The 54,657-nt window shown below is 62.4% G+C and carries 43 protein-coding genes (1 of these 43 cut by a window edge); 19 read left to right on the plus strand and 24 right to left on the minus strand.

Annotation, left to right across the window (positions count from 1 at the left end):
• Positions 1–21, plus strand: the final stretch of a protein-coding gene (locus IPM16_08915; protein ID MBK9123227.1) for an electron transfer flavoprotein subunit alpha/FixB family protein. Its footprint begins 1,011 nt before the window's first position; only the last 21 of its 1,032 coding nucleotides appear in the window; the start codon falls outside the window, past its left edge; the stop codon is at positions 19–21.
• A gap of 71 nt (positions 22–92) precedes the next feature.
• Here the strand turns inward: IPM16_08915 and IPM16_08920 are convergent, their stop codons facing one another.
• Together IPM16_08920 and IPM16_08925 are read right to left on the minus strand one after the other, a co-directional pair.
• Positions 93–482: a hypothetical protein gene (locus IPM16_08920; GenBank protein ID MBK9123228.1), complete on the minus strand. Its 390-nt coding sequence runs from the start codon at positions 480–482 to the stop codon at positions 93–95.
• 13 nt (positions 483–495) lie between these two features.
• A complete protein-coding gene (locus tag IPM16_08925) occupies positions 496–1,953 on the minus strand; it encodes a PLP-dependent aminotransferase family protein (GenBank protein MBK9123229.1) in 1,458 nt (485 codons plus the stop codon).
• 181 nt (positions 1,954–2,134) lie between these two features.
• Between IPM16_08925 and IPM16_08930 the strand changes: the two genes are divergently transcribed.
• The 5 genes from IPM16_08930 (at position 2,135) to pruA (ending at position 11,391) form a co-directional block, all read left to right on the plus strand.
• Positions 2,135–3,850 (plus strand): arginine--tRNA ligase, encoded by a 1,716-nt coding sequence (locus tag IPM16_08930; GenBank protein ID MBK9123230.1) that lies wholly within the window; start codon positions 2,135–2,137, stop codon positions 3,848–3,850.
• Positions 3,851–7,276 (plus strand): UvrD-helicase domain-containing protein, encoded by a 3,426-nt coding sequence (locus IPM16_08935; protein ID MBK9123231.1) that lies wholly within the window; start codon positions 3,851–3,853, stop codon positions 7,274–7,276. It begins immediately after the preceding gene.
• Complete coding sequence (locus IPM16_08940; GenBank protein MBK9123232.1) at positions 7,273–8,238, plus strand: hypothetical protein; 966 nt, start codon at positions 7,273–7,275, stop codon at positions 8,236–8,238. Before IPM16_08935 ends, IPM16_08940 begins: the two co-directional genes overlap by 4 nt.
• A gap of 73 nt (positions 8,239–8,311) precedes the next feature.
• Complete coding sequence (locus IPM16_08945) at positions 8,312–9,733, plus strand: sugar transferase (protein MBK9123233.1); 1,422 nt, start codon at positions 8,312–8,314, stop codon at positions 9,731–9,733.
• A gap of 98 nt (positions 9,734–9,831) precedes the next feature.
• Positions 9,832–11,391 (plus strand): L-glutamate gamma-semialdehyde dehydrogenase, encoded by a 1,560-nt coding sequence (gene pruA / locus IPM16_08950; GenBank protein MBK9123234.1) that lies wholly within the window; start codon positions 9,832–9,834, stop codon positions 11,389–11,391.
• Positions 11,392–11,394: 3 nt separating this feature from the next.
• On the opposite strand, the gene pfkA is transcribed toward pruA, so the two are convergent.
• The 3 genes from pfkA to IPM16_08965 all read right to left on the minus strand — a co-directional run bounded on the left by pfkA (position 11,395) and on the right by IPM16_08965 (position 13,828).
• The gene (gene pfkA, locus IPM16_08955; protein MBK9123235.1) at positions 11,395–12,360 is read right to left on the minus strand and encodes a 6-phosphofructokinase; all 966 of its coding nucleotides are present in this window, start codon (positions 12,358–12,360) and stop codon (positions 11,395–11,397) included.
• 97 nt (positions 12,361–12,457) lie between these two features.
• Positions 12,458–12,982: a DUF177 domain-containing protein gene (locus IPM16_08960; GenBank protein ID MBK9123236.1), complete on the minus strand. Its 525-nt coding sequence runs from the start codon at positions 12,980–12,982 to the stop codon at positions 12,458–12,460.
• 90 nt (positions 12,983–13,072) lie between these two features.
• Positions 13,073–13,828: a class I SAM-dependent methyltransferase gene (locus IPM16_08965; protein MBK9123237.1), complete on the minus strand. Its 756-nt coding sequence runs from the start codon at positions 13,826–13,828 to the stop codon at positions 13,073–13,075.
• Between the two features lie 930 nt (positions 13,829–14,758).
• Here IPM16_08965 and IPM16_08970 point away from each other — a divergent pair.
• From IPM16_08970 to IPM16_08980, 3 genes are read left to right on the plus strand one after another with little or no spacing between them, the layout of a single operon-like run.
• A complete protein-coding gene (locus IPM16_08970) occupies positions 14,759–15,142 on the plus strand; it encodes a LysM peptidoglycan-binding domain-containing protein (GenBank protein ID MBK9123238.1) in 384 nt (127 codons plus the stop codon).
• Entirely contained in the window at positions 15,139–15,849 is a 711-nt protein-coding gene (locus IPM16_08975; protein ID MBK9123239.1) for a class I SAM-dependent methyltransferase, read from the plus strand. The genes IPM16_08970 and IPM16_08975 overlap by 4 nt, the downstream gene beginning before the upstream one ends.
• Positions 15,846–16,331, plus strand: coding sequence for a DinB family protein (locus IPM16_08980; protein ID MBK9123240.1), 486 nt, complete (start codon positions 15,846–15,848; stop codon positions 16,329–16,331). Before IPM16_08975 ends, IPM16_08980 begins: the two co-directional genes overlap by 4 nt.
• Here the strand turns inward: IPM16_08980 and IPM16_08985 are convergent.
• The 5 genes from IPM16_08985 to IPM16_09005 all read right to left on the minus strand — a co-directional run bounded on the left by IPM16_08985 (position 16,328) and on the right by IPM16_09005 (position 22,444).
• On the minus strand, positions 16,328–17,044 hold the full coding sequence (locus IPM16_08985) for an ABC transporter ATP-binding protein (GenBank protein MBK9123241.1): 717 nt from the start codon (positions 17,042–17,044) through the stop codon (positions 16,328–16,330). The genes IPM16_08980 and IPM16_08985 overlap by 4 nt on opposite strands.
• The gene (locus IPM16_08990) at positions 17,041–17,853 is read right to left on the minus strand and encodes an ABC transporter ATP-binding protein (GenBank protein ID MBK9123242.1); all 813 of its coding nucleotides are present in this window, start codon (positions 17,851–17,853) and stop codon (positions 17,041–17,043) included. The genes IPM16_08985 and IPM16_08990 overlap by 4 nt, the downstream gene beginning before the upstream one ends.
• A 14-nt stretch (positions 17,854–17,867) precedes the next feature.
• Positions 17,868–19,916, minus strand: a complete 2,049-nt coding sequence (locus IPM16_08995) for a hypothetical protein (protein ID MBK9123243.1) — start codon at positions 19,914–19,916, stop codon at positions 17,868–17,870.
• 53 nt (positions 19,917–19,969) lie between these two features.
• On the minus strand, positions 19,970–21,088 hold the full coding sequence (locus IPM16_09000; protein MBK9123244.1) for a branched-chain amino acid ABC transporter permease: 1,119 nt from the start codon (positions 21,086–21,088) through the stop codon (positions 19,970–19,972).
• Between the two features lie 144 nt (positions 21,089–21,232).
• Positions 21,233–22,444 (minus strand): branched-chain amino acid ABC transporter substrate-binding protein, encoded by a 1,212-nt coding sequence (locus IPM16_09005; protein ID MBK9123245.1) that lies wholly within the window; start codon positions 22,442–22,444, stop codon positions 21,233–21,235.
• Between the two features lie 154 nt (positions 22,445–22,598).
• On the opposite strand from IPM16_09005, the gene IPM16_09010 reads away from it, so the two are divergent.
• Positions 22,599–23,666 carry a PD40 domain-containing protein gene (locus tag IPM16_09010; GenBank protein ID MBK9123246.1) on the plus strand — a complete coding sequence of 356 codons (1,068 nt, stop codon included), beginning with the start codon at positions 22,599–22,601 and terminating at the stop codon, positions 23,664–23,666.
• 9 nt (positions 23,667–23,675) lie between these two features.
• Here the strand turns inward: IPM16_09010 and IPM16_09015 are convergent, their stop codons facing one another.
• The gene (locus IPM16_09015; GenBank protein MBK9123247.1) at positions 23,676–23,852 is read right to left on the minus strand and encodes a hypothetical protein; all 177 of its coding nucleotides are present in this window, start codon (positions 23,850–23,852) and stop codon (positions 23,676–23,678) included.
• A gap of 89 nt (positions 23,853–23,941) precedes the next feature.
• Positions 23,942–24,628 carry a response regulator transcription factor gene (locus tag IPM16_09020; GenBank protein MBK9123248.1) on the minus strand — a complete coding sequence of 229 codons (687 nt, stop codon included), beginning with the start codon at positions 24,626–24,628 and terminating at the stop codon, positions 23,942–23,944.
• Positions 24,629–24,934: 306 nt separating this feature from the next.
• On the opposite strand from IPM16_09020, the gene IPM16_09025 reads away from it, so the two are divergent.
• On the plus strand, positions 24,935–26,302 hold the full coding sequence (locus IPM16_09025) for a hypothetical protein (protein MBK9123249.1): 1,368 nt from the start codon (positions 24,935–24,937) through the stop codon (positions 26,300–26,302).
• Positions 26,303–26,387: 85 nt separating this feature from the next.
• Here IPM16_09025 and IPM16_09030 read toward each other — a convergent pair whose 3' ends face one another.
• A complete protein-coding gene (locus IPM16_09030; protein ID MBK9123250.1) occupies positions 26,388–28,727 on the minus strand; it encodes a UvrD-helicase domain-containing protein in 2,340 nt (779 codons plus the stop codon).
• A gap of 423 nt (positions 28,728–29,150) precedes the next feature.
• Between IPM16_09030 and IPM16_09035 the strand changes: the two genes are divergently transcribed.
• The 3 genes from IPM16_09035 to IPM16_09045 are packed head-to-tail and all read left to right on the plus strand — an operon-like array spanning position 29,151 to position 31,393.
• Complete coding sequence (locus IPM16_09035; GenBank protein MBK9123251.1) at positions 29,151–29,960, plus strand: DsbA family protein; 810 nt, start codon at positions 29,151–29,153, stop codon at positions 29,958–29,960.
• A 6-nt stretch (positions 29,961–29,966) separates the two neighbouring features.
• Positions 29,967–30,647, plus strand: coding sequence for a haloacid dehalogenase type II (locus tag IPM16_09040; GenBank protein MBK9123252.1), 681 nt, complete (start codon positions 29,967–29,969; stop codon positions 30,645–30,647).
• A complete protein-coding gene (locus IPM16_09045; protein MBK9123253.1) occupies positions 30,644–31,393 on the plus strand; it encodes a toll/interleukin-1 receptor domain-containing protein in 750 nt (249 codons plus the stop codon). The genes IPM16_09040 and IPM16_09045 overlap by 4 nt, the downstream gene beginning before the upstream one ends.
• Positions 31,394–31,531: 138 nt before the next feature.
• On the opposite strand, the gene IPM16_09050 is transcribed toward IPM16_09045, so the two are convergent.
• From IPM16_09050 to IPM16_09080, 7 genes are all read right to left on the minus strand, one after another.
• Positions 31,532–32,653 (minus strand): Rieske 2Fe-2S domain-containing protein, encoded by a 1,122-nt coding sequence (locus IPM16_09050; GenBank protein MBK9123254.1) that lies wholly within the window; start codon positions 32,651–32,653, stop codon positions 31,532–31,534.
• A gap of 9 nt (positions 32,654–32,662) precedes the next feature.
• Positions 32,663–33,565, minus strand: a complete 903-nt coding sequence (locus IPM16_09055; protein MBK9123255.1) for an alpha/beta hydrolase — start codon at positions 33,563–33,565, stop codon at positions 32,663–32,665.
• Between the two features lie 13 nt (positions 33,566–33,578).
• Positions 33,579–35,255, minus strand: coding sequence for an ATP-binding protein (locus IPM16_09060; protein ID MBK9123256.1), 1,677 nt, complete (start codon positions 35,253–35,255; stop codon positions 33,579–33,581).
• Between the two features lie 24 nt (positions 35,256–35,279).
• Positions 35,280–35,873: a hypothetical protein gene (locus IPM16_09065; GenBank protein ID MBK9123257.1), complete on the minus strand. Its 594-nt coding sequence runs from the start codon at positions 35,871–35,873 to the stop codon at positions 35,280–35,282.
• A gap of 636 nt (positions 35,874–36,509) precedes the next feature.
• Positions 36,510–39,014 carry a transglycosylase domain-containing protein gene (locus IPM16_09070; GenBank protein MBK9123258.1) on the minus strand — a complete coding sequence of 835 codons (2,505 nt, stop codon included), beginning with the start codon at positions 39,012–39,014 and terminating at the stop codon, positions 36,510–36,512.
• 3 nt (positions 39,015–39,017) lie between these two features.
• A complete protein-coding gene (locus IPM16_09075) occupies positions 39,018–39,377 on the minus strand; it encodes a hypothetical protein (GenBank protein MBK9123259.1) in 360 nt (119 codons plus the stop codon).
• The gene (locus IPM16_09080) at positions 39,346–40,527 is read right to left on the minus strand and encodes a DUF21 domain-containing protein (protein MBK9123260.1); all 1,182 of its coding nucleotides are present in this window, start codon (positions 40,525–40,527) and stop codon (positions 39,346–39,348) included. Before IPM16_09080 ends, IPM16_09075 begins: the two co-directional genes overlap by 32 nt.
• Before the next feature lie 236 nt (positions 40,528–40,763).
• Here IPM16_09080 and acnA point away from each other — a divergent pair, with 236 nt between their 5' ends.
• Together acnA and IPM16_09090 are read left to right on the plus strand one after the other, a co-directional pair.
• Positions 40,764–43,463, plus strand: coding sequence for an aconitate hydratase AcnA (gene acnA / locus IPM16_09085; GenBank protein ID MBK9123261.1), 2,700 nt, complete (start codon positions 40,764–40,766; stop codon positions 43,461–43,463).
• A gap of 121 nt (positions 43,464–43,584) precedes the next feature.
• Positions 43,585–44,151, plus strand: a complete 567-nt coding sequence (locus IPM16_09090) for a Uma2 family endonuclease (protein MBK9123262.1) — start codon at positions 43,585–43,587, stop codon at positions 44,149–44,151.
• Here the strand turns inward: IPM16_09090 and IPM16_09095 are convergent.
• Positions 44,148–45,362 (minus strand): YcaQ family DNA glycosylase, encoded by a 1,215-nt coding sequence (locus IPM16_09095; protein ID MBK9123263.1) that lies wholly within the window; start codon positions 45,360–45,362, stop codon positions 44,148–44,150. The genes IPM16_09090 and IPM16_09095 overlap by 4 nt on opposite strands.
• A 170-nt stretch (positions 45,363–45,532) precedes the next feature.
• Here IPM16_09095 and IPM16_09100 point away from each other — a divergent pair, with 170 nt between their 5' ends.
• Positions 45,533–46,486, plus strand: a complete 954-nt coding sequence (locus IPM16_09100; protein ID MBK9123264.1) for an NAD(P)-dependent oxidoreductase — start codon at positions 45,533–45,535, stop codon at positions 46,484–46,486.
• Positions 46,487–46,570: 84 nt separating this feature from the next.
• On the opposite strand, the gene IPM16_09105 is transcribed toward IPM16_09100, so the two are convergent.
• Positions 46,571–47,599 carry a dipeptide ABC transporter ATP-binding protein gene (locus IPM16_09105; GenBank protein MBK9123265.1) on the minus strand — a complete coding sequence of 343 codons (1,029 nt, stop codon included), beginning with the start codon at positions 47,597–47,599 and terminating at the stop codon, positions 46,571–46,573.
• Entirely contained in the window at positions 47,600–48,604 is a 1,005-nt protein-coding gene (locus tag IPM16_09110; GenBank protein MBK9123266.1) for an ABC transporter ATP-binding protein, read from the minus strand.
• A 359-nt stretch (positions 48,605–48,963) separates the two neighbouring features.
• On the opposite strand from IPM16_09110, the gene IPM16_09115 reads away from it, so the two are divergent.
• Both IPM16_09115 and IPM16_09120 read left to right on the plus strand, forming a co-directional pair.
• Positions 48,964–49,566 carry a DinB family protein gene (locus IPM16_09115; GenBank protein MBK9123267.1) on the plus strand — a complete coding sequence of 201 codons (603 nt, stop codon included), beginning with the start codon at positions 48,964–48,966 and terminating at the stop codon, positions 49,564–49,566.
• A gap of 112 nt (positions 49,567–49,678) precedes the next feature.
• Positions 49,679–51,655: an APC family permease gene (locus IPM16_09120; GenBank protein ID MBK9123268.1), complete on the plus strand. Its 1,977-nt coding sequence runs from the start codon at positions 49,679–49,681 to the stop codon at positions 51,653–51,655.
• Between the two features lie 175 nt (positions 51,656–51,830).
• Here IPM16_09120 and IPM16_09125 read toward each other — a convergent pair whose 3' ends face one another.
• Positions 51,831–54,569: a bifunctional acetate--CoA ligase family protein/GNAT family N-acetyltransferase gene (locus tag IPM16_09125; protein ID MBK9123269.1), complete on the minus strand. Its 2,739-nt coding sequence runs from the start codon at positions 54,567–54,569 to the stop codon at positions 51,831–51,833.
• Positions 54,570–54,657 lie beyond the last annotated feature (88 nt).

Raw genomic sequence — 54,657 nt, forward strand, 5'->3', positions numbered from 1 at the left:
AAGGCACGCCTCGGCAAGTAATCGCGGCTAAGCTCAAGACAAAAAGGGTCGTCCATGCGGGCGACCCTTTTCACTTCAGTAGACGTGCGGTGCTATGCGACTTTGACGGTGCCTCCGGTTCGCATCGCGTTGGCTTCGATCAGAAGCGCCGCCAGCGCATCGCCGTCGATGTCGTATGGGGCCATCCAAACCGTGACGTGCGAAGGGAAGCGTGCTGCGTCTTCGGCGCGGCCGCCGATCCACACGACGATATCGTGGGTGCGCGGGCTTGGCGCGGTTACCGAGGCGAGATGCGCGGCGAAGTCAGGCAGCCAGCCCTCGCGCCCGTCGATCACCACCACGTGCGGCACGTAGAAGATCGTCTCGGCGAGCGCGTCGGACAGGGATTCCGGCGCAAACACGGCCCATTGATCGGCCAAGGCGGACGCGCTGAGGCGCGTGACGGGGTTGTTCGAGGCGTAGACAATCGTGAGTTCGTTCATCTGTTAGTCTCCTTTAGCGCATCAAGTGATGCACAAGATCGGCAAGCCGCTTGGCGGCATAGCGCAAGGTGTCCGCGTTGTAGCGGGCGAATGACAGCCGGACGGCGTTGTCGTGAATTCCATCCGGGTAAAACACGTGCGAAGGAGCAATCGCGATTCCGCGCTGTAGTGCCTCGGTGAACAGGGTCACGGCATTGACCTGTTCCGGCAAGCGCAGCCACACGTAGAAGCCTCCGGTCGGCTTTTCGAACTGGACCCCGTCCGGCATGTACTCGTCGAGTGCAGCACACAATGCATCGCGCCGCACCCGATACTCGGCTTGAATCCGCCGCATGTGCTCATCGTACTGACCCGAGACGAGCATGTCGGTGACCGCGCGCTGGGCGAGCCCGTAGGCACCCCCACACGCGATGTTGCGCAGCGTGATCAACTGCTCGCGCAGGGCGCCGCGCGCGACGATGTAGCCGATGCGCAGAGCCGGCATCATCACCTTGGAGAACGTGCCAATGTGAATGACATCGTCATCGAGCGCCAGCAGCGGCATCTGCGGGGCGCCGTCGTACACCAGATCGCGGTACGTCGCGTCCTCGATGACCTGAAGGTCGAGTTCCTGCATCGTACGCACAAAGCGGTGGCGGTCGTCCGCCGACCAGTGCGACCCAGTCGGATTCTGGAAATCCGGCGATGCGAGCACAAAGCGCGGGCGCGGCAGCGAATCGCCGGTGCCACCGACGGTCGTCTGGCGCAGTGTATCGGCCAGCGACGGCCAATTCGGTCCGGACTGCTGCAGCCGATAGCCCAACACGTTGTAACCGAGGCGCTTGAGGTTCATCGTATACAGGAAGAACCCCGGCGCCTCGACCAGCACGGTATCGCCGTAGGTGGCGAGCGCGCGCGCCGTCAGATTCAACGCTTCTTGCGCGCCCACGGTGACGATCACGTCTTCAGGATCGACGACCGCCCCACTCTTGGCCAGGTGCCCCGCGATGGCGCGGCGCAGCGGTTCGTAGCCGCTCGGGTCTTCGTAGTTGAGCGCCTCGGCGCGGTCCCGGCGCAGCGCGCGCGATCGGGCGGCCTCGTACGTTTCGATCGGCATGAGTTCGTCGGCAGGCAATCCCAACGCCAGCGAGATCACGCCGTCGGCACGATTCACGCGCCACAACATGCGCACGATGTCATCCGGCTCGCGCAGGGCCGGCATCATCGCCGGAAGCTGACGCGACGACACGACCAGCCCCGGCACGATGTAGCTGCCGCTACCCTGTGTCGCGTCGATTACGCCGCGCGCCTTGAGTTCTTCGTACGCGTTGACCACCGTAGACCGGTGAACCTGCAACGACTCGGCAAGCTGTCGCGATGCGGGTAAACGCGTACCCCCGGCGAGCTGGCCGCCGACCGCCAGCATGGTCACATGGTCGGCGATCTGCAAATACAGCGGCTTAGTGCTGTCGACATCAACTGGGACAATCATCGTATGCGCCTCCCCCGGACGGGCACAAGAACATTGTCCGACACATCTGTTTTTCACGACACTACCAATTCAGGAGGTGTTTTCCGACCACCGCCACCCATGCCAAGCGCGACTACCGGTTTGGCTAAGATGGCGTCTATAATGATGCGGTTCGCACCTCGTTTCGCCGTAAGGACTCCCTGTGGATTCGCTGCTCAATGCCCATGCCGGTCTAATCAAACGTGCGGTCTCCGCCGCACAGGCCGCTGGCGACCTCCCCGCCTTCGAACTACCGGCTATCGAGATCAAGCCGCCCGCCCGCGCCGAAATGGGCGATTATGCGTATGCCGGCGCGCTAGCCGTCGCGAAGTTGGCGGGCATGAAGCCGTTCGACATCGCTCAGGCCATCGTCAAGCACCTGCCCGCCTCAGAGTTCGTCGCGGGTGTCGACGCCGTGATGCCGGGATTTGTCAACTTCCGCCTCAGCGCCGATTGGCTGCGCGCGCAGATCGACTCGATCGTCGCCGAGGGCGACGCGTTCGGGTCGCTGTCGATTGGCGCGGGCAAGCGCGCGCAGGTCGAGTTCGTAAGCGCCAACCCGACCGGCCCGCTGCATATCGGCCGCAGTCGCGGCGCGATCGTCGGCGATACGATGGCCCGCCTGCTCGAAGCAGCAGGGTACGCGGTCGAGCGGGAGTACTATTTCAACAACGCCGGCATGCAGATGAAGCATCTCGGCACCAGCCTGCAGCTGCGCTACTTGCAGCAGCTCGGCGCCGACGTCGTGCAGCCTGCATCCGACGACGGCACGTTCTATCAAGGCGAGTACTTGATCGACTTTGCGAAGGATCTGATCGCAGAGGTCGGAGACTCGTGGCGCGACCGGTCGTGGGAAGACTTCAAGGCGTACGCGGAGAAGAAGATGTTCGACATCATCCGCGAAACGCTTAAGCGGATCAGCATCGAACACGACGTTTTCTTCAATGAGAACTCGCTGTACGAAACCGGCGCGGTGTGGGACACGCTGAAGGCATTGGAAGCCGCCGGGTTAATCTACGAGTCTGCCGTGCGTGAGTCCGAGCCCGAAGAAGTGAAAGCCGAGAACGCGCACCTGCCGCCGGCGAAGTGGTTCCGAAGCACGGCGCTCGGCGATGTCGAAGACCGTGTCGTCCTCAAGAACGACGGCTCGCCGACCTATACGCTGCCCGACATCGCGTACCATTTGAACAAGCTGGCACGCGGTTTCGATCTGCTGGTCAACGTGCTCGGCGCCGACCACGATACGGAGCACAAGGTCGTCAAGTACGGCCTGAAGGCGCTGGGCGGCGATACTGCCAAGCTGCACGTCATCATCATGCAGTTCGTGCGCCTCATCCGCGACGGCAAAGAGGTCAAGATGAGCACCCGGCGCGGAAACTACGAGACGCTGGACGACCTGATCGATCAGACCAGCCCCGACGCGGTCCGCTACATGCTGCTTGCCCGCAGCGCCAACAGCCGCCTCGACTTTGACCTCGATCTGGCACTCAAACAATCGTCGGACAATCCCGTCTACTACATCCAGTACGCCTATGTGCGGACTGCCGGTATCCTGCGCGAGGCGGACGTACGCGGCTTCTCCGATGCCGGCGCAGACCTCAGCCTGCTGGGCGACGAGGAACTGGCGTTCATCAAGCGCTGCCTTACGCTCGGCGACGAGATCGCGTTGTGCGCCCAGACGTTCGAGCCGCATCGTATTGCGTTCTTCGCGCAAGATCTCGCTAACCAGTTCCATCCGATGTACGACCGCGTCCGCGTATTCGGCGATGGCATTGGCGACGACATCGCCAGAGCGCGCCTGCGCTTCTATAAGGCGGCCAATGTCGCGTTTCGCCGTGTCCTCTCGCTGATGGGCATGAGCACGCCGGATCGGATGTAGATGTCCGAAAGCGCAGCCCGCCCCCGCCTCGACGATCAGCAGCGCCTCGCCGTAGAGACGCTGGATCGCAGCGTGGCGGTCGTGGCGGGAGCAGGCACCGGCAAGACGACCGTGCTGGTCGAGCGATTCGTCGCCTTGCTCGACACCCGCCCAGACTGGCCGATCACGTCGATCGTGGCAATCACCTTTACGGAACGCGCCGCGGAGGAGATGCGGTCACGCGTCCGCCAACGCATCCTCGAACGCCTTGCCACGGCGCAAGGCAGCGACCGCCGCCGCTGGGCCGATCATCTCGCCCGGATTGAAGCTGCGCGAATCTCGACAATCCACGGCATGTGCAGCGAGGTCATCCGCGCCAATGCGGCCGCTGCCGGCGTCGACCCGGGGTTCCAAGTCGCAGACGAGGCTACCGCGGCCGTGCTGATGCGGGACGCACTGGCAGTCGCCTTGCGGGAGATCGTCAGCGCGGAAGCCGATACGAACGACCCGGACTTCTCTGCAGCACACGCCGTACTCACTGGCTACGAACATACGAAGATTGAAGAAATTCTGCTGAAACCCAAGCAGTTTCGTGGTCTGCAGCCCTTGCCGTCCTCCGTCGACGAAGTCGAGGCGATGTACGAGGCTTACGCCGCGGATGCCTTTCAGCGGTTCTTTAAGAGTTCGCCGGTGATGGAACTCCGGAGTTTGGTTCCGCCGAACGCGCCAGAGGATTTGTTCGTCGTAAAAGTGCTGGAAGCGCAGCGAATTCTCACAGATGCCGCCGAAGCGCCGTCGGCGGCGACCTGCATGGAGGCTCTGGCTAGGTTCGACATGGTGGTTTCCGGCGGGTCCACTAAGCTTTGGGACGTGGGCGATCTCGCCTATGCGAAGTCACTTGTTTCGGAAATCAAGCAGGTACTAAAAAAGCTCTCCGAGGTACTCACGTTCGACCGCGATGTTGAAAAGCTCGCGCTGCGCTTGTCCCATGGCTGGAGCATGCTGATCAACCGCGTGTTGGCGGCCTACGAGGACCGCAAGCGCGCCGAGAACGTGCTCGACTTCGAAGACCTTGAGATCAAGGCGGAAGCGCTGCTGGCGCGCCCCGAGGTACGCCGGCGCTATGCCGGCCGCGAAATCCGGCACGTGATGGTCGACGAATTCCAAGACACCAATCACCGGCAGTGGAACATCACCCAGGGTTTGGCGCCGGGGCTGATGGACGGCGGCGTGTTCATCGTCGGCGACCCTAAGCAGTCAATCTACAGGTTCCGCGGCGCGGACGTCACGATTTTCAGGGCGGCCAGCGACCAGATCGAGCGCGCAGGCGGCCTTGTCGTCCGCATGAACCGGTCGTACCGGACGCACAGCGCGCTCATCGCCCAATTCAACCGCCTGTTCACCGGTGTGATGCGGCCCTCGCCCGACGCCGCGCAGATCGAGCAGTTCGTGACCTTCGACGAGAATCACACGCTCGTGGCCCAGCGCGAAAGCCCGGACGACCACCTCGACGTGCAGCTCATCGGCCTTGACCCATCCACCAACAATCGGAACGTCGCCTCGGAAGCGCGGATCGTTGCCGCGCGCATCCGCGACATGGTGACGACCGAGAGCCTTACGGTCGTCGACCGCCGAACGAATCAGCCGCGTCCGGCGGGTTACGGCGACATCGCCGTCTTGCTCCGCAGCTTCAAGTCAAATTCGAAACATTTCGAGCAGGCATTCGTCGAATTCGGCGTACCTTATGTGACCCAAAGCGGCGGCGGATTCTACGACCGGCGCGAGATTCGCGACCTCATCGAACTGCTCAAGGCGCTCCGCAACCCGGCTGACAACCTCGCGCTGGCGGCGGCGCTGCACAGCCCGCTGTTCGCACTCTCTGACGTCGACCTGCTTGCGCTGCGGACCCGAGGCGGAGCGCTGTTTGAGGCGCTGGACGAGGAAGCCGCGCTGCAAGCCGAGCACGAATCGCTCGAGCACCCGATCGTCTTTGCGAACACCATCTACAACGGTTTGCGCGCGATCGCTGGCCGTGTCTCGGCGGATGCGCTGCTGTTGCAGGCCATTGCCGAGACCAACTATCTCGCGTCGATCGGTCGGCTGCCGGACGGCCCGCAAATGCGTGCCAACGTCGAGAAGCTGGTGGACATCGCCCGCGAGTACGGCGCGGCCGCACTGCCCGACTTCATCACGTTCCTCGACGTCTCGCGCGCTGAAGATGTCAAGGAGGCGGGCGTCGCGCTCGACAGCAGGTCGTCGGTGCGGCTTACGACGATTCATGGCTGCAAGGGCCTTGAGTTTCCGGTCGTGTGGCTTGCCGACGGGAATCTCGCTACGAGAGCGTCGGGCAACACGGTGATCGCGGCAGAGTCGATCGTATGTGCGCTCCCCAAGCTTGGAGAGGACAAGTCGGACTCGAAAGCGTTCTTGTACCAAAGGGCGCAGAAACACGGCAAGGAGGCGGACGACGCCGAGGTGCAGCGCCTTCTCTACGTCGCCGCGACGCGCGCACGTGACGCCCTGTTCATCAGTTCGTCAAAGCCGAAGTTCCTAAGCGCGCTGTCGGAGGCGCTCGACGGTCAGGCGATCACGGTTGCCACAACGCCCCAGTCGCCGCAACTGACGCCCGAATTGCTGCAGCGCGTTAAAGATACCCGCTTTCCGCTCGCCGAGACCCTGCCTGCCGCGCCGCCGCCGTCGCGCCGCCGCCTCACAGCAACCGACATCGCCGACTACGGCAGCCTGATCAACGCCGACACCGAGGAGGAGCGTGACTACTACCGTCACCGTATCCGGCGCCGGCTCCACGCTGACGACTTCGAACCGGTCGAGTCGCTGACCTACGACGCGCAAATCGGTATGCCGTCGCAGCGCCGGATTGGATCGCTGGTGCACAGCGCGCTGCTGTATCGGGTAGACGCGATGATGAAGAACGATCCTGAAGGTGCAGATCAGGCGATAGATTCGCTGGTGTGGGAGGCAGGCATCACGCTGTCGGACGCGCGCCGCAAGGTCGTCGATCGTGTTCGCAGCTACCTCAAGTCGTACATCAACAGCCCGATCGCACGCGACATCGATCGGGCGAAAGAGGTTTACCGCGAGCTGCCGTTCGTCATCGAGCGTGACGGCCAGCTCGTGCATGGCACGATGGACCTCGTGTACGTCGATCATGACAGCCGATGGACAGTCGTCGATTTCAAGACGGACTCGGTACCGGACGACATGGGGCGCATCACCGCGCACGCGCGTAGATACCTGCTCCAGCTTGCCGTGTACGCGGCCGCACTGCGCGAGCGAATCGGCGTTACCCCAACGGCGCAGGTCGTTTACCTGCGCTATCCGCAGCATGTTGTTACGCTGCCTGCGGCAGAGCTTGACCGAGAGCTTGAGTCGCTCAAGCTTGACGCAATCGACGCCAATTTCGATCTCAGCGGCCCGCGAACGTGAGAGGCCGCCTCGCGCGATGGATGCTGGCCGATGCCGGCCTCGATGACGACGCGGCACTGCGTTTGTTCGGCCCCGCGCCGCGCGGCCCGCGTCCGGCGGGGATCCTGCTGCACGTCCTGATCGCCGCCGTGTTGATCACCACCCTGATGGTCGGGGGGTACGCCGCCGGCTTCCGCCTTCCGACTCTGTCTGCGCAGGCGTATGCCAGCCTGTACGCACCGATGTTAGGCGGCCAAGCCGTCGTCAGCGCGTTGGTGCTCGCGCTGGGGCTAAACATCATTCCGACACTGCGACGGCGCGGCACGTGGGATCAGGTGCGTACCACAGCGGGCGGGGCGCGGGCAGGCGTGCGCGCCGCATGGGCGCACGTCGTATATCACCGTGTCAGCGGCTGGCTGATGGTTGTAGTCTATGCGCCGCGTGTGTTTCTGCTTGTGCTGCTGCTGTACGACTTGACAAGCTTTCGCGGGGATTACCTCGCGCAGGTGATCGGCGTGCATACTCCGCGCATCCCCGCCGTCCTCGATATCCCGCTGATGGGGTTGGTCGTCACTGCGGCCTTCGTCTTGCCATTTACCGCTGTTGGATTAGAAGCCGCCTGCGCGCTGCTGCTGTCGACGTTTCTCCGGAGCCGGCAGGCCATCGGCATGGCGCAGATCGGGCTGATTTCGGCGCGTATCGCGTGGGCAGTCGCACCCGTCGTACTGTTTAGCGCAATCATCTCGAGCACGTTAGTGGGGGGAAGCAGCCCATTCGGTACATGGATTGCCGGGTTTGCATCGACGGTGCTGGGGGATTGGGGCTTGAGCGGTCTTCACGCGGCTGAGATTGATCGCCTGTGGAGTGTGACTCCGTACTCCGCGCTGATTCCGGTACTGGCGGTTGGTATGGCAGTGTTGCAGTCCGGCCTCACGATTGTCGTGCTGAATTGGGCGGCACGGCGCGCCCAACGGCTCGACTGACCACGCGTTTACGGTGTGACGGCCCGGCCTGCATTACAATCTAGTCAGCGCTGACGACGGGACCAACCGCCTCATGCTGTTTTCGCCGCTTCCCCGGCCCGAACGTCTCCAACTAAGAATTTCCGAACGCCGGCTGCTTATGCGCATCGGCGATACGCTTGCCGTGCTCATCGCAGTCGTGATCGCGCTCTTTGTTTGGACAGTGGTCGCCAAGTATGAGTTCTCGTCCCAGTTCATCCTCGAGAACTCGCTGTGGTTCGCCGTCCTCGCTCCGCTGTGGCTCACGCTCGCCAGCGCCAACGACTTCTACGATCTACGCCTCGCCAGCAAGCGCGGGCAAATGATGCAGCGCCTACTGCTGATTACGGCGCAGTTGATCGTCGTGTACCTGATCGTGTTCTTTTTCAGCCCGCGCGAAGCCTTGCCCCGGTTGTTTATCCTGTACTACGGCGTCGCGTCCTTCGTGCTGATCACCCTGTGGCGGCTGGTCAACCCGGCGCTGATCGGCTGGGCCACGTCGGCGCGGAAAGTCCTAGTAATCGGCACCGACGGCGGCGCGGAGGAGATGATACGCGCGCTCAAGAGCGAGTCCGGCGGCGAGTACTGGATGGTCGGCATTATCGGCGAGGAGCATGAGGTCGGCGACTTGATCGACGAGGTCGCAGTGATCGGCGGACCGAGCGACTTGATGAACTTTGTCGCGCGCGAACGGGTCACCGAGCTGATCCTCTCCTCCACGCGCGATCTTTCAGGCGACATGTTCACCGCTGTGATGGACGCCTATGAGCACGGCGTCGCGTTGATACCGATGCCCGTGCTGTATGAACGGTTGACGGGGCGCGTGCCGGTCGAGCACGTCGGCGCAAACTGGACGGTCGTGCTGCCCCTCGATGAAGGCGACGGGTTCCAGCCCTACCCCGTCCTGAAGCGACTCCTTGAAGTGAGCGCCGCACTGGTCGGATTCGTTCCATTCGCGATCCTGCTGCCCTTCGTTGCTCTGGCCATCTATGTCGACTGCCCCGGCCCGATCTTCTACGGGCAGGAGCGCGTGGGCATGAACGGTCGGCCGTTTCGCGTAAACAAGTTCCGCACCATGATCCCCGACGCCGAGCAGGCGACCGGCGCAGTGTTCAGCGATAAGGCCGACCCGCGCAAGACTCGTGTCGGCAAGTTCCTGCGCAAGACCCGTATCGACGAGCTGCCGCAGCTTGTCAACATCATCCGCGGCGACATGAGCTTGATCGGCCCGCGCCCGGAACGCCCGGAGCACGTCGCGCGGCTTCAGGCCAAGATCCCCTTCTACCGCACCCGGCTGACCGTCCGACCCGGCCTGACCGGCTGGGCGCAAGTGATGTACGGGTACGGGTCGACCGATGACGACGCGCTGGTAAAACTGCAGTACGATCTTTACTACATCCGCCATCGATCGCTGATGCTCGACATCACGATTCTCGTCAAGACCATCGGCCGAGTCCTGAAGATGTCCGGTGTGTAGCTGGCAGGCCGAACGGTCTGGCACTGCGCACGCGAAAAATGGTACACTCTATCTAGTTTGAACTGTGCATGTTGCACAATTAAGTATGGAGGTGGTGTGTGCTGCCTACGTTCAAGAACGAGCCGCTGACGGATTTCAGTGACAGCGCCAACGTCGCCGCATTCGAAGCTGCACTGCGCCGCGTGCGGGACTCGCTCGACCGCCTTCAGCCGATGCTGATCGGCGGACGCGAAGTCCTGACCAGCGACGTCCTCGCCAGCTTCAACCCGGCCGCGCCGCATGAAGTCGTCGCGCGCTTCCCACAAGGGACAGTGCAGCATGTCGATCAAGCGGTTGAGGCCGCTCAGTGCGCCTTCAAGGCTTGGAGCCATACACCGGCTTTCGAGCGCGCCGGCTACCTGCTGCGCGCCGCCGCCATGATGCGCCGCGAACGCCACACTTTCAGTGCGGCAATGGTAATCGAGGCGGGCAAGCCGTGGGTTGAGGCTGACGCAGACACCGCCGAGGCCATCGACTTCATGGAATACTATGCACACCAGATTGTCGCGCTTGAAGACGCCAGCGATCGATTGGTCCCGCAGGCCGGCGAGCGCGGCCAACTGCGCTACATCGCGCTCGGCGTCGGGGCCATTATCTCGCCGTGGAACTTCCCGGTCGCGATCTTTAGCGGCATGATGAGCGCCGCGCTTGTCAGCGGAAACACAGTCGTCGTCAAGCCGTCCGAATTGACGCCGTATGTTGCCTGGATGGTAGTCGATCTCTTCCGCCGGTGCAGCATACCCTCCGGAGTGATCAACTTCCTGACCGGTCCCGGCGCGATTGTCGGGGGGCGTATGGTCGAGCATCCGGGAACGCGGTTCGTTGCGTTTACCGGTTCGCGTCAGGTCGGCACCGAAATTTACGCCAAGGCGGCAGTGGTGCATCCGGGCCAGCGATGGCTGAAGCGGTCGATTCTCGAGATGGGCGGCAAGGACGCGATCGTCGTCGACACCAGCGCCGACCTCGACGAAGCGGCGGCAGGCATCGTGGATTCGGCATTCGGGTTCTCAGGGCAGAAGTGCAGCGCATGCAGCCGCGTCATCGCACTTGCCGACGTGTACGACGCAGTACTAGAACGCGTGGTTGAACGGACACGCAAGCTGCGCGTCGGGATGCCGGAAGCCGGTCTCGAGACCGACCTCGGCCCCGTGATCGACACGAGAGCGCTCGACAAAGTCAAGTACTACGTCGACGTCGGCCGCAGCGAAGCCGAGCTCGTGTGCGGCGGCAGTGCCGTCGAGACGCCCGATCACGGCTACTTTGTCGAACCCACCGTGTTTTCTGGCGCCAACCCTCATGCGCGCATCTCGCAGGAGGAAATCTTCGGGCCGGTGGTATCGTTTATCCGTGCAAGCACGTTTGACGAGGCGCTGGCCTTCGCAAACGACACCGATTATGGACTGACCGGTGCCGTCTACGCCATGGATCACGGACGACTCGAACAGGCCCGGCGCGAGTTCCATGTCGGCAACCTGTACTTCAACCGGAAGTGTACCGGAGCAATGGTCGGCGTCCATCCGTTCGGTGGTTTTGGGATGAGCGGCACCGACAGCAAGGCCGGCGGACCGGACTACTTGCTGCACTACACGCAGCCGCAGTCGATCACCGAGAAGCTATAGTCGCTACCGGCTGAGGGTATGCGCCATCTTGAAATACTGTGGGCTGATCTGGCGCGGCTTCGTCGTCGCATCGGCAAGCGATACGGTCGAGATTTCGCGTCCGTCCAGACCGACCATGATCGACGTCTGTCCGGCCAGCAGGTACTCCACGGCAGCGACCCCCATGCGGGACGCCAGCAGCCGGTCGAATGCCGAAGGGCTTCCGCCTCGCTGCGTGTGACCGAGAATAGTGATGCGAATCTCGAAGCCAGTCTTGCGCCGGTTCAGGTAGTCGGACAGTTCGGTGGTACGGTACGGCGCCCCTTCGGCGACCACGGCGATCGCGTGCGACTTGCCGCGAACGTACGCATCCTCGAGCGCCAACGCGACCTCCTCCATCGTGGGCGGAGCTTCAGGCGTGACGATAATCTCCGCACCGCCGAGGATGCCGCCCATAAGCGCTAGGTAGCCGCAGTTGCGCCCCATCACCTCGATGATGAAGCCGCGGTTGTGGCTGTTGGCGGTGTCGCGCAGGCGGTCGAGCGCATCGAGGATCGTATTGAGCGACGTATCGACGCCGATGCTCATGTTCGTTCCCCAGATGTCGTTGTCGATGCTGGCGGGAATCCCAACGACTTTTACGCCCAGCTTTTCGAGCGCCATCGCGCCGCGCAAGCTGCCATCCCCACCGATCACGATGACCCCTTCGATTCCGCGCTCCTGCAAATTGCGCAGCGCCTTGCGCTGGCCTTGCGGCGTCTTGAATTCCTCATTGCGCGCGGTCTGCAAGATGGTGCCGCCGCGCTGCAAAATACCGCTGACCTCGCGGCTGCTCAAGATGGACATATCGCCGTTGAGCAAGCCGGCGAAGGCCTGCCGAATACCGTACGTCTCGACGTCGTGCTCCATGGCGGTACGCACAACGGCGCGGACGGCCGCATTCATTCCGGGGGCGTCGCCGCCGCTCGTCATCACTGCAATGCGCTTCATTTGCGCACTCGCTTTCACATGGTCGCGTCTAACGCGCTGAAGTCTAGCGCAAGCGTGTTAAATCGCGCTTAATCCGTGTCGTATACTCTGCCCGAATTTACTGCTGCTCGTCTTTGAGAAGTTGCCTAAGTGCCGCCAAGCGCGGGTCGCCGGCCTCTTCAGCGCACGAGCACGTCTCCCGATTGCGGTTGATCCCGCACTGCGGGCAAAGCCCCTTGCAGTCCGGCCGGCACAGCACGCGCTCGTCGCTGTGTATCAGGATCTCCTCGCGCAGCAGCGGCGCCAGATCCAGCACGGCGTCTTCAGCGAGATAGAATGCCGCCGCGACCTGCGGGTTGGTGGCAAACAGCTCCTCGATCTCGAACTGCATGTCAAGCCGCACCGGATCGAGGCAGCGCATGCACTCGACATCCAGCCCGGCGTGCAGTTCGGCCTGCACGAGGATTCCCTCTTTCGTCCGGCTTAGACGGACCGGCCCGCGCAGGTAGTTGAGCGTAAGGTCGTCACTAACGCGCACCTCCGGGAAGTCAAACGTCGAGTCGTGGGTTGTGCCCGGCCCGGCGTTGAGCATAAACCCGACGTTGATCTTGAACACTCGCGGGTGTAGGAAGTGGACGGACATAGCGATGTCCCTTTCGCTGGGGCTGGACGATATGCGCGGCAAGGGGTGGCCGCACGGACTTGATTATAGGACGCCTGATTCGGCTGTCAATTACGTTCGCCGGAACTCCAGCCAGAGATGATCGGCTGCCCAAGCGAAGCGTCCTCTGCGCCACGCTGCATCGTCCCAGCGCAGCAGTCGTTCGAAAAGACGCGGGCGCGCCTCGACCACGCCGAACATCTCTGACGGCGGCAAGAACACGCCTAGCCCAGCCCTCCGCTCCAGTCGAAAGGCGGGCGCCATAGCACGAACGAGCACCCGTTGGGACGGATAGAACACGGTCATACTGCCAAAGACAGCGCGCCCACCCCACCGCCGCGCTGCCGCACGCGGACGCAGGTGAACGGCCTGCCAGAGTGTTTCCCACGCGCAGAAGCGCGACATGACCGCCATTCCGACCCATCCGCCGGGTCGCACTCGCTCCGCCAGCCACGCCGCCACTACACCGAGGTCCGATGCTGCGTTAAGCGCGCCGAAGTTTGCCAGCGCGATGTCATACGGTCCGGGTGCGACGAGCGGGATCAACGCGTTCAGGTCGACCTGCGCGAACGTCACCGAGCCTCGCTCGCCGACGCGACTCCGCGCCACCTCCAACATCGCCGCACTGCCGTCAACGGCTGTAACCGCTGCACCGCGTTCGGCCATCCACGCCGCGTCGATGCCGGTGCCACAGCCGATGTCGAGTGCACGCATTCCAAGCGCAAGTTGCGCGGCGGTCCGCTCGTGCGTCCGCGCGCGCAGAATGCGTGCGATTGGCCGTTCGGTGAACTCCGAATCGTAGTTACGCGCTAGACGGTCGAACTCCACCTTTACCCCTGACAAAATCGACAAGCCCGCGAGTTCGCACTACACTATGGGGCAGGCGCCTTCCGAACCCGGAGTGACACCGTGCGGCTCATCCTGTTGTTGATATTATTCGCATCGACCCTGTGGCTTGCCACACCCGCGGCTGCGGCACCGTGCGACTCGCTACCGACCACGCTGCGTGTCGGACAAACCGTCGAAGTGATCTCGCAAGTGAACGCCCGCAGCGACCCCGGCTTCAACGGCCGCGTGGTCACGGGCCTGCGCACCGGCGACCGGCTGACGATAGTCGACGAAGCGGCGTGCGTCAATGCATTAACGTGGTGGCCGGTAAGCGGGGCGACGCAAGGCTGGGTTGCCGAAGCGACGCAAGGTGTCACCTACCTGCGGGCGGTCGAGACCGATCCCGTGGTGTTCGACGGCCAGCTTACGTACGATGTGGTGGCTGACGGCGAGGCAGGTTCATCCGACCGTTGTCCGCCGCTAATCGGCTCAGTCGCCGTCAACTATGCCGATGTGGACCTCACACAAGCCGCCGATGCGTCGACAGTGTTTTTCGTCGACTCCGGGTTCGCGATCCCGCCGCCAACGCTGTGCTTCCCGTCCGCTCGGCTGGGATCGCTGTCTCTGACCGGTCCCGACGGTAACCCGCGCGAGGCGAACGTCGCGCCGGTAGCCACAGCGCCGGATTACTTGCAGGCTGCCCCGCCTCCATTTGCCATCCTGCGCAACGGCACATGGACCCTGAGCATCGAGGGTTACAGCCTGAGCATCGACTACATCGGCCCGTTTGGCCCGCTGCTCACGAGCCGCCTCGCCGGCGACGAACAGCAGTTCCTCGTCGCCGGTTTTGCGCGCAGCGAGAGCGTCTCTGTGATCACCTCAGGCCCGAACGGCAACTTGCAGCGCACCTTGACCGTTGACGGCGCCGGTATGTTCGGCGGCACGATTGGGCCGGACGAGCAGTTGATTGTCGCGGTGAGCCAAAGCGGTCTGATCGCCGTCCCACCCGGGATCGACAACGTCTTGTTCGGCGGCCAGTCCGATGCCGTTGCGAGCGATACGCTACTCATCGCGGTGTTGTGGGGCGAAGAGGCCGCGGGCCTACCGACTCCTACGCCTGAGGTCACGCCAACTCCGCCGCCTGAGTGCTACTATGTCATCCGCAGCGGAGATACCTTGACGCGCATCGCTCAGAGGCGCGGCGTGAGCCTGCAAGAGCTGCTCGAGGCCAACCCGCAGATCACCAACCCGCAGTTGATACGTGCCGGCACTCGCCTGATCCTGCCCGGTTGTGTGAACACAGAGAATCCATGAGCGTAGACCACTTCCGCGAGATCTACGCCAATCGTGCGGCCGACTACGACCTGTTGGTACAGCGAGAAGACACGGACGGCAACCTGCTGCCAGCGCTTCGCGCCGCCGGCCTGACCGACGGTATGTGCATCGTCGAATTCGGCGCCGGCACCGGGCGCGTGACCCGTCTCATGCAACCCCGTGCAAAGCTGATTGTCGCATTCGACCAGTCGCATCACATGTTGGAGCAAGCCGTCCCAACGCTGGACGCGTCGAGGACAGTCTGCGCGACTGCAGCGAACGACGCGATCCCGGTCCGAACGGGTTGGGCCGACGCTAGTGTGGCCGGCTGGAGCTTCGGACACGCTACCGGGTGGTACCCCGACCGCTGGCGCGAGGAGATTGGCCTTGCGCTGGCCGAGATGCGGCGCGTCACCCGCCCCGGCGGAACGCTCATCATCCTCGAAACGCTCGGCACTGGCAGTACGTCGCCCGCGCCGCCCAATGCCGTACTCGCCGCCTATTACGAGTGGCTCGAGGCCGACCACGGCTTTGTCCGTCAGGCTATTCGCACCGACTATCTTTTCACCGACACGCAGGAATCGGACTATCTCATCCGGTTCTTCTTCGGGGACGAGCTCGCAGATCGCGCCGCACAAAACGGCTGGGTGCGACTGCCAGAGTGCACGGGGATTTGGTCACACACAACCGAGGGGAGGCACACGTGAAGATCACGCCGGACACAATGCTGAAGCTGTATCAATACTGCTGTGACTTGCTGCTGCTCAACCTGCAGGGAATCACGCACGAGCAGAGTCTGCATCAGCCAGCAGCAGGCATGAACAGCATCAACTGGCTTGTCGGACACCTGATCTCCAGCCGCACGCGCATTCTCGCCTGTTTGGGTCAACCCGCGATCTGGAGCGACGAGCAGCGTATTCGCTACCGCAACGGTTCAGACGTGATCGCCGCCAACGGTCCCGGCGTCATGCAGATGGAAGAGCTGTTGCGCGATTACCGGCTAAGCCACGAAGCGACGATCATCGGGTTCCACGGCATCGCGCCCGAAAGGATGAACGCCGCGTCCGATTTTCGCGGGCCGACGAATGCGGATACGCTGATGTACTTGCAGTTTCACGAGGCCCATCACATCGGTCAAGTCATGTCCGTCCGCGAGCACCTTGGTCTGAGCAGTTACTGGCTGACCTAATGCCCGCCGAGGTACGCCTCGATCACGGACGGGTCGTTCTGCAGCTCGACGCCGGTCCCCTTATGCGTGATAAACCCGGACTGTAGAACGTAACCGCGTGCGGCGATTTCGAGCGCCTTGGAGGCGTTCTGCTCGACGAGCAGAATCGTCGTGCCGCTTTCGCCGTTTAGGTACTGGATCACGTTGAAGATCTCTTCGACCAGCTTCGGCGCAAGACCCATTGACGGCTCGTCGAGCAGCAGCAAGCGCGGTGACGCCATCAGCGAACGCCCGATCGCGAGCATTTGTTGTTCGCCGCCGGAGAGCGTGCCGCCAAGCTGATTGATGCGCTCCTTCAACCGTGGAAAGCGGTGGAAGACATATTCCAAGTCGCGCTCGATCTTCGCGGCGTCCTTGCGGATGAAGGCTCCCATTTCGAGGTTCTCGCGCACGGTCAGCCGCGTGAAGATTTTTCGCCCTTCAGGCGACTGGATAACGCCGTAGCTGACAATCTGATGCGGGGGTGCGTGGGTGATGTCCTTGCCCTCGAAGACGATATACCCGTCGGCAGCCGGTGTGATGCTGCTGATCGTGTTGAGCGTGGTGGTCTTGCCGGCGCCGTTACCGCCGATCAGCGTGACGATTTCGCCTTGCTCGACCGTCAGGCTGATGCCTTTCAACGCGTGAATTTTGCCGTAATACGTGTGGATGTTGTGGACTTCAAGCAGGCTCACGCGTTAATCCCCTTTGCCGCCGCACCGGACTTGTCCGTCATGCTGCTGCCCAAATAGGCTTCGATGACCTCCGGATTGGCCTGTACTTCGGCTGGCGTGCCTTCCGCAATCTTCTTGCCGAAGTTCATTACGTTGACCCGATCGCTCACCCCCATCACCAACTTCATGTCGTGCTCGATCAGGAAGATGGTCAGCCCCAGCTCGTCGCGGATCCGGCGGATGAAGTGCATCATGTCGTCGGTCTCCTGCGGGTTCATACCGGCAGTAGGTTCGTCGAGCAGCAGAAGCTGCGGCCGGAGCGCAAGCGCGCGGGCGATCTCAAGCCGCCGCTGATAGCCGTACGGGAGTTGAGACGCCATCAGGTCGCCGCGCTCCTTCAAGCCACAGTAGTTGGCGAGTTCCATCGCGTCGTCAAGCGCCTTCTGCTCCTCGTTATGGCTGAACGGTGTGCCGAAGATTGCACCCCACAACGACGATCGCAAGTGCTGATGCATGCCGACGAGGATGTTCTCGAGAACGGTAAGCTTGCTGAAGAGGCGAATGTTCTGATAGGTTCGCGCAACTCCGTGTCGGGCGATCTGATCCGGCCGCGCGCCTTTGATGGAACGGCCTGCGAACACGATGTCGCCTTCTTCGGGGTCATAGAAGCCGGTGACGCAGTTGAAGAACGTGGTCTTACCGGCGCCATTTGGCCCGATCAGGCTCACGATCTCCTGCCGATTGACGACAAGATCGATCGCGTTGACGGCGGTCAGCCCACCAAAGCGCTTGGTCACGGCCTTGCAGTGAAGCAGCACATCCTGTGCCATGCGTGCAGTCCTCCTCAATCGCCTGCGGCAGGTGCAGGCTTTGGCGTAGCTCGCTCGCTCAGTTTCGGCGGCTGAGGCGGCAGAATACCCTCCGGCTTCGACAGCATCGCGACGACGAGCAGCACGCCGAATGCGAGCAAGCGATAGTCCTGCAGCTCGCGAGCGACCTCGGGGAATCCGATTAGGACAAACGCCCCGACGAACACCGCCGGAATCGACCCCATACCGCCGACAATCACGAGACTCAGCACGAAGATGGACACGTTAAGCGTGAAGCTGTTCGGGTAGATTCCCTGCAGCGATGCGCCGAACAGCGCGCCACCCATGCCGCTGAATGCTGAACTGATGCCGAAGGCCAGCAGCTTTGCCCAGACCAGATGAACCCCGGTCGCTTCCGCCACGTCCTCGTCGTCACGCAGGGCGCGCCACGCCCGCCCTAAGCGCGTGTTGGCGAGGCGCAGGACGACCACCACGCCGATCGCAACGGTAAACAGGAACAGGTAGTAGATTTCATTCGAGCGTGCGAGCTGCGTATTCCAATCCGGGTTGATGAACGACAGGTTGAGCGTCGGTACGGGGATGTTGTTGACTCCCTGCGGGCCGCCCAACAACGGCTTGAACGTGGACGAATTCACGAGGCGGTTGATAATCTCGCCGAACCCGAGCGTCACAATGGCCAGATAGTCGCCGCGCAGCCGCAGCACCGGGACACCGAGCCCCATGCCCGTAAATGCGCTGACTAGAATGGCGATCGGCCACGCCTGCCAGAAGGTCATAATGCCGGTGCACGCTTCGCCAATCGCCAACCCGCTCGCCCGTAGTTCGTCAGGCGAAATACCGCCACACGTCAACATGCTTGGCGTCGTCAGCAGGCCCGTCGTGTACGCGCCGATGGCGAACGACGCGACATACCCGAGGTCAAGCAGGCCGGCAAACCCAATCATCACGTTCATTCCGACGCCCATGATGATGTAGATCATCATCAGGTTCAGTGTGTTGGAAAGCGAAAGGCCGATGAAACCCGGCAGCACGAGCAGTACGACAAGGCCGAGCAGGTACATCGTGCGGCGGCTCGTCACGCTCGGAGTCGTCCCGACGCCGCGCACGCCAGCGATTGGCGGCAGGAACCACAGAACGGTGCATATGATTACTACGACAACAAAGGCCGTGATCAGAGACATTTCGCGCTGCGATGCCAGCACGCCAAGCATGAGCACGATTGCAACGGCGTACCACGACCCGTCGTGAAAGAGCCGACCCGCCTGTGACGCGACAGCGCCCGCGGCGCCGATCAGCATCAACGCAAGGCCGAACACGATCGTGTGCAGCGCGCCTTGCATCGGCAGGCTCAACAGAGTCGGCACCAGCGTGCCGGCCCCACGCAAGATCGTCCCGCGTTCCATGCCGGTGAATACGGCTAACCCGCCAAAGATGAGCGCAACGCCGAGGCCGACGCCTGCGCCGATCATGAACCTTGTGCTGATCTTGTCGACATTGGCCACGCGAACGGCAAAGTACGATACGCCGAATGCCAGCGCAATCGTAATCGCGTCGGACAGTGTCATTACCTTGTCGATCTGCCCTTGCAGCACGCCGAAGATCGTCAGCGCCGCAAACCCGCCGAGCGCCATTCGCCCAACGCGAGCAGAAAGCTGAGTCAGGACTCCGCCAAGCGCGCCCAACCCCACAGATACGATCAACAAGACGCCGATCGCTGCACCGGCGCTTTCCTGCCCCATGTACAGCGCGGACTGCGCCAAAGGCTCCATGTTGCGAAACACGAAGCGAACGTCTACAGCTTCGGTAAACAGAATTGTCGCCGCGAGCCCAACGCCGACGATCAGACCAGCGGCAGCGCCATTGATCAGCGTGGACAGCACGCCGCGAGTAGCGACCTGCCGCGCGGCCGCGAAGCCCGCCGCAGTAAAGGCGATATACAGCGCAAGTTGACTGAATGACACGCCGCCGAAGACAACGTCGCCTGCCGCGTTCTCCAGCTCGGTGATCACGGTGCGGCGCTCGAAAGCCACGAACAGGTTTGTCAGCGTGAGGAGGATGGACACGAGGGCCGCATAGAGGCCCAGTCGAATAGTATTGCGCCCGAATACCATGCCCGTTACGCCTTCTTCTTCGCCAGAACTTCGCCGAAGATCCCCGTCGGACGGAAGATCAGGATCAACACCAGCACGCCGAATGCGATGACGTCCTCGAGCTGTGACGGCAGTCCAAGCATTTGCGGCGCAGCGGACTCGATGATGCCCAGCAGCACGCCGCCTGCCATCGCACCGGGGATGTTCCCGATGCCACCCAATACCGCCGCGGTAAATGCCTTCACGCCCGGCGTGAAGCCCATAAACGGCGACACCTGACGGTTATAAAGGGCAAACAGAATAGCTGCAGCGCCGGCCATCAGGGCGCCGAGCACGAAGGTCAAGACGATTACGCGGTCGACGTTGATTCCCATCAGCGAGGCCGTGCTTTTGTCCTCGGCCACGGCCCGCATCGCCTTGCCGACCTTCGTGCGCTGCACAAAGAACCAAAGCCCGCCCATCAGGACCAGCGCGATAATGAAGATCACGAAATACAGCGGGCGGACAACGATGTCCCCGCCGAAGGCTTCGAGGGTGTAGCGCCCTTGCATAATGTCGATGCCACCCTCGCACGCTGTGCCGGTTCCGCCAATGCACAGGTTGACGATCGGGTAGTTGCGCGGCGCGCCGCCGAACAAGCGCAGGAAGAGCTCCCTTAGCGCTATACTTGCGCCAATCGCGGTGATCAACGGGACGAGGCGAGGCGCGCTTCGCAGCGGCCTATACGCGATGCGCTCGAGCAGCACCGCGGTGATAACCGAGGCGATCATCCCCACCGCCAGCGTGAGCAGCAGGGCGAGCAGCGTCTGCTCGGCCAGAAAGCCGGATTCGTTAAAGGCGTTGATCGCGAAGAAGCCGATGTACGCTCCACTCATGAATACCTCGCTGTGGGCGAAGTTGATCATGAGCAGCACGCCGTACACCAGCGTGTAACCGAGCGCGATCAGCGCGTAGATGCTGCCCTGCGCTAGGCCGAGTACCAGACCCTGTAAGAAGTCGTCCGCCCCGTAGAGTCCGTTGACGGTGTTGCGCACGGCGATAAACGCGAGAAACAGCAGCAGACCGCCGCCCGCGAGGTATAGAAAGATCTGCACGGGGTCGTTGCCCAAGCGCAAACGCCCGGCGAGGGGAATGGATTTCAGCATGTTGATGACGCCTTGATGAGGAGGCGCTGCCTCCGCTTGCGAACCCCGACAGTTATAACGCGTCGCCTATCGTCTCACAACAATCGGGGCGCAGTGACCTGCGCCCCGATGTGTCTTGCTACTGCGCGGTAGAGGCTACCGGCGTTACTCCATTTCCATGCTCATGGTCTCGAGGCGGACAATCTCGCCGTCCTGAACCTGGAAGAAGCCGATACCACCCTGCGAGCACTCGCCGTCGCCGTTGCAGCTCAGGATACCCGAAAGGCCGACAACCGGCTCTTCTGCACCGTAGTTGGCGATGAAGTCTGCCAGCGCAGCGCGATCGATCACGAGGTTGCCGTCGGCATCGATTTCGCCGACCGCCTCAATGCCGTCGAGGTACATCAGAACCGCATCACGGCTGTAGCTGTGGAACGCGGCGGTCGGCGGGAAGCCGTACTTCTCTTCGTATTCGGCCACGAACGCGTCCAGCGCTTCGCTAGCTGCCGGGGCGGGGGTCGAGATGTAGACACCCTCAACCGCGGCGCCGCCGAGGTTGATCAGTTCCGGCGTGAAGATACCATCTGCGCCCATGAACGGGACATCGGCCAAGCCGGCATCCGCGCGCTGCTCGGAGAGTCGGGCTGCTTCGGCCGGGAACCCACCGAAGAAGATCAGCTCGGGCTCGGCGGAGGCGATGCCGTCCAGCGTGCTGCGGAAGTCGGTGTCACCGACGGTCACGGCGTCCTGAGCGACAACCTCGCCACCCAGCTCTTCGAACGCCGCCGCCACATTGGCGACCAGACCTTCGCCGTAGGGGCTGCCGTCATGGATGGTGGCCAGCTTAGTGACCCCGAGGTAATCGAAGATGAAGATCGCATCCTCGACGCCCTGCGCATCATCGTTCGGGGTGACGCGGTTGAAGCTGACGAAGTCGGCGGCCAGCGCGGGGTTGGTGCAGCTCGCGCTGATCATGATGTAGCCGGCTGAGTCGAGGACCGGACCGGCGGCGCGGCACGCGCTCGAGCATGTCGGGCCGACGATGCCGACGATCTGGGGATTGGAGACATAGTAGTTCGCGATCGCCTGACCGCCCTCGGCAGAGCAGAGGTCGTCCTGCACGTCGATGGTGACTTCAAATTCGACGTCACCGATCGTCACGGTACCACGCTCGTCAAGCGCAAGCTCGACGCCGCGCACGATGTCTTCACCCAGCGGGGCAAGACCTTCGCCGCTGATCACTGCTGCGACGCCGATGACGACCGGATCGCCGGCCTCGACGACGATCGTTCCCTCGTCTTGTGCGAGAGTCGGGACGACGAGCAGCGCCAGAACGGCCAGAACAACGAGAAAATTGCGGAATGTATTCCGAACCATAGGGGTAAACTCCTTGCTGTGTTTGGTGTACCCTGTGCCTAATCAAGGCGTTGATGAGTGTACCGTGATGAATTGGGTTGTCAAATCGTTACATCTATCTTTCATAATTCCGGCGACAATCGTCCTGTTTGTCGCCGCCTCCGCCCGACTTCTCGTGTCTGCACAGGACGCATGGCCGGTAGCCCAACGCTGCTTGGGCCTGCCTGTTGCAGCGCCTGACGCGCCGTTCCCCGGCATGCTGGTCACGATCGCCGACGACGCCGTTCGCGCCTATCGAGAAGGCGTGCCGACAACGTATGTGCTGTCGTTCGCGGGAGGAAACTTTCTGCGGGGCGCGTCGGTTGCGCCGGACGGCAGACACATTGCCGTGCCGAACGGGGTGATCACGACCGTAACCAGCAGCGACATTCGCTACACCGTTCAAGAGATTCGCATCGTCACAACCGAGACGGTACCGCGCATCACCGTGCGCATCCCGTGGCGGGCATCGTTTCCGGTAGGATCGCCCTTCACGTCCGCGGGTGACATCCCGCCGGTTCAGTGGCTCGACGGGGAGACGGTGCTGTTGGTTCAAGGAACGCTGTCGGAGGAACAGACGTGGGTCACCGTCAATCCGTTTCACGCCGATGCCCTGCCCGAGCCGGCCGCCGTGCAAGACGCTGTTACGCGATCGCCGGACGGGTCGCGCGCGGTCGTCGTTCGCGATGGCGATTGGGTGCTGGTCGGCGTCGGTTCCGCTCAGAACACTGTCACGCTCCCGTCGGGCATCGATGTGTCGCGTGCGGTTTGGTCGCCAACGTCTAGCTCAATTGCCGTGCCGCTGCGTGAGGCGGGACGGGGCGCACTTGCCGTATTCGACGCTGCCACCGGCGCGCGAAGCGATTTGATAGCGTTCGAACGCTATCAGGCGGCGCGCAGCGTGCGCTGGTCACCCGATGGACTGCGCCTCGCCTTCGCGCTGTTCGACCCGCAGACCGGCATGAATCGGCTGCATGTGGCCGAACTGGCAACGCAGCGGGTCGTCGACCTGTGTGTGGAGCTGGGCATTGCCGGGAACGAACCCAATACGTCGGCGGTCGTCTGGTCGCCAGACGGAAACAGCCTAGCGATGGTGACCGCGCAGGCTGTACCCAGTGCCGTGGTATCGATAGCAGATATAGAGACGGGTCAGCGCTGGACACTGCTGCCCGCATCAGGCGAACTGTTGGGGTGGTACGACTAGCCGAAACGCCTAAAAGTCGTCGTCGTCGTCATCACCGTACGAATCATCGAGTTCTTCGTCTTCGTCGAAGTCCTCGTCGTCGTCGTAGAAATCGTCCTCTTCGTCGAGGTCGTAGCCTTCGTCGTCGATGTCCTCGTCATCGAAATCACGTGGACCGCGAAGGAGGATGTCGTCGATTGCGCGCATGGGTGTCTCTCCGGGCAGACGCCGCTCTGGCCGCGTAACACGCGGCAGTATAACATGAACTTCGGGGATGCAAATATCAGAATTCGGCGTCAGCGAGACATGAACCGGTATCCTACGCCGCGCGACGTCAAAATGTAGCTGGGGTGATCGGGATCGATCTCGAGTTTCTGGCGCAGGTAGTGGATGTACAGCTTGAGGCTGTCGATCGCATCGCCGTATTCTTCTCCCCAGGCCTGACGTACGAGGTCGTCGCGGGCAACGACGCGGCCCGCATTACGAACGAGGATCCCGAGCAGGTTGAATTCCTTTGGCGTAAGGTGGCAGAGCTGATCGCGCACGTACACCTCGCGATTGAGGAAGTTCACCCGGAAGTCGCCGTCGTCAAATACCAGCTCTTCGGACGGCGCACTGCGTGGGGCACGGCGCAAATGCGCTTTGATACGCGCCAATAGTTCCTGCGGGTCGAATGGCTTGGGGATGTAATCGTCGGCGCCGAGGTCAAGGCCGCGCACTACGTCTTCCGAACTCGTGAACGCGGAAAGAAACAGGATCGGGACGTCGGACATCTCGCGCAGACGGTGGCACATCTCCCACCCGTCCATTTGCGGCATGTTTACGTCGAGGAGCACGATGTCCGGTTGGAACCGGTAGGCCTTGCGCAACCCGTCCTCCGCAGAGGCGGCACGCACGACCTCATACCCTGCCCGTGCCAGTAGAAGCTCGAGCACGCGCAGCGTTGATTCATCATCGTCAACGATCAAGACGGTATCAGACATCGTCTCCCCGCTGAAGGTTACGTGAGTCCAACCATCACGCGGACACTGTATGGGAAATGTATCATAGTTCTAACGTTGCGGCAAACAACGTTTCTCAACGGTCCTCACCGCCGATTAGACTACGCAAACAAGACGCACGCTGGCAAAATCCGCACGATCATGTACGCTATGCGGTCAGATTGCCGTTTAACCGCAGTGAGGCGGCACGGCAGTGTCGTCGGCAGTATGCGAGGATTTATCGCAATGCAGGTTTTCACACATCGAATTGACCGTCGCACGATTCGCGGTTTGATCGGGAGCGCCCTTGTGCTCGCCGTTCTCCTTCCGCTCATGGTCGTGCCCACTTTTGCACAAGACCCCACGGCGACCCCTGCCCCGGTCGCCGATCCGGTACGCCGCGGCCTTGACGCTGCGCGCGACGCACTGGAAGCGGAGTTCAACACCGACCTGACGTACGTCCGTGCATGGACGTTCGAACAGACCGAATGGACCGTCAGCATCGACACATGCGACTCTGAAGTCGCAGAGTTCGACTATCGCCCGGTGTACTTCGGCTGGGTGTACGACATCACGGCACTCAACGGCCGCACGTGGCGCGTGCGCGTCAGCTTCGATCTGAAGGCGGTCGTGATCTGCGACCGTGAAGATCTATCTCCGGTCACTGACCCGAGCGCGGTCACCAACCCTGACCTTGCCGCTCCGGTTGCAGGTGCTGGCGCAGTGGGCGACTTCGAGCTTGGCGGCCACTACTTCGTCTTGGACGGCGGCGCTGTCGCGGCGATGAAGCAGGCCGGCATGACGTGGGCCAAGAAGCAGATCCGCTGGACGCTCGGCTCGGGAACAGGCTCGGCCGCCGGCGCAATCGCTGAAGCTAAGGCCAACGGCTTCAAGGTGCTGCTGAGCATTGTCGGCGTGGTCGAAGAAATGGGCGACTACGACGGCTACATCAACGCATTCGCCGCGTACATGGGCGAGGTCGCCGCGCTCGGGCCGGACGCGATTCAGGTCTGGAACGAGCCGAACATCGACCGTGAATGGCCGCTTGGCCGCGTCAACGGCGCCGAGTACACCAAGCTGCTTGCGGCGTCCTTCAACGCCATCAAGAGCGCCAACGCCAACGTCATCGTCATGACCGCTGCGCCGTCGCCAACCGGGTTCGCCGGCAGCGCCGGGTGCACTCAGACCGACACGTACCACGTCTGCAACGACGATGTCTTCTTCCAGCAGATGGCGAACGCAGGCGCTGCGAACTACATCGACTGCGTCGGCCTGCACTATAACGAAGGTGTCGTGTCGCCAAGCGCCACCACCGGCGACCCGCGCGACAACTTCCCGACCCGCTACTTCGGCAGCAACATCGGGCGTGCACGCGCATACTTCCCCAACCGTCCGATCTGCTTCTCGGAACTGGGTTACGTGACGCCGGAAGGCTATGGTCCGATCGCGCCGAACTTTGCATGGGGCGCGGACAACACCGTGGCCGAGCAGGCCGCGTGGCTTGCGGAAGCTGCCGCACTCTCGGCACAGCTTGGCTACGTGCGTATGATGATCGTTTGGAACATCAATTCGCAGCAGTACGATGCCAACGACCCGCAGGCAGGCTACGCGATCATCCGTCCGGGTGGAAGCTGCCCGGCATGCGCCACGCTGGGCGTGGTGATGGGCGCGAGCTAGCGCAGGTCTCAGCCAACCGAAACAAGAACGCCCCGGTCACAAGCCGGGGCGTTTTCATTGCCGGTAGGGGCCTTGCACGACGAATCTACTCGATCGGCTTCAAGTACTCGGCGACCAGCGCCTTGGTGCCCACTTGAGCGTTGTCGAACTGCACCGTCGCCTTTTCGCTTTCGCCCGTGCCGCTGGACTCCACCACCGTACCTGCGCCGAACCTCGCGTGGTACACGCGTGACCCGGTGGGGAATCGTGCCGCGCCCCCGGGGAACGGCACGATCTTGCTGCGGATGCTGTTTCCGAACCGGCCATCGTCCGATTTCGGTGCCGGTTTCTGATCTTGCAGCCACTGGTTGAGCGGCGTGTTCGTCCCCGCGGAGATTTGACGCCCGGTCGACCGGGAGTCGTTGAGGCGCGGCGTCCGATCCCAGCGCGTCGCACTGCTGTACGAGTCCTCGTACGAGCGCGACATGACGCGGGTGGACAGGCCACGGATGACCTCGGAAGGGATGTCGGACAGGAAGCGGCTCGGTACGTTGAGCGATGTACCGAATGCGCGCCGGAACGCGTAGCTGAGCAGCAAGCGCTCCTCGGTGCGCGTGATCCCGACGTAGAACAGCCGGCGTTCCTCGGCCAACTGCTCCGCCGTATCCAGCGAACGCGCATGCGGCAGCACGCCTTCCTCGCAGCCCACGATAAACACGACTGGAAACTCCAGCCCCTTTGCGGCGTGCAGCGTGAGCAGCGTGACGGCTTGCTTGCCTTCCTGCAGGTCGTCGATGTCGCTTGAAAGCGACTCCTCCTCGAACACGCTGGTGATGTCGCGGCCGTTTTGAACCGCCATCGCCAACACCTGCCGGAGTTGGTCGATATTTTCCTCGCGTTCGAGCTGGTCGTCCTGATCCTTGCTGATCTCTGGAAGGTAGAAGCGGTAGCCGGTGTCGCCGATGATCGCGTCGAGAAGGCCAACGTAGTCGCCGGTCGCGGCGATCAGTCGCCACTTGTTCACCATCGTGCCGAATTCAGCAAACAGCCGGCCGACACGCCCGCTAAGGCCCGGTGCCTCTCCGGTGGCCGCCTGTTCGAGCGCTTCTAGCACGCCAAGCCCCATCTTGCCGGCCCATGTGAAGAAATCGCGCAGCGACTTATCGCCGATGCCGCGCTTGGGGACGTTTACGATCCGCGCGAAGCTCAGCTTGTCCTGCGGGTGATAGATCATCCGCAGATACGCCATGAGATCCTTGATCTCCTTGCGCTTCCAGAACGACACCCCGCCGACCAACCGAAATGGGATGCTGCCCTGAAGGAACGCCTGCTCGAGCACTCGCGAGAAGGCATTGGTGCGATACATGACGGCGAAGTCGCCGTAGTTGTAAGGTTCGCCGCTTTCCCGCTGCCCGCTGGGCCGGTGGCTGTCACGGATCAGCTCATCGATCTTGTCGACTACCCAGCGCGCTTCGAACTCGTCGTTGTAGGCTTCGAACAGCTCGATCGGCTCGCCCGTCCCCTTGTCGGTGAACAGCGCCTTGCGGGTACGGTTCGGGTTGCGATCGATCACGCCGCGAGCGGCATCCAGCACGCTTTGAGTCGACCGGTAGTTCTGCTCAAGCAGAACCACCTTCGCGTCTGGATAGTCGCGCCGGAACTGGTTCACGTTTCGATAGTCCGCGCCGCGGAAGGCGTAAATGCCCTGATCCTCGTCGCCGACGACAAACACGTTGTCCTGCGGGCGCGCGAGCATTCGCACCAGCGCATACTGCGCGCTGTTGGTGTCTTGAAACTCGTCCACCAGCACGAAGTCGATGAATCGTTGATACTTTTCGCGCACAGTGTGGTTGTCGCGCAGTAGAATCACGGTCTGAAGCAGCAGATCGTCGAAGTCCATCGCGTCGTTGTCGAGCAGGATCGCCTGATACCGCTCGTAGACGCGGCGGATTATCTCACCGGTGTAGTCGCTGGCCGGATAGTCTCCCGGCATCACCATCTCGTTCTTGGCGCCGGAGATTCGCGCCAGAACCTGCCGTGGCACGAACTTCTTAGGGTCGATATTGAGTTCGGCGAGCGCCTGTGTCACGGCCGTGGTCTGATCGTCGGTGTCGAAGATCGTGTAGTTGGCGCTGTACGGTGTGTGTTCGCTCTCGCGGCGCAGGGTGCGCGCACAGATGCTGTGAAATGTGCCGATTTGCAGGCCGCCCAGCCGCGCCCCGATCAGCGCCTCGACGCGCCCGCGCATCTCCTGCGCGGCCTTGTTAGTGAAGGTGACGGCCATCATCGCCGGCGGAGGCACGCGCATTTCGTTGATGAGGTACGCCACGCGATGCGTCAGCACGCGGGTCTTGCCGCTGCCCGGCCCGGCGAGCACCAGCACTGGCCCCGTACCTGCCGTTACGGCGGCGCGCTGCGCGTCGTTTAGCCCGTCGGTGATAAACACTATTCGTTCCTGTCGGATTGGGTTGGACCTGACGGGATTATACCAGTTGAGTCGGGCGCTCCCGCCGGAGGCGCGGATTGTTCATCCTGTGTTCGAGCAACACGTGCGTGCCCGGCTGGGGAAAAGGACAGCCCCGACCGAGGCCGGGGCTGAGTGGTCGTGCGTTTCCGCACGATGGGTGGGTTACGCCTCGCGGCGAAACCAGGTGGTTCTAGAGGCGCAAGCCCTCCCGACAGCCTAACATAATGTCGATCACCCCCTTTGTACTCACCCAACGATGGCTAAACGTTAGCATGCTCTGACAAATCACGCAACTTAACGTTTGTGAAGTACCTCACTTTTTTGCGATAATTGCGGTATGGGCGTGCGAACCGAGCGGTTCGCCGCGTCTATATTACGCAAATTCGATGTAGGGACGTGCTCGTGACCGACGAACAAATCACTCCTTCTGCCCCACTCCACTTCAATGCTGAACCCACCGCGAAGGAAAGTCCGCAAGCCACAACTTCGAACCCGGTGATGTCACAGACGATCATCGTCGGTCTGGTATTCCTCGTGATTGGCTTCATCGGCGGGGGCATCGTGTTTGGGCGGGGTGTCGACACCGCACAGCTCGAGCGCAGCATTCGGGCCATCGTGGCCGAAGAAGTCGCCAACATGAGCGCATCCGGCGGGACTGCCAACGCCGATCTCGCCGACAACGATCCGTCGTTCGGGCCGGACGACGCGGTAGTGACGATTGTCGAGTTCAGCGACTTCTACTGCAGCTTCTGTGGTCGTTTCGCCGCCGAGACGCTGCCACGCCTGCGCGAAACCTACGGCGACTACATCCGGTTCGTCTATCGAGACATGCCGATCATCGGCGGGCAAATCAGCGTCGACGCGGCAGTTGCGGGCAATTGCGCCCACGCCCAAGACAACTTCTGGGGCTTCCACGACCTGATCTTCCAGAACGCCGGCGCGCGCTCGCGCGATGCCTTCATCAGTTTCGCCGACGAACTTGGCCTCGATACCGAGCTGTTCGCAGCATGCCTCGACGACCGCGCAATGAGCGAGGAAGTCACGCTCGACTACATCGACGGGCAGGGCCTCGGGATAACGGGCACGCCCGCGTTCTACATCAACGGCCGCCCCATCACTGGTGCGCAGCCGTTCAACACCTTTGCGCTGGTGATCGACTCCGAACTGCGCAAGGCCGGTATCACGCCACCCGAACGAGGCGACAGCGGATAGGAGTGTATGCGCGCGGCGGCGTTCGACGTCAACGAAACCCTGCTCGACCTGCGGGCGCTCGACCCGCTGTTCAAGCGCGTGTTCGGGGACGCCGCCGCACGGGTGACATGGTTCAATCAGGTCATCCAATCGGCCCTGCTTCAAAATGCGCTGAATTCATACGCGCCATTCGGCGTGATCGCGCGCGCCGCCGTGACGATGGCCGGTCAGCGCCTCGGCGTTGACGTGCCCGAATCCGCGGCCGACCAGATCGTGACCGCGATGACTTCGCTGCCCGCCTACCCGGATGTCCGAGACGCGCTGATTGCACTCCGCCGCGCCGGCTATCAGGTGGCGGCGTTCTCCAACGGCACGCGTGCCGCAGTAACCGCACAGCTCACATCCGCCGGGCTGATCGACGTGTTCGACGTCGTCATTAGCGCCGACGACGCCAAACACCTCAAACCGGCGAAACAGGCCTATCACCACGCCGCCAAGATCATGCGCACGCCACCGCGCCAGTTGTGGATGGTCGCCGCGCATGCATGGGACATCGCCGGGGCCAAGCGAGCCAGCTTGCGCACGGCGTTCATTGCCCGCCCGGGCGCTGCCTACGATCCGCTGTTCGCCGCACCCGACCTGATCGCACACGACCTCGCTGAATTCGTCCAGAAGCTCGTCCAGCGTGAATGGGGAACCCCGACATGAGCGACAGCCCGCTGACCCCGCTTGACCTGCCCATCCCGGACGATCCGATGCAGCGGGTACGCAGGCTCGCACGTGATCTCGCGTGGGGGGCGCTCAACCAGCGCTGGGCGACATCGTTCATGATCACGCCGGAAAAGACGCACGACGTGTGGAACCTGAACCGCCCCGACACGTCGATGGCGGATTACATCCGCTCCACATGGGGTGAAGGCGCACCCCGCGCGCATCTCCTCCACGCCCTCGGCTATACGGAACTCAACGAGAGCGACCGCTTCCACGCCTACTACACGCTGACGAGCCGCGCCTTCGACCTGCTGCACGACCCCGTACCGGCCGCGATCTTCATTTCGTACAGCCGGCGCGAGTCAAGCGCGTTTGCGCTGCTCGTGTTGGCCCGCCTCAAGCTTGGCGGCCTTGACGCCTTCCTCGACATGAAGGACCTGTCACCGGGTGAAGACTGGCACGCGCGCCTCGAACGCGAAGTCCGCGCACGCAAGGTGTTCGTCAGTTTACTCGGGCCGCAGACGCTCGACTCGCCGCACGTCCGCGAGGAGATTCACTGGGCGCTTCAGCACGGCCTGACCGTCATCCCGGTGTTTCACAACGGCTTCACACCGGCTGACATCACCGACGAGGCGCTCGCGCCATTCGTGCGCTCGAATGGCATCGTCGTCGAAACCGAAACAACCAAAGCCTACAACGCCGCCGTCGTCGAACTGCTCAACGCCTTCGGCGTCTCGCCGTAAGGGGTTTCCAAGGGATTTGCACCCCTTGACCTCGTATCTGCAAAAGCGGTCGCGCGCGACCGCTTTTGCGAGTACAAGAGTCCAGCGGGCGCATGCCCTTGGCGAGTTCGGGGCAGCGCCCCGAGACAATCTCGATGTCTAGCTGCGTGAAAGGTACTTGTGCATCAGCGTCTGGAAGTGGTGGACGCCGTTCTCGCGCTTGACGCTGAAGCGGCCCTTGTCGTAGGAGCGTGACGTCAAGCCGCGCTGGACAATCTCGCAAATGGCGATGTCTTCCTGCTGGATTTCGTCGCTGAACTGGATCGTCTGCTGCATCGACTCCCAACCCGCGCCGGTGCCCGGTTCTTCGAAGTACCACTCGAAGATCGTGAGCGTCTTTTCGTGGCCGATGGGCAGAATAATGTTGATGCTCATGTTGTCGGGATACACGTTGAGCATCACGTTGGGGAAGATCCAGTAGTAGAGCGCCTCGGCTTCATCGTCAGTGCGGATGTAGCGCCGGTCGCGGCCCTGAATCTGGCCGTCTTTGGCGGGCCGAATCGGCGCGTACTGCGACGAATACTCCTCGAACGTGTCGACGCGGTACTGCTCGTAATCAAGCTCGCGGTACAGGCCGGGGTGCGCCGTCGGCACGTGGTAGCCTTCGAGGTAGTTGTCGACGTAGACCTTCCAGTTGCAGTCGATGAAGTAGTCGCGGCGCTCGAACATGCGCATGTTGCCGATGTTGAAGCCCTTGCGGGCAATCTCCGCAGCGATCGGCCCATAGCTCGTCTCGGCCATCGGTTTGGCTGCGGGGTCGAGGTTGACAAACACAAACGGTCCCCACGCTTCGACGTTTACCGGCGGCAGACATACCGAGTCGCTGTCCCAGTTCTTGACGCCTTCGAACTCCGGCGTGCGCAGCAGACGGCCTTCAAGATCATACGTCCAGCCGTGATACATGCACTGCAGCGTCTTGCGGTTGCCTTTGCCGTTGGCGACGGCCGCGCCGCGATGCCGGCACACGTTGTAGAACGCGCGCAGTTCGCCGTCGACCGTCCGCGTGACGACCAGCGGTTCGCCGGCCACGTCACACGCGAAGTAATCTCCGGGTCGCGCGACCATCTCGGTGCGTCCTACTGGCTGCCACGTCGTCCAGAAGATCTTCTCTTTCTCGTGATCGAGGAATGCCGGATCGGTGTACCACCGCGCGGGCATCGTCTCGGCAATCGAAAGGTCGTCGGTGAGGTTGTAGTCGGACAGGTCGAGCGGCGGCAGCATTGGCACGTTCTACTCCTTGGCAAGAAATTCCAGTAGCAGCGAGTTAACCCGCTCTGGTTCTTCGTGCTGTACCCAGTGGGTCGCGTCGTCAATCAAGACTAGGCGACCATCGTCACAGAGCTCGACGCTCTGCCGCGCCATTTCAGCGACCAAGAAGCGATCCATGGCGCCCCAAATGACTAGCACTGGCATCGTTAGGCGCACACTGTCGAGCGCAGGAACACCCGACCTGATCGTTGCGCGATACCAGTTGATCATCGACGTCAGCGCACCGGGTTGTCCCCATGCCCTGCGGTACTGTGCCATGTCCTGTTCGGTAAACGTGCCGGGGCGCGCCGACCCGTGAAGCTGCGTCTCCATCGCGCTGAACGAGCGGGCGCTTAACAGTGCTTCCGGAAGACGCGGAAGCTGGAAGAAGAACATGTACCAGCTGCGCACCATCTGCTTCACACTGGACCGAAGCGTCCGGACGAATACGATTGGATGTGGCACGTTCAGGATCGCCAGCCTGTGGACACGATCTGGCTGCACCAGCCCGAGCGACCATGCGACGGCAGCGCCAAAGTCATGACCGACAACGTTGGTCTGAGCGTGGCCGAAGTGATCGAGGATTCCCGTGACATCGGATGTCGCGGCGCTCATCGCGTAGTTGGTGATGCCCGCCGGCTTATCGCTGAGGTTGAACCCGCGTTGATCAGGCACGATGACGCGGTAGCCAGCCGTCGCCAACGCCGGAATCTGTTTGCGCCATCCGTACCAAAACTCCGGAAAGCCGTGCAGCAGAACCACCGGCTCGCCATCATCTGGACCCGCGGTGATGACGTGCAGGGCGACGTCATTGACATTGACCCGGTGGTGTTCGATCTGAACGCCGCCCAATGTCTCGATCTGATCCAGCGGTTCAACCGCCATCGTTCTCTCCGAATTACAGCCTGCGCTGCGAACCGCGGCCCAAACGCATCCGGCTTTCGTTCAGCGACTTGTCGTCCATGTCTTCGCTGACCGCGGCATAAAAGTCCTGATCGTAGGTGCGCGCCTTGATGACAACTGGCATCGGCACCGCATGGCCCATGATTATCGCCTGCTGCTTGGTGTCGAGACGTGCCAATACCTCACGGATGTTGGCCGCACCGGACACCCCGTTCAGCACGGCCGAAATGTCGCGCTCGTTGTCGAGCAGGGCCGTCACGCGCGTGCCGATCTGGCTCATCACCTCTTCGTCGATGCCGCTCGGACGCTGATCGACCACCAGCAGCGTCACTTTGTATTTGCGCAGTTCGCGCGCGATGATTCCGAAAATCGTCTGGTCAGAAATGCCGGGGTCGAGGAACTTGTGCGCCTCCTCGATGGTGATCACCAGATGCGGCGGCTCAAGTGACGGATCGCCCAGCGCGCGCTCGACCTTTTCCACGTAGTGCTCGTGGATGCGCCGTGTGATGTAGTTGGCGACGAGGATATAGGCATCGACCGAATTTCCGTAGCGCCCGAACTCGAGGATCACCGACTTGCGCTGTTCGGCCAGCAGGTTAATGATCTCCTTGACGCTGTCCGGCACCGGCTGATCGGTCAGGAAGTCCCAACGCTCGAAACGCTCGACACGTCGTTTGAGGCCCAACAGCGTGCCTTCCGCCACCGGCGACTGCTCGGTGACCTCGGCCAAGTCGTCGCGGTCGGCGTCGATCAGCCGCTTGATCCATCCCCTGCCCCACAGCTTGCTCAGCGTGTTAGTGGCGTCAAGCATGGCGTCGGTCAGATTCATCGACCCTTTCAGCAGCACGAAGTCCTCAGGCTCGATGTCGTCGTATGGGATACGCACAACCTGATTGTTGCCCGCGCCGCGACGCCGCGACGACTCTTCGTCCAGCGTCACGATCACGACGTGGCTGGGGAACAACTGGCGCAGGCCCTTGGCGGCGGCGCCGTGCTCGGCCGTTCCGGCCCAGCCGTACTCGGTGTGCATATCGAACACGAGGTTGACCGCATTGACAGACTTGCGCCGGGCCATCATGCCGGCGAGGATCACGCGCGTCAGGTAGGTTTTGCCAGTACCGCTCTTGCCGAACACGCCGATCGAGCGTTCGACCAGACGCTTCAGTTCGATGTTGATCTGCGTATGTTCCAATTCGAGCGGCGCGCCGATATTAAAGTGCTTGTCGTCGTCTGCGCCGAACACATGGTTGACGTCGGTATCGGTGGCGTTGTGCACGCGCATGAAGTGGCCCGGAATTGTCTTGACCGGGCGCGCCTCGTTGTTCTCGTCGATCATTAACATCGGAGCGACGTTGACCGTGCCGTATGCCGCCGTCCCGATGTAGACCTGCCGGAGGAACGGGTCGGCCATGTCGGGCGGATCGTTCTGAATGGCCGGGTTGGCGTTTTGCAGCGCCACGTCCGTGATGATGCAGAAGAAGCGCGCACGTTCGCCGTGCACGACCACGTAGCGACCAACCGCCAAATCCTCGATCGACCGGTCGCCATCGACGCGCACGACCAGCCCGCGGCTCAGCGATCCGCCGACGACGACGCCCAACCGTTGTTCGTCCGCGGCGTCCGGAAAGCGCGCCACATCGCGCTTGAGGAAATCCTCGAAGCTGTCGGTCATGGAGTACGCGTACCCTTTCTGCGGCTAGTTGCTGAGCAATGCCAGCACGTTGCCAAGCCGGCGCAGGTCGGTCGTCAGCAGCTTCGCCAAGTGCCGCCCGGCAGCGATCCGGAAGGCATCGCGCTCTTCCGGCGTGCGACAATCGAGCGCGAACCGGAGCGCCGTTGCAAGTAGATCCTCGCTCGGCACGTCGGCGGCTTGCAGCACAAGGCGGAAGAAATCAAAGCGTTCGGTGAACGCGCAGATCTCGTCCGGGCTGCACAGCACGACTTCGCTGAGGCTCATCGGCGGCCGCGGCGGTAGGCTGTGAATATACTGCTGGCCGTTATGATACCCGATGTTCAGGACGGATACCTCGACTGGTATCATGCGATTCTCGCGCTGGTCGCGCAGCACGTTCGGGTTGACCCATTCCGCCATAACCAGCTCGCTGATCATCATATCGTCTTTGATCTCGACGGCGCTGATTAGCCCGATCACCCACTGATTTGCATCGTTAGCGACCGGCACACGCACGAACGCACCAAAGTCGTGCCGATCACCGATCCGCGTGCTGTGCGTGCCGGCGTTGAAGCCGCGGGTGCTGGCCCGCAAAACACGTCCGATGACGTCGTTCATACCTGCCTCTTCCGACAGACAAACGTTACACAAACGTTTACTCGAAAATGTGTTCTATGTCAACGTCCCCGCGAGTTCTCCGCTCAAGGCAGGCTCAGGACGGTGAACGTCACCGGTGGGCGCCTGACCCGCTGGATAACCGACGGCGCGCATTCGCAAAGAGGCCATTCTTGGTGACAAAGATTGAAGATACTTCGCTTTAGACATTCATGCGTAGCCTACAAGACCCGGTTCTTATTGCTACCTCTACTTGAACGTGATTTAGAATATCAGTGTCTTTGCTATAGAAGGTGTGGTGACGGATGAGTAATCGACAGCTTTTGGGGTTGGCGGGATGTGGAAGCCTAGCCTTAGGCGTGTTCCTGCCAATAATACGGATTGGTTTTGGCGGCTCCATCAATTACTACCTGAACGGACAAGGCGACGGTGCGATAGTACTGGTCGTCGCGGATTTCACTCTTGGCGGCGGGGGTTGGTGCGTCGCCGGCTTGACGGTGGGGGGGGGGGGGGGGGGGGGGCAGGCGGATTTTGGCTGGGTAGTGCTCTTTCTCGGCTGTGGACTGCTTCTTGTTGCCGCATTCCGCCAGCCCGCGTCTCGGCCGCCTGAAGCCATCTAGCCGTCTCCCTTATAGCCGCTCAAGGCGGGATCAGGACGGTGAACGTCACGGGTGCGCTTTCCACCTGCCGACCTGCCCCGTCAATGGCCACAGCACTCAGATCGTAGTCTCCGGGAGCGAGCGTCCAGAACACGCGCCACGGCGCCGAGTCCGCCGAGCCGACGACCTCGCCATTGAGCACAAAGTCGACCTGACGCGTTCCGACCGGCACCGATGCCTCCAGCGACAGGCGCTGAGTCGCTACAGGAATGCTTCGGCTGAGTTGATAGACCGCGCCGTCATGGGGCGCAAACACGACCGGAACCGAAGAGTCCGGCATCGTCGTCACGCTGCGCACCCGCTCCAACATTTCCGGTGTCAGGGCCGCGACACCGGCCTCGCGTGCCCACGCGGTCGCCCGCTCAGGCAGCACCATGTAGTGTGCCCGAACGCGGTTAGCCTCCGCAGTCGAACCCGTCGCAATCTCGCCGGTGCGCGGGTCGGTCGGCAAGGTCACCCACAACGTATCGGGATCGCTCGGCTCGGTGCCGTCGATGAACCACTCGAGGCGCGTGCCCGGACAGTTGTCGGTGGGCAGCATCCCAGACACGACACATACGGCCACGCGGCTCATCCCCGGTGGCGGCGGGTCGAATTGTTCCTCCGGCGTGCCAAGCAGCACCGACCGGATGAAGCTGTGCCAGATCGGGCCGGCGCCGGTCAGACCGGTCGCCTCGCGCATCGGCCGGTTATCCGGGTTGCCGACCCACACGCCGACCACCAGCGACGGCGTGTAGCCGACCACCCAGTTGTCGCGAAAGTCGGTCGTCGTGCCGGTCTTGGCGGCGGCAGGGCGTCCAATGTTCAACGGGCTGTTTGGCCCAAAGCCCGGCTCGCGCGCAGTTGGATCGGCAAGAATGTCCGTGATCAGCCACGCGACACGCGAATCCAGCACGGGTTCGGGGGCTTCGGGCGGCGTCCACTCGTATAACGTCGGACCGCCGCGCTGAACCACCGACGTGATCAACACCGGCTCGACCGCGTACCCCCCGTTGGCGAAGACGCCGTAAGCGGCGGTCAGATCGAGCAGACGCACCTCTCCGCCACCTAGCGTCACGGCCAGATCGAGGTCTGGATTCTCGGCCAGCGCGGTCAGTCCCGCGCGCGCCGCCAGCTCGATCATGCCGGACGTGCCGATGTCGTCCAGCACCGCAACGGCGGGAATGTTGTACGACGACGCCAGCGCCTCGCGGATCGACACCGGCCCGTGCTCGACAAATCCGAAATTCGCCGGTACGTACAATTCGTTCTTTCGGGTGTAGAACGCCGTCTCGACATCCAGCACCATCGACGCCGCCGTCCACGGATCACTGCGGCCCGGATCGAACGCAGCGGCGTAGGTGAACGGTTTGAGCGCGCTGCCGGGCTGTCGGAGGGCAGTCGCGGCGTTGACTGCACCGTCTCGCGTGTCGTCGAAGTAGTCCGGACTGCCCAGCATCACGCGCACTTCGCCGGTCCGCGGATCGAGCGCCACCAGCGCGGCACCGTCGACATTGGCCGGCGGGCGGGCCGGATTGTCCGCCCTGTTCAGTTGGGCGAGTCGTTCGCGCGCAATACGCTCGGCTTCGCGCTGCCAATCGAGGTCTATCGTCGTCGTCACGTCCAGCCCGTCCCGATAAAGCTGCTCGGGAAACCGCTGCGCCAGTTCGGCCCACACCCGCATGACGGCATGCGGCGCTTCGATCGGGAACGGCACGGCGGCGTACTGGAGGGCGTCCTGTCCGGCGCGTTCGGCCTGATCGGTGTCGATTGCGCCGTGTTCTACCATCAGCCGTAGAACGACCAACTGGCGTTCTTTCGCGGCTTCGGGGTACTGCAGCGGGTCATAGATGGCCGGCCCTTGCAGCAGTCCTGCCACCAGCGCACACTCCGCCAATGACAGCTCGCCGGCGGGCTTGGCGAAGTAGGCGCGAGCCGCCGCTTCCAAGCCGTACGCAAGGCTGCCAAAATAGGCCTGATTGGCGTACAGCGCGAGCACGTCTTCCTTGCTGTAAGCCGTCTCCAATTGAACCGCCAGCAGCATCTCCTGCAGCTTGCGCTTGAGCGTGCGCTCCGGCAGCCTGCCGGGGTTGAGCATCGTCAGGCGCGCGACCTGCTGTGTGATCGTGCTGCCGCCGGCGACGACATCGCCGCCGCGCAGGTTGATCCACAGCGCGCGGAGGATTCCGGCTGGATCGACGCCGGGATGCGACCAGAAGTTGGCGTCCTCGGTAGCGACGATGGCGTTGACGCAGTGGTCCGGGATGTCGTCGTAGGCAATCGGCGTATTGCGGCCCTGCTCGGGAGGCAGAATCTCGTACAGCAACTGCCCGTTGCGGTCGAAGATACGCGTGGACGGCAGCGCCAGCCCGGTCTGCAGACGTTCGATCGGCGGAAGATCGTGGGTCAGCCACGCCCACACGCCCACCACAGCAATGATCAGCGCCACGCTCGCGGCGGCAGCAATACGCCGCCAGCGGATTCGGCGGCGGCTAGGTCGGGTCATGGGTCAGCGAATGTCCCGGCGGAACTGGCGCATGCTGAGGAAGCGCAGCACGAAGCCGATCACCGCGGCCATGATCACCGCGGCGATCACGCCGGCAGCAGCGGCCACGAAGAACGAGACGCCTTCACGTCCATTGAACACCAGAAAGCCGACGACCAACGCCGCAATGATGAGCGGAAGGCGCAGCAGCACGACGATCTGCTTGATGATTCCCTCAACACCGCCGACCACCGCACTTCCGACCGTCCCGACGATTCCCGGCTCTTCCGGGGTGACCTGCCGGCGTAAGTCCTGTGCCATCGCGCGAATCTCGTCGTCGCTCAGGCGAATGTCATCCTGTGGTTGATGCTGATTCCGTGCCATCGGGTGCCTCTGAGTTCGGATTCAAGCTGCTTGGCTCAATGCCCATGGCCCGCAGCTTGGCGAGCGATCGTTCCTGCGCGAGGGCGCGCATGTCGCGGCTGATGTCGGTCTCGTCCATGATCTCCGCACCCAACAGGGTTTCCAGCGCGTCTTCCAACGTGATCAAGCCGGCTGTGCCGCCGTACTCGTCAAACACCAGAAACATGTGGTCACCATCGGTGATGAACTTCTCCAACACGCGATCGACGCGCAGCGTTTCCGGCACGCTGTTGATCGGCCGGCGCAGCGCGTGCAGCTTCACATTGTCGGCATCTTCGGCAACCCGCCCTAAGATATCGGAGCGCAGCACGTATCCTTCGATGTCGTCGTAGTCGCGCACGTAGATCGGGATGCGGCTGTACGGCAGCACCTTGTGGCGCGCGCTGACCTCGGCGACGGTCATCTTCCCCGGCAGCGCGAACATTACGGTTCGCGGCGTCATGATGTCATAGACCTGCAGTTCGCTCAGCTTCAGCAGGTTCTTGAGCACGCGATTTTCGCTTTCTGCGAGACCGCCGCCAGTGCGGCTTACGTCGGCAAGCACAGCCAGCTCTGCACGCGTGATGGTCGGCTGCGCGGACTCGCCGCCGACGAGCCGCGCGATCCACTGCATCACGACCAGAATCGGATACATGACGAAAACCATGGCGCGCAGCGTATAGGCCGCAAACGGCATGAGCTGTTTGGAGTAGTTCGCGCCAATGGTCTTCGGCAGAATTTCGGAGGCGACGAGAATCAAGAGGGTCAGCACAGCCGAAATGAGGCCGAAGTACTCGTTGCCGAAGACGCCGACCGCCTCGGCTCCTGCGCCCGCCGCACCCACGGTATGTGCGACCGTGTTTGCGGTCAGAATTGCGCTGATCGTGAGTTCGAGATTCTGCTTGTGCTTGCGCATCAGGAGGCCGTACCGCTTGCCTTCCGAAGCGGCGACCTCGATTGCCGAGGCCGATGAGGACAGGAGAATGGCTTCCAACATCGAACACAGGAATGAGATACTCAGCGCCAGCGTGATGAAGAACAGCATGCCGCCGACGGTTCCTGCAGGCGCGCCATCCGTCGGGCCAACCGGGGCCGCCGCGACCACCGCGCCTAGCTCTATGAGTGGGTTCATGTCCTCCTCGGTGGGCGCCTCTCGATCCGCGCCCCGGGATACCTGCTGCGCAAAGTGTAGCACAAAGCGTAGAATGCTGCGGCACCTGTCTGGCAGAAGATCGTCCAGTGCGCATTCGAAGACGTCCGATCGCATTCACCCTGTAGACAGATGATTGGACTGACCGGGTGCTAACAATGCCGCATGTTTTCGGCTAGAATGGGGGCACTCTCGTCTACACACATGAGGGCTTCCCTATGGCGAACTTTGTCGATGCGTTCGGCGCTCGCGGCACGCTCCGCGTCGGTCCCCGGGACTACACTGTCTTCCGGCTCTCGAAGCTGAAGGAACAGGGGATAGGTCACGTCGACCGTCTCCCGTTCAGCATCAAGATCCTCCTCGAGAACGCCCTGCGCCACCTCGACAACTTCGAGGTCAGCGAACAGGACGTGCGCAACATTGCTGCGTGGGACCCGACCGGCGCGGACAAGCCGGAAATCCCGTTCAAGCCGGCGCGTGTCGTCCTGCAGGACTTCACCGGCGTGCCGTGTGTGGTCGACCTTGCCGCGCTGCGCTCCGCGATGGTGCGAATGGGCGGCGACCCGGCCAAGATCAATCCGAACATCCCCGTCGACCTCGTGATCGACCACTCCGTGCAGGTCGACGCCTTTGGCTCGGATGCGGCGCTCAAGATCAACGCCAGCTTCGAGTTCGAACGCAATCGCGAACGCTACGAGTTCCTGCACTGGGGCCAGAAGGCCTTCCAGAACTTCAAAGTCGTCCCGCCGGCCACCGGCATCGTGCATCAGGTCAACCTCGAATACCTCGCCAAGGTCGTGCAGACCGGCCCGGACGGGTCGCTCTATCCCGACTCGCTGGTCGGCACCGACAGCCACACGACGATGATCAATGGTCTCGGCGTGCTGGGCTGGGGCGTCGGCGGCATCGAAGCAGAAGCGGCGATGCTCGGCCAACCCATCTACATGCTGATGCCCGAGGTGATCGGCTTCAAGCTGACCGGCCAACTGCGCGAAGGCGCAACGGCCACCGATCTCGTTCTGGTCGTCACGCAGATGCTGCGCAAGAAGGGCGTGGTCGACAAGTTCGTCGAGTTCTTCGGCGCCGGCCTGAGCAAACTCAGCCTGCCCGACCGCGCTACCATCGCCAATATGGCGCCCGAATACGGCGCGACGATGGGCTTCTTCCCGGTTGATGACGAAACGCTCAACTACCTGCGCCGCACTGGCCGCGACGACGCGCTCGTCGCCGTAGTCGAAGCGTACAGCAAGGAACAGGGACTGTTCCGTACAGATGCCACGGTCGATCCGATTTTCACCGACGTCGTCGAGCTGGACCTCAGCTCGGTCGAGCCGAGCATGGCCGGCCCGCAGCGCCCGCAGGATCGCATTCTGCTGCGCGAGGTCAAGGCGACGTTCAAGCAGGCGCTCGAAGCGCCGGTCAACGAGCGCGGCTACGCCCTCAGTGAGAGTCAGCTTGAGCGCGTCGGCGTTGTTCAGAACGGCGCTAAGCACGAGATCACGCACGGTGCGGTCGTCATCGCGGCAATCACGAGCTGCACCAACACCAGCAACCCGTCGGTGATGGTGGCTGCAGGCTTGCTCGCCAAGAACGCCGTCGAAAAAGGCCTGACCCGTCAGCCGTACGTCAAAACCAGCCTTGCCCCCGGCTCGAAGGTCGTGACCGAGTATCTCGATAAGGCCGGCTTGTCTGACTATCTCGATCAGCTCGGCTTCCAGACGGTCGGTTACGGCTGTACGACCTGCATCGGCAACAGCGGCCCGCTGCCGGCCGAGGTCAGCGCCGCGGTGAACGAGTCTGATCTTGTCGCCGCCGCAGTGCTGAGTGGCAACCGCAATTTCGCGGGCCGCATCAGCCCTGACGTGAAGGCCAACTTCCTCGCGTCTCCGCCGCTGGTCGTCGCCTATGCGCTAGCCGGAACGGTGGACATCAACTTCGATACTGACCCGATCGGCACCGGCAAGGATGGCGCGCCGGTCTTCCTGCGTGACATCTGGCCGAGCCAGCGCGAGATTCTGGACGTCGTCGGCTCGTCGATCACCGCCGAGATGTATCGTGAGCAGTACGGCAACGTCTACGATGGGAACCCGGATTGGAACGCTATTCCCTCGAAGAGCGAGCCTGTCTACAGTTGGGACGACGCCAGCACGTACGTGCAAGAGCCGCCGTTCTTCGTCGACATGCCGGCCGAAGCGCCGGGCGTCGCGCCCATCACCGGTGCACGCGCGTTGGCCCTGTTTGGCGACAGCGTAACGACCGATCACATCAGCCCGGCGGGCAGCATCGCCAAGGACAGCCCGGCGGGTGCGTACCTGCTCGGCAAGGGCGTCGAGCGCAAGGACTTCAACAGCTACGGCGCGCGGCGCGGCAACGATCGCATCATGACGCGCGGCACGTTTGCCAATATCCGCCTGCGTAACCTCCTTGCGCCGGGCACAGAGGGTGGCGTAACGCATTACCTGCCGACCGGTGAGCTGATGAGTATCTATGACGCCGCGATGAAGTATCAAGCCGACGGCACTCCGCTGGTGATCCTGGCCGGCAAGGACTACGGCATGGGTTCCAGCCGCGACTGGGCCGCCAAGGGCACGTTCTTGCTCGGCGTCAAGGCGGTCATCGCGCAGAGTTTCGAGCGGATCCACCGGTCGAATCTGGTGATGATGGGCGTGCTGCCGCTGGTGTTCGAGGACGGGCAAAGCTGGCAGTCGCTCGGCATCGCCGGTAATGAGCACTTCCGCATTGAGGGGTTGGACGACAACATTCAGCCCAAGCAGAAGCTCACCGTCGTCGCCACCGGCGCCGACGGCAGCGAGAAGCGCTTCACCGCGACCGCCCGCGTCGATACGCCGGTCGAGGTCGAGTACTACAAGAACGGTGGCATCCTTCAGACCGTCCTGCGCAACTTCCTCAGGCAGTAGCGCGCAGACACGCACGCATAGTAACGGCCGGGGATCGGACAGCTCCCCGGCCGTTTCTGTTATACTGAAACCGTTATTGAGGTGAGGCATGCCCATGGCCGCGATTGAACGCTCAAAATCCATGACTGCTGACGAATTCGACCGCTTTGCATTGGCGGACGAAAACAGCGAGCGCATCCTAGAATTCATCGACGGTGAGGTCTTCGAAGTGCCAAGTAACCCGTATGCGTCAAAGATCTCCATGCGAGTTGGCGTCCTGATCGGCGTCTACCTTCTCAGGCAGCCAATAGGGCACTTGACCGGTGAAGCCGGTGGCTATCGCGTGTCAGGCGACCGGTACGCACCAGATGTTGCATTTGTTCGTCGCGACAAACAAGAAGAGGTTGCGACGGAAGGCTATAACCCGGTGCCCCCGGATCTCGCCGTCGAGGTCGAATATCCGACCAGCATCAAGTCGCAGCGCCGGCTTGAGAAGAAACTGGCACGGTACGCGGCAGACGGCACTACGGTGTGGGTCGTCTATCCCGAGACGCGAGAAGTCGAAGTCCACACGCCTAACCAGCCCGTACGGATCGTCGGCATTGACGGCGCACTCGACGGCGGCGACATCCTGCCCGGATTCACGCTCGCCGTCAGAGACATCTTCCCCGACAGTGACGCCCCAGACGTGCCCACGTCGGGCGCCTAATCCAGACCCGAAGACTTTAGCGCGTCCGCGAAGGCCGGCGAGTCGGTATCGGTGATTCGCACTTCGGGCGTGCCGTGCCACTGCGCGAAATCGTGCAGCGCGCTGTTGAGCCCCGCCACCAGCTTGTTTGTCACCTTCACACCCGTCTCGAGGTGCAGACGTCGTATCTCCAGCACCCCGTCCTTGCGATGCGCTTTCGGGTCAAGCCGCCCGACCATTTTCGCCCCGTGCAGGATCGGCAGCGTGAAGTAGCCGAACTTGCGCTTGTGCTCCGGTGTATAAACCTCGATCTTGTAGTCCATGCCGAACAACCCGAGCAGGCGTTCGCGATCCCACACCACCGGATCGAACGGTGACAGCACCGTTGTTCGACTGGCCTTCACCGCGCGGTCAGCGATCTGCTGCAACGTATCGAGATCGTCACGGTGGGCATACCACGCCTGCGGATCATCCCCGACGTGCACCTTGGTCAACGTGCCGGCCTTCACCAGTCCGGGCAGGACGCGCTTGACGTCTCCCTTCTTGATGCGGAAGTAGTCGGCCAGCCAGCGCTCTGGCGCGACGCCGAGCATGCTCACCGTGCGCTCGACCCAGTCGGCATGAATCGAGTTGACGTCGGGCGTCTTGGCGTCATCCCATGGATATACGCGCTCCTGTAGATCATAGATGCGTTGGAAGTTCTCTCGCCGGGCGACCATCAGCTCGCCGAAATCGAATAAGCACTCGAGCGCCAGCTTCTCGGACTTCCAGTTCCACCAGCCGCCCCGAGCGTCGGGGGTACGTTCGAAATCCGCCGAGCGCACTTCGCCATTCTCATGGACATGCTTGCGCACAGCCTCGATCGTGTCTTGCAGTTCTCGGCGGGACACCCACGCATTCACCCGGCTGTCCGGCGCACGCCGTTCGAGCATGAAACGCCGATACTGCCCGAAGGACTCGATCGGGAGGAAACAGGCCGCATGCGCCCAATACTCGAACAGTTTGCGCTCGGCCAGCAGATCGGTCAGCCAGTTCAGCGGATAGTGCCCGAGCCGGCTCCACAGCACCAGATACGGGCTGCGGTTGACCACACTGATCGTGTCGATCTGCAGGACGCCCATACGCCGGATGGTGGTCAACAAGTCCGCTTTCCTGACCTTGCGCTGGCGGCCAGTGAGTCCCTGCGCGTGCAGCAGCGCCGTCCGCGCGTGGTCGAGTGTCAGCCGTAACATAGGCGTTGCCTTCTGGTGAAAATGAGAACATGTGTTCCGTAATTCTAGCATAGTGTGCCTTCACGGGCAACGCAGGTGTCAGTCTAATGCGGTGCCGGCAGGATACTGTGCTGGGTCGCCGTTTACGGTAGACTCGCTACGTTTCGCACCTGATGAAAAGGATGTCAGCAATGCGCGTTGTCGTGATTGGCGCCACAGGGCACGTTGGAACATACATGATCCCTCGTTTGGTCGAAGCGGGACACGAGGTAATCGCATTGAGCCGCGGGCAGCGTACGCCGTATCAGCCGCACGCCGCGTGGGATTCTGTACAACAGATCACGATCGACCGCGACGCCGAAGACGCGGCGGGTACGTTCGGCGGGCGGATCCGCGATCTCAAACCGGATATCGTGATCGACATGATCTGCTTCACGCGAGGCAGTGCCCAACACCTCGTCGAGGCGCTGCGGGGTCACGTTCAGCATTTCCTGCACTGCGGCACGGTCTGGGCACACGGGCACAGCGTGGAGGTTCCGACCGTCGAGGAAAGTCCGCGTCAGCCATTTGGCGACTACGGTGTACAGAAGTGGCAGATCGAGTCGTACCTGCTTGACGAAGCGCGGCGGACCGGCTTCCCCGCCACTATTCTGATGCCCGGCCACATCGTCGGCAGGGGCTGGCTTCCGATCAATCCGGCCGGGCACGTCGACCCGAACGTGTTCGTCAAGCTGGCCCGGGGCGAGCCCCTTGCCCTGCCCAATCTCGGCCTCGAAACGCTGCACCATGTCCACGCCGACGACGTCGCGCAAGCGTTCATGCAGGCGATCGCCAATTGGTCCAGCGCGGTGGGCGAGAATTTCCACGTCGTGTCTTCCGCAGCACTCACGCTGCGCGGATATGCCGAGGCGGTCGCAGGGTGGTTCGGGCAGAAGGCGCAGCTCTCTTATCTGCCGTGGGACGAGTGGCGGACGACCGTCTCGGAGAACGATGCCGCGGCCACATGGGACCACATCGCCCACAGCCCGAACTGCAGCATCGCCAAAGCGCAGCGGCTGATTGGATACCAGCCGCGATACACCTCGCTTCAAGCGATCCGCGAGGCCGTCATGGACCTGATCGAACGGGGCGTCATTGCGGTCTAGGCGCATACTGCGCGCGGGTCAAAAGCAAAAGAAAACGCCGCCCGATTTCGAGCGGCGTTTTGACTGCGTTGTGTGTCGCGGCGCCTAGACCGCCGGCACGCGGTGGCAGGCCACAAAGTGACCCGGCGTGACCTCGATAAGCTCGGGGTCCGGATCGCGGTGGCAATACTCGATCTTCACCGGGCAGCGCGTGTTGAAGTTGCAGCCAACCGGCGGGTTGGCCGGGCTGGGCAAGTCGCCGGCGATGAGGATGCGCTGGCGCTTCTCTTCCACGCTCGGGTCAGGGACCGGCACCGCGGAAAGCAGCGCCTGCGTGTACGGATGCAGCGGGTTGTCATACAGCTCGTCGGTGGGAGCCAGCTCGACGATCTTGCCGAGGTACATCACGGCCACGCGGTCGCAAATGTGCCGCACCATCGACAGGTCATGGGCGATGAACAGGTACGTCAGGTTGAGTTCCTGCTGCAAGTCCTCGAGCAGGTTGACGACCTGCGCCTGAATCGAAACGTCGAGCGCCGAAATCGGCTCGTCGCACACGATGAACTTCGGGTTCAGCGCAAGCGCGCGCGCGATACCGATGCGCTGACGCTGACCGCCGGAAAACTCATGCGGGTACCGGTTGATGTAGAACGGGTTGAGGCCCACGCGCTCGAGCAGCGCCTCGACGTTCTCGCGTAGCTCACGACCGCGCATGATGTTGTGAATGCGCAGCGGCTCGCTTACGATGTTGCCAACCGTCATGCGCGGGTTGAGCGACGCAAACGGGTCCTGAAAAATGATCTGCATCTCACGGCGCAGGGCGCGCAGTTCCTCGCCCTTCATCGTGGTCAGCTCGCGCCCCTCAAAGACGACCGAGCCGGACGTCGGGCGGTAGAGCTGAAGGATAGTACGGCCGGTGGTACTCTTGCCACAGCCGGACTCGCCCACGAGGCCGAGTGTTTCGCCGCGCTTGACGTCAAAGCTGATGCCGTCGACCGCACGCACAGCGCCGACTTGCCGCTGGATAATCAAACCCGACGTAATCGGGAAGTGCTTGTTGAGATTGCGGACGCTGAGGATCGTATCTGCGGCCGCCGCCGTCTTCGGTTGAACCGCGCTCGCCACTGCCGACATTTACAGCTTCCCTTCCGTTTCAGCCTTGAGAGCCGCCGGTAGGTCGTACCAGGCCGCGACAAGATGACCTTCAACACTACCCGCGGCTTGGCGCAGCGGTGGGGTTTCCGTCCAGCAGCGTTCACTGCGATACGGGTTGCGCGGCGCGAATGCGTCGCCGACAGGTTCAACGCGCATATCTGGTGGCGAACCTTCGATCTGCACCAAACGTTGACGCCCGCCAGCGACATCGAGGCGAGGCAGCGATCGGAGCAAGCCGAGCGTATATGCGTTGCGCGGATCCTGGAACACGGAGCGGATCGGCCCGCGTTCGATGATCCGGCCAGCGTACATGACGTTGATCGTATCGGCGAGGCCGGCCACGACACCGAGGTCGTGTGTGATCCAGATCATCGCCATGCCAAGTTCTTTCTGAAGCTGCTTGACCAGTTCGATGATCTGCGCCTGAATGGTGACGTCCAGCGCGGTCGTCGGCTCGTCGGCGATCAATAGTTTCGGGTTGCAGCTCAGCGCCATGGCGATCATGATGCGCTGCCGCATCCCGCCCGAAAACTGGTGCGGATAGTTCTTCAGGCGCCGGCGTGCGTCTGGAATGCCGACCATATCGATCAGCTCGGCAGCACGGTTGTCGGCCTGCGTGTTGTTCATACCCAGATGAAGCTTAAGGGCTTCGGTGATCTGCGTGCCAACCGTGAGCACCGGATTGAGCGAGGTCATGGGGTCTTGGAAGATCATGGCGATCTCCGCCCCGCGCACCAGCCGCATCTCGTCACGGCTCAGCTTGAGCAGGTCGCGCCCCTGAAAATTCACCTCACCGTTGGTGACTTTTCCGGGCGGGCTGGGGATCAGCCCCATAATCGACAGGGCATGCACGGACTTGCCGCTGCCCGATTCCCCAACAACGCCCAGCGTCTCACCCTCGTTCAGCACATAACTTACGTCGTTGACGGCGTAAATTGTGCCTTCTTGGGTATAGAAGCGGGTGACGAGGTTTTTCACCTCCATCAACACACCCACGGTCCACCTCCACCTAACCCCAAAGCGCGCTGCCGCGCGTTGTAAAGCCAACTTGAAACTGCGTATGAGCGCAACTTGCCGCCCGACGGGTTGGACTCCCCAGTCATCCCCCGCCTACGCGTGTCGAATTGTAGCCTAATGACCATTCCGCCACAAGTTTTACTGCGCTTAACGCAAATTTGGTATGTCTTTCGAGTAGTCTAACAAAGACCTAATGATTCTACGGTTAGGTTGAGCGACGCTCAAGCGTCGAAACTGCGGACAGGAAGCGTGCGCCATGCGCACAGCACCGGACGGGGCCGGCCACCTGATCGCACTACGTTCATTCATTGGATTGAGGAGCCCTGATGGTTATCGATTTCACCCCACTTCGCGAGCGGAAGCTGAAAGCGGGCGAGTTCTCCGCCCACTACACGCTAGCGGACATTCGCGAAACGGCCGTCGCTGGTATCGCGTTCATGCGCGAGCTTATCGCCGACCTCGATGACGCCGACGTTACCTTTGACCCTGTCGACCCTGAAGCCAACGATCCGTATGCCCGCGCCGGCGAAGAGCACATCGGATGGAGCATCGCCCACCTCATCGTACATGTGACCGCTAGCACCGAAGAGGGTGCGGCGCTCACCTCGGTTCTGGCACGTGGCATCTCCTACCCCAACGAGGTCCGCTTGCGGTACGAGACGGACTGGCGCACCGTGACCAAGAAGTCGCAGCTCGAGCAGCGCCTCGACGAAAGCCTGCGGATGCGTCTTGCCTTTCTTGACTCAATGCCCGACAAACCGCTGCTCGCCACCGTCAAGCGCAGCGATCGGTTTGTCGAACTGTTCGGCGAGACCGACTATAAGGCCACCTACATCTTTAGCCTGATGCACGAGTTCGGGCATCACGCGCAGATGCTCGAGGTCAAGCGGCAGGCGATCGAAGGACGTAAAGCAGCCGCGGCGCGGTAGCCGGAAACCTGTGCAATAGCACCAAACATTGAGGCCGGCGCAATTGACGTTGCCGGCTGACAGGCCTATGATCGAACCGTAGTGCTTTTGCGGGGTAGTTCTAGGTCATCACATGGTTGATATTCGCCGGACCCTCATCGGGGCGCCGCTCGCAACCCACCAAGCAATTGAACAGCGCCTTTCGAAAGTAAAGGCGCTGGCTGTGTTTAGCTCCGACGCGCTCAGCTCGAGTGCTTACGCGACCGAGGCGATCCTGCTCGTCTTGATTGCCGCCGGCACAGGCGCGCTGGCCGTGAGCTGGCCCATTGCCATCGGCATCGCTTCGCTACTGCTGATCGTCAGTTTCTCCTACTTCCAGACGATTCACGCCTACCCTAACGGGGGCGGCGCGTACATCGTCGCGAAGGACAACCTAGGCACGTTTCCGGGGCTGATCGCTGCCGCGGCGCTGCTCATCGACTACATCCTCACCGTCGCCGTGTCGGTATCTGCGGGCGTCGCTGCGCTCACATCCGCGTTTCCGGAAATCGCACACCTGCGTGTTCCATTGGCGATCGTGATCGTCGCCTTCATGACGTTGATGAACCTTCGTGGTGTCAAGGAATCCGGCACGTTCTTCACAATTCCGACGTATGCCTTCGTCATCGGCATCTTGATGATGCTTGGTTGGGGCCTCGTCCGCATCGTCACGGGCAACATCCCCGCCCCTCACGAAGGCCAGATCCTGACCGATGGCATCATCGGCGCGACCGAGGGCCTGACGCTGTTTATCGTCTTGCGCGCGTTCGCCGCGGGTTGTACCGCACTCACCGGTGTCGAAGCCATCAGCAACGGAATTCCGGCTTTCAAGCCTCCAGAAAGCAAGAACGCCGGGCAGACTCTTATCGTGATGGTAACGATTCTATCGACGCTGTTCATCGGCATTACGTTCCTCGCCAACCACTTCCCGATCGAAGTGGGTGGGCATGGCGGGCAAACCGTCCTCGCGCAGATCAACGCCGAGGTATTTGGTGAAAGCACGGTCTTCTTCTACTACGTGCAGTTCGCCACGCTGTTCATCCTATCGTTAGCGGCCAATACGGCCTTCAACGGCTTTCCGCGACTTGCGTCGCTCATCTCGGCCGACCGGTTTCTGCCGCGCCAATTGACGAACTTCGGCGATCGGCTGGTGTATAGCAATGGCATCATACTGCTGGCTGTGCTGGCGTCACTGCTCATCGTGATCTTCGACGCGCGCGAACACAGTCTGCTTCCATTGTATGCCGTTGGCGTGTTCATCAGCTTCACGCTCTCGCAAAGCGGCATGGTCATTCATTGGCTGCGCGACCGTAGTCGTGAAGGATTCGTCCCGACTGGATCGTGGCGGTTCAAACTGGGCATGAACGCGTTCGGTGCGGTGTGCACGTTCGTCGTCGGGATCATCCTGATGGTGACGAAGTTTGCCGAGGGCGCGTGGCTCGTGATGGTCGCGATCCCGCTGCTGATCGCGATGTTCCTCAAGATCCATAGTCACTATGGTGAGGTCGCGCACTCGTTGTCGCTTGATGGCCTTTCACCCACCCCGCCGCGGGTACGTAATTTGCTGCGCAACCACGCGCCGATGATCGTGCTGATGAACAGCCTCAACCGCTCGTCGCTGCAAGCGCTCGAGTACGCGCTGCAGATCAGTGACAATGTGCGCGCGCTGGCGATCGCCGTCGAACCTGCGCAGATCGAGGTCCTGCGCAAGAAGTGGACGCAGTGGAACCTCGACGAAGTCCCGCTGGACATTATCGAATCGCCGTTCCGTCAGATCAGTGTTCCGTTGGTACAGTACCTGCATGAACGCGACACGGCCGATCCCGAGCGCCTGCCGACCATTGTGGTCATCCCGCAGTTCGTCGTGTCGAAGTGGTGGGAGAACCTGCTGCACAACGGGACGACGAGCGTGATCCGCGCCGCTCTGTATACCGATCAGATCGAACGCGGGCATGGGCGTCCGGTGGTATTCGTGCCGTACCGCATCGGCGATACGTTGTACCAACCGGACATCATAGGCCGCGAATTGCCCAAGAAAGGCGACCCGAGCGGCGACGAGCTGCAGGGGTAGTCACTTCAACCTGCAACGTAATTGAACAAGGGTAGCCGAGCGCGGCCCTTGTTGCGTATCTGGGGCGTGAATCGACGGGACACGGCAGTGCCGTGTCCCGTCGATTCAATATGTGCGCGAATATCACACGCGAACCTCACGCCTGACGACTGTCTACTGACACCTGACAACTTCCCTAGAGGTCAAGCGTGACGCGCATCAGCTTTTCTTCGGCGTCGAACTTCTGCGTGAAGCCCAGCGCCTTGCAGATCTTGAGCATGCCGGTGTTCTCGGGCAGCACATACGCCCAAATCTGCTTGACGTGCTCTGCCTTACCCCACTCGATCAGGCGCTTCAGGAGTTCGGTACCCAGCCCCATGCGCTGATACAGATCGCTGATGAGCAGCCCGTACTCCGCCTCGCCGCGACCGTACGCTTTGGTCAACCGGCCAATACCGAGGATTTCCGGCTCGCCATTCGATGAACGGCGCACGGCGACCAGCGCCATTTCGCGGTCGTAGTCGATGAACGCCAAGCGCGACAAGCGGTCGTGCGCGATGCGCTGGCCGAGCTTCATCATGCTGAAATAACGAAGATACACCGACCGCTCGGACAGGTGCTCGTGGAACTTCGAGACCAGCGGCTCGTCCTCAGGCCGGATGGGCCGAATTTCGAACTCGTCGCCGGTCTTGCTCGTCCACGGGTGGATGTATTGACGCGGGTACGGCCGGATCGCCGGGCGCGGCAGCTCGGCCTCGTCGGTATCGGGCGGCATCAGCACGACGCGCGCGTCGAGCGCAACAAACCGTTCCGATGACGCGAGCAGCGGGTTGATGTCGATCTCCTTGATCCACGGCTGTTCGACCACGAGCTGGCTGAAGCGCACCATCAGGCGTTCCAGTGCCGGCATGTCGACGGCTTTGCGGCCGCGCACGCCCTTGAGTGCGGTATAGATTTTGGTCTGCTCCATCATGCGGCGCGCCAGCGTCGTGGTGAGGGGTGGCAGGCCCAGCGCGCGGTCCTTATAGACCTCGACCAGCGAGCCGCCCGTGCCGAAAAGCAGCACCGGTCCAAACTGCGGGTCAAGGCTGCTGCCGAGAATGAGCTCATAGCTGTCGGTCATACGGATCATCGGCTGAACCGCGACGCCGCCGAAGTGCTCCGCTCCGGCCTTCTCGGTCACGCTCTCGCGGATTTGGTTGAACGCGCGCTTTACGCCGTCGCTGTTGGTGACGTTAAGCACCACACCACCGACGTCGGTCTTGTGCGTGATCGTCTCGCTGTGCAGCTTGATCACGACCGGGTAGCTGATCTTCCCCGCGGCGGCGACCGCCTCGTCCTCGGTCTTGGCGACAATGTTGGCGACCGTCGGGATCTTGTACGCCGCCAGAATGCGCTTCGACTCGTCCTCGGTCAGGATGTCGCGCTTCTGTTCGCGCGCCGCCTTGATGATTTCCTCCACGGCCGCGCGATCGGGGACATCGCCGTAGTGATCTTCCGGTAGGTCGGGAGTCTCGTACAGACCGCGCAAGCTATAATCGTAGCGCCACAGGTAGTTGAACAGGCGCACGGCCGTGTCGGGATAAGGGAAGGTCGGGATGCCGGCCTCGGCGAGAATGGCCTCGCCCTCCTTGATCGCCGCGCCGCCCATCCAGCTCGCCAGCACCGGCTTGTTGTCGATCTTGGCGTATGGCTTGAGCCGTTCGGCGGTGGCGGTCGGGTCAGTCATCGCCTGCGGCGTGAGGATAACGAGCATCCCGTCGGCATGCGGATCGGCCGCCGCGACTTCAAGCGCCTTCGCATAGCGTTCGGGGTCGGCGTCGCCGAGGATGTCGATCGGGTTGTTGTGGCTCCATGCCGACGGCAGGAACGAATTGAACGTCTCCATCGTCTCTGGGCTAATGTCCGACAGCTCGCCGCCGTCGAGGATCAGCGCGTCGGTCGCCAGAACGCCGGGTCCGCCCGCGTTGGTCACGATGCTGAGCCGGTTGCCCAGCGCGCGCGGCTGTTTGGCCAGTACCTCGCTGATGTAAAACACATCGCTGATGCGCTCGACGCGCAGCACGCCGATGCGGCGCAGCGCCGCGGCGAACGTGTCGTCGCTGCCGGTCATCGAGCCGGTATGGCTAGCAGCAGCAGCGGCGGCGGCGGCGGTGCGCCCGGCCTTGATCAGGATGATCGGCTTGCGGCGGGCGACCTCGCGCGCTGCGCTCAGGAAGGCACGCGCATCGCCGATCGACTCCATGTAGATGACGATGCTCTGCGTGGCCGGGTCTTCGCCGAGGTAGTAGATCAGGTCCGCCCAGCCGACGTCGAGCATCGAGCCGATACTGATGAACGCGCTGAAGCCGACGTTCTCGGTAAAGCTCCAGTCCAGCACCGACGTACAGATCGCGCCCGACTGGCTAATGAATGCGACGTTACCGGGGTTGGCGATACCGCCGGCGAATGTGGCGTTGTAGTGCCCGCGCGGCATCATCACGCCGAGGCAGTTGGGTCCGATAATGCGCATCTTGCCGGCCGCGATTTTGAGGATTTCGTCCTCGAGCGCCTTCCCTTCTGGGCCGGTCTCTTTGAATCCAGCGCTGATGATCACCGCGCCCGGCACGCCGTTGTCGACGCATTCCTGCACGATGGCCGGGACGGTCGGCGCCGGGGTGACGATCACGGCGCAGTCCACCTGATCGGGGACATCGGCGATCGACTTGTAGGCGCGCACGCCGAGGACACTCTTACGCGTCGGGCTGACCGGATAGACCGTGCCGCCGAACGGGCTTGAGACGAGGTTGTAGAGGATGGTGCGGCCGACCGAGCCGACCTTTTCGGTGGCGCCGATGACGGCGACCGAGCGCGGCTTGAGGATCGGATCAAGCGGGTGTCGCTCCTCGATCATCGCGTGCTGCTGCGTGACCTTGGTCGGAGGTGTGTCTGTCATGGAGGGGACCTCTCTGGATATCCAGCGGAGAACTCCCCTATTGTACCGATGCTTCGCACGCCGACGCTAACCAGAAGTATGTGATGTC

Source organism: Candidatus Flexicrinis affinis (genome assembly GCA_016716525.1).
GTDB classification, from domain to species: domain Bacteria; phylum Chloroflexota; class Anaerolineae; order Aggregatilineales; family Phototrophicaceae; genus Flexicrinis; species Flexicrinis affinis.

Coding starts and splice junctions, on each gene's coding strand:
- IPM16_08920 (MBK9123228.1), bottom strand. CDS start 482: ATGAACGAACTCACGATTGTCTACGCCTCGAACAACCCCGTCACGCGC.
- IPM16_08925 (MBK9123229.1), bottom strand. CDS start 1,953: ATGATTGTCCCAGTTGATGTCGACAGCACTAAGCCGCTGTATTTGCAG.
- IPM16_08935 (MBK9123231.1), top strand. CDS start 3,851: ATGTCCGAAAGCGCAGCCCGCCCCCGCCTCGACGATCAGCAGCGCCTC.
- IPM16_08945 (MBK9123233.1), top strand. CDS start 8,312: ATGCTGTTTTCGCCGCTTCCCCGGCCCGAACGTCTCCAACTAAGAATT.
- pfkA (MBK9123235.1), bottom strand. CDS start 12,360: ATGAAGCGCATTGCAGTGATGACGAGCGGCGGCGACGCCCCCGGAATG.
- IPM16_08960 (MBK9123236.1), bottom strand. CDS start 12,982: ATGTCCGTCCACTTCCTACACCCGCGAGTGTTCAAGATCAACGTCGGG.
- IPM16_08970 (MBK9123238.1), top strand. CDS start 14,759: ATGTTCGGCGGCACGATTGGGCCGGACGAGCAGTTGATTGTCGCGGTG.
- IPM16_08975 (MBK9123239.1), top strand. CDS start 15,139: ATGAGCGTAGACCACTTCCGCGAGATCTACGCCAATCGTGCGGCCGAC.
- IPM16_08990 (MBK9123242.1), bottom strand. CDS start 17,853: ATGGCACAGGATGTGCTGCTTCACTGCAAGGCCGTGACCAAGCGCTTT.
- IPM16_09000 (MBK9123244.1), bottom strand. CDS start 21,088: ATGCTGAAATCCATTCCCCTCGCCGGGCGTTTGCGCTTGGGCAACGAC.
- IPM16_09005 (MBK9123245.1), bottom strand. CDS start 22,444: ATGGTTCGGAATACATTCCGCAATTTTCTCGTTGTTCTGGCCGTTCTG.
- IPM16_09015 (MBK9123247.1), bottom strand. CDS start 23,852: ATGCGCGCAATCGACGACATCCTCCTTCGCGGTCCACGTGATTTCGAT.
- IPM16_09020 (MBK9123248.1), bottom strand. CDS start 24,628: ATGTCTGATACCGTCTTGATCGTTGACGATGATGAATCAACGCTGCGC.
- IPM16_09040 (MBK9123252.1), top strand. CDS start 29,967: ATGCGCGCGGCGGCGTTCGACGTCAACGAAACCCTGCTCGACCTGCGG.
- IPM16_09045 (MBK9123253.1), top strand. CDS start 30,644: ATGAGCGACAGCCCGCTGACCCCGCTTGACCTGCCCATCCCGGACGAT.
- IPM16_09050 (MBK9123254.1), bottom strand. CDS start 32,653: ATGCTGCCGCCGCTCGACCTGTCCGACTACAACCTCACCGACGACCTT.
- IPM16_09055 (MBK9123255.1), bottom strand. CDS start 33,565: ATGGCGGTTGAACCGCTGGATCAGATCGAGACATTGGGCGGCGTTCAG.
- IPM16_09060 (MBK9123256.1), bottom strand. CDS start 35,255: ATGACCGACAGCTTCGAGGATTTCCTCAAGCGCGATGTGGCGCGCTTT.
- IPM16_09065 (MBK9123257.1), bottom strand. CDS start 35,873: ATGAACGACGTCATCGGACGTGTTTTGCGGGCCAGCACCCGCGGCTTC.
- IPM16_09070 (MBK9123258.1), bottom strand. CDS start 39,014: ATGACCCGACCTAGCCGCCGCCGAATCCGCTGGCGGCGTATTGCTGCC.
- IPM16_09075 (MBK9123259.1), bottom strand. CDS start 39,377: ATGGCACGGAATCAGCATCAACCACAGGATGACATTCGCCTGAGCGAC.
- IPM16_09080 (MBK9123260.1), bottom strand. CDS start 40,527: ATGAACCCACTCATAGAGCTAGGCGCGGTGGTCGCGGCGGCCCCGGTT.
- acnA (MBK9123261.1), top strand. CDS start 40,764: ATGGCGAACTTTGTCGATGCGTTCGGCGCTCGCGGCACGCTCCGCGTC.
- IPM16_09090 (MBK9123262.1), top strand. CDS start 43,585: ATGACTGCTGACGAATTCGACCGCTTTGCATTGGCGGACGAAAACAGC.
- IPM16_09095 (MBK9123263.1), bottom strand. CDS start 45,362: ATGTTACGGCTGACACTCGACCACGCGCGGACGGCGCTGCTGCACGCG.
- IPM16_09100 (MBK9123264.1), top strand. CDS start 45,533: ATGCGCGTTGTCGTGATTGGCGCCACAGGGCACGTTGGAACATACATG.
- IPM16_09105 (MBK9123265.1), bottom strand. CDS start 47,599: ATGTCGGCAGTGGCGAGCGCGGTTCAACCGAAGACGGCGGCGGCCGCA.
- IPM16_09110 (MBK9123266.1), bottom strand. CDS start 48,604: ATGGAGGTGAAAAACCTCGTCACCCGCTTCTATACCCAAGAAGGCACA.
- IPM16_09115 (MBK9123267.1), top strand. CDS start 48,964: ATGGTTATCGATTTCACCCCACTTCGCGAGCGGAAGCTGAAAGCGGGC.
- IPM16_09120 (MBK9123268.1), top strand. CDS start 49,679: ATGGTTGATATTCGCCGGACCCTCATCGGGGCGCCGCTCGCAACCCAC.
- IPM16_09125 (MBK9123269.1), bottom strand. CDS start 54,569: ATGACAGACACACCTCCGACCAAGGTCACGCAGCAGCACGCGATGATC.